The following is a 57,671-nucleotide window of genomic DNA, read 5'->3' on the forward strand; positions in this document are numbered from 1 at the left end:
AAACAGGTTTGGGAAATTACAAATGATGGTTCAAACGACCCTGCTCCAGCATCAGGAACAGGGAATTAATTATCAACATGCACAAGTGTAATTGTCGCCAGTGCACAAATGTAATTGACGTCGGGCAAGTACCACTGAGGTCTTATCTTAACATCTATCCTGGTTCCAGATTCTATGAGTATCTTTTCAGCCGCATTCTTGGCTCGTTCAGTCATAACTGTCAATTCGTGAATCAACTCCCAAGGGAACGATTCGTGAGTGAGGAATTCCGCTTGACGGCGTCGCTTTCTATCCGGTTGACCAAGAGTGTCGTTCCAGTATTTGGAATTCATGATAGGCCAATCAATTTTATCTAAATCCTCCAGTTTATCAAAGAACTCCGTCATCTCCATGATTGGGTGAGCATTACAGAATATGAACCTGAGACCGAAATCCTTGACAGCCTGAGTGGTTGATACCGCATAAATGATGCGTTCTTGATCTCCATCATACTCTTTCACGTTTCCTTGGGAAATAGCATAAAGCATAGGAGAACGAGGCGCAAAATAAAAAGGAACATAATCGTTAAGGGTTCCTCCCGGACCGCAAGGCACAATGGCTTTCTTGCGACGCTCCATTATTCGAGGGTGTGCGATCTCGGAAGGCGGTTTTCCCAACTCTGCAAGTTTTGAGGTCGAATAGAAACAACCGGTGCGCAAAATCGATCGCAGATTTGTTCCATCAAAGATTCTGTAGATCTTGGTCGGAGTCCTGGTCATACCCCTAAAATGGCAAGCTGCCCGAAGGACTAGCTAGCTTTGAGGTTGTTGCATTCGAAATTTCGTATACAAACAAAGCTTTCAGGAGTCAAGTTATGTACGAGAACGGAATGGCGTTCAAAAATAAATGCAGTTTCTGAGCTGTTTCTCGCGTGGTTTTGACCCGGGTGGGATTTGACGTAGCGGTAATAAGAGATGAATATAATGTTTCTCTTTGTCGTCGCCGCTCCTATTTTTTGAATGGTTTAGAGCGCTTTATGAAATTATACCGCCGTCCTTCCTTTTGAGACCGTTAATATGTTATACGAGACTGATCTTTCAGAAATCTTCTCTCTCCTCCTGAATCTTAGAGGCCTCGATTTTCTTATCAAGCAGGGCTATCTCTTCATTGATCCACGATGTGATATTTGGATGATTCTCTATCCTTTTGAGGTCTTCGAGAACTCTTTTCTTGTTATCCCAGTGAAGGCTAGCTGGCCCTGACCAGACACCGGAAGTGAAACTCCCAGAGAAGTTTTGCCTCACTTCTTCTATATCTCCGTATCTTTTGAACATCTCGTGCACTAGACAAGTTTCCCACTCTCCGATGAGGATTGTTGAGGGGACGAGCCAGCCAGCAAAATAAGGACCGCGAACCTGAACATCTTGATCAATCCAGTCCCAGAGTAGCTGCCGAGGAATTAGCTGTATAGCAGGTACTTCTTTGTTGAGGCCGTGATGGCGATCCCCGCCCTGCAACCAGCATGTCAATTCCAACGATCGAAAGTCCATGGATGGCATGAGGTATTGGGTTATTACCTGCCATATCTTTTCAGGATGCTTCTGAGTGATCTCGGCTAACACCTCGTTAGGGGACTGCAGTAGGTCCCCCATGACGGTTCCATTCATTCTGAAGTTACGTATCATGATTTGTGCAAGATCCACGCTCCGCTCAGGAGATCGCTCCACGAACTTCAGTGCTACCGACTTCCAACGGAAGCCGTCCATGTGGCCGCGTCTGACCGACACATCCTCTTGAAAAAAAGCCTTGTGCGTAAGCACCCGATACGCCAGATCTTCGGAAAAATCCTGTTCTGTCCCGAAACTCTGATACCGACAGGCAAACAGATCAAGCGCTGTACATGCAGCCGAACAACTGGGATCAGCCAGCAATGACTCGATTATTTTGTCAAACACCCGATGGGACAAATGTTTGATAGAGTGGCCTATTCGAAAACATCGTAGGTCATTCACTGTGATCGTCCCGCTCTCGACCATAGCTAAGATCCTTAGTGCCGCTTCATCTGAGACGCCTGATCTGAATGTTATTTCTGGTAGCTTGCGGTTGAGTCGGTCATCGGTTAGGAGGGATTCGAGGAGCTTTTCCCAACGGAGCCGGTTGTCCTTGAATGTCAAACTCAGGTAGCCGGACAAGAGATCGGTGCTCACCATTTCGTTAGCGCTGCTGTAGGCTTGTACGATAGGCCTCCACAGCAACAACTCGCCGTCAAACTTGGCCAGTTTGTATCCAAACGAGAAAGCGTTTTCCGCATCTGGTGTTACGAGCCAAGAGAGTTCGTGCTCGAACAAGTCGCTATTACTTGCGGCTTGCTGCGCTAATCTCTCTATATTTATTTCTCCTACATTGATCGCATTCCCGTCACGGTCGTAACAGTCGACAATCGTGTTAATACCCACATACCTGTGTAGTTGTGAGGAGAAATCATCCCCTATCAAGTCATCCGTCAATCGCTGCAACCTGTCTTTTACTTCAGACTGCATAGATGCTCCATCAATTTGAAGGATTTCAGTTGTTCTTGATAGCACATGCTTTTTCAGCACTGGAGAGATAGCAGCAAATTCGGCAAGTGTGTCAACTACCATTTTGGCCAAGGATGGGAACCTCATGATTCTGCTAGAGCGTTTAAGTATGACATTTATTGCCTCGTCTCTCTCGTCTTCAGAAAAGAGATTCAATTCCGTTCGCAACAAAGTCCAGACTTGTCTGTAATAATCCATTAACTCGACATGTGTGGAGGGCATCCAGAGATCAGCATCTTGCCGCAAGCCTTGATGATCAGGCCTGCCAAAGCGTCTAAAGCGATCCGATTCCAAAGCCTCATCGCAAGCACGAATGGCTAACATTCGTATTTCCTTAACATCTGATTCAATTGCTTCTTCTAAAATTGGAAGACGTTCCTTTGGACTCGCCTCCGTAGGCGCTACTGGCCTTGGAGCGGGGGAGAAGAGGCTTGCAAACAAACCACTGGCATTATTATACCAGTTTTCGTTCTCGGCTTCAGCTAGCTTCAACAGTAACTTTGCAGCATCTGGAAAAAGCTCTCTCCACACGGCCATCTTCTCTAATGCCGGTATGACCTCCCTTCTTCCGGAAGTGAACCGTTCCAGCTTTGTTTTGCAATTTTCCCCAATAGTCTTTTTCAAGCAATTTACGGCTGATTCTGGATCAGCAGACGTAAGTGCTAGAAAGAAACTTGCTCTCCCGGGTCTGCCCAAGTCTTCAATAGTCTGAAAAACGCCGTTGTCTCCAAGCAGATCTTTGGTGATTTGGTGAGCAACTGTTGACTCTGCAGCGTATTCGAACATTTCATAGAAGCAGTCTCTTAACTCTTCAGGGATTTCATTTACTTGTTCAAGAAATGAGCCGACGTCGTTTCCGTAATTGTCCCACCAGTCCTTCCAAAGCTTTATATGAAGAAGCCTCGGAGATATGTGGAGGGTTGCCACGCCCTTGAGAATACCTCTATCCTTAAAATGATGGACAATTCGTCTAAACTCAAATGAGTTTATTTGCGGAGCTATTGTCTCGACAATCTTGGCAATGGCTCCGGACTCTTTACGCACGTCGCTTTCAAAACCGAAACGTTTGAAAAGAGCCAGGCTCCGCAATACCAATTCTCTGTGTCTCATTTCCATATCATCAGAATTATCAGCGCTGGCGATGAAGCGTTTCCACACATCTACATAATCTGGCGCCTGAAAGATGTCTTCAGGATTCTCCTTCAAGTTCTGTCCGACTATGTGAGCGACTCTAGGGGATCCGTTGCAGAAATCTACCCATCGGCGTGATCGATCTTCGGTGACCCCGTAAGATTGAATTATTCGGTCAAGCTCATTGTCCCCAAGCTCAGGAACATTGAAGCATTGTGTGGAACCGGATGTTTGCTCGTAGTCGCAGAATATAGAAACAAGTTTGATTCGAGGGCTTACAGATTTCAATTTATTCCATAGAAGCGAACTCTCTTTCTGATCACACTCATCAACAACCAGTATTACCTGGAATCCGTTGTCGGTCATGAGAACAGCATTGAGCAGATCACTTCCTTGTATATAGTTCGGTGATTCACAGTACATGACGAGGGGGAAAAGATCCGGAGCCGATGTCCCCTCTAAGACAAATCGTGTCTTGCCAATTCCAGGGTCACCCGTCACTCGTATATGCACTGGTTCAAAATTATTGCGCAGTTTTCCTCTAAAATTCTCTAGTGACTTCTCTTGGACTTCGCCAATCTGGAAGCGCACATACATATCAGAGTTCTTTCTCCAACTCTCATGACTTTGAAAAGGAAAACCATTTAGTCCGGTAACGTATAGTCCCAACGAAGGAAAACATTTCAAGAACGCAACCAATTGGTTGCAACTCCATACTTCGACTTTGGGGTCTTCATAGCCGCATGCGGCAAACAGCTCGCTAATGTTATCCTCTGATTTTATCCTCTGTTCTTCGTTCAGATCGTGGCTGAAACACACCAAGATGTAAGTTCCATTCTTGTCCAGACAATTTCGTACACTGCTGCCAAGGTGCTCTTTTGTAATGCCCTCAATACCAAATAGTTCCTTTTTTACATCACCCCGTCGCCACGGCTTGAACGAGGTCCCAGTCTTAAGTTGATAACCAGTTGTGCCAGGTTTGAACAGTCCGAGACTAGAGCTGTTATTTACGCCACTCACTGATGCGTCGAGGCCACCATCCTTGATATCAATCGATCTAGATATGTTGATGTCTGTGATCGCCAGACCAGTTCGACTTGCTTCAGCACACAGGAGCCGTTGGAAAATCAACACCGCTTCTTCTGGAGTCATTTTCATCAGATGATCATTGGTGACGTCAAAAGCTTTAGTCAATTTTGCAAACCTCGCAGATTATGCAGTCATGGATCGATGGTACTGGCCCTCTCGTTTGGTCTCATCTATTACTGGATGAGCGCAAACCACATAAAGCCAGATCCGCCGTTACCATTTTTGATGATCACTATGATCTATTACAGAGTGGTTACATTTACAACACTTGGTTTTGGTTACGAGAAACCCCAAACAAAAGTTGCTGCGCTGATAGTAATGACAGAAGTTATTATTGGATATGTAATGCTAGGTAGCCTGATTTCTATTATACAAGGGGAAATAAGACCTGGAGCTATATGACCGATACTGTGGGGGTAAGAGATGAAAGTTATTGCCGCCGCCATTATCTTCACGCTACTACCAGTAGTCAGTTTATCCGCTGATCGCAGCACTACAGTCCGGAACCCTGACGGCAACCTCGTTGAGACAAAAGATAGTTACGGTAACGATACGACTGGCAGTGACCGGGGGGTAATATCACCCGAACCGAACATTATGAAGGTCATCAAAAGGATATCCGCGACTGGTTCGGGAACATAATCGGGACAGAAGAGGTTGATTTAGAAACTATAGTATCAGCCGGTGAAGATATTCATCCAGGCTGGGAAGGCAAGACCGGCCGTAACTTTGCCAAACGAGAAAACGGAATCTTCCAACTTTGTTTTCCAGATGTGGTTGAGACAGTACAAAACTATAATCCGTCAGTAAACTTTTCGAGTTCCCCGTGGATAAATTGATTGGGTTTCCAGCCGCTGACAAGCCTGTCCAGAAGAAAATAGTCAAATGCACTCAGAGAACATCCAGCTAGTGTTCCGATGCCGCCACCCCCGAGTGAGTCAATGGTTATTCCCAGACCGGTAAAAAAGGCCCACCGAATTGGCTTTGCAGGCAACTTATCTATCCACGAATCCGTGGTGATCTCCTTGTAGTAAGAATGAATTAGATTGTCGTCAGGTTCACGCTGCCGAAGCCAATTTGAGAAATCGTTGGACCGCTCAACAATAGGGTAAAGGTCGTCAAGACTGTGGGTGCCAGAATTTATAACTTGCCTTATTGCATTTCCATTATTGAAACAAACATCTTGGAAAGAGCTTATCATTTCTTTAGATCGTTTCAATTTGTTAAGCAATATATCAAATCTGGGCTGAAGGACGTCAGCCTGATTTTCATTTACAGCCACTTCGGTCCCAAGCTGTGACCATAAAGATAAATCCGCAATCGTCGCCCCGTAGTTGAAAAGTATCGTGGAAGGCTTTTTAAGAGCCTCATCAGGAAGTTCCAATCGATTCAAGTAATCGAAATTAATATTTGTTGCTAATGGAAATCCTTCTCCCTGGATAAGTGGGCCAAACTGAAGCATCGGTTTTTGTTGTAATCCTGCTGGAAGACTCTTCTTGAGGCGGCGAGATATATATTCGGAAATGTAGGGGTAGTTGCGCACCTCATCGACGATTTGGCTGGTTATATCTGACCCATAGGATATTGGCTCAACAAACCTGAGGAATTTATTGGCAAGCCTTCGGCCACGACCTGTTTTACCAGTCACTTTTATAAAAAGGTCATGGGCAGCTTCTTCTAAATTGTGTTCCTCTGAACTAATTAAACTGAAGTCGTAACGGGCGAAAGACGTGTTCTCCCCCTGGCTTACAGTCCCGATCATGTGTTTCCGATATTTGACTTTCAAACGACCGTGTTCCAAATAACGCAATAATGTTTCGGGTTTGAATTGTTTGATTAAGGCTTCCAGCGATCCATATTGGACTATGAGAATTACCTCTCCGTAAAATATCAACGCTTCCCCAATTGACCCTATGTCAAAAGGCTTTGTTGCGGGATATTGTGGGGTAATACAAATGCGCTCAAACATGAACTATTCCCTTTCAGCGTTAGTAGCGAAATCAGTAATGCATTATTGTCATAAATTCCACCTAGTTTACCCTTTCTTTTAAAAAACTGCCGCTGTCAAGGTGAAAACAAGTCAACTTCCCGCAACGCAATCTTGGGAAACACTTACAAAAGGAATAATTGACTCACCAACTTACTCAGACTAAGATAATTAATCGATGCGCCAGGCAAGCCTTAGAGACGTCAACCGCTTACGGTCAAGACAAAAACTCTCTGGTTATACTGGCACTGTCCTCCTCTTTTTAATTAGCGCAGGTTCGTGAGTAAGGGAGGGAAACTCAATGGTATTTATTTGCGTCGAGCGTTTCTCAACTATGGCGGCGGAATTTATAATATTGATGATATGCGCTTAAGGATAACCCATGAAATACAGTTCAGTCGAGATGGAAGGTTCTCTGATACCACCTGAAACACTTGATGAAATCGTTCTCGGCGAAGCGCCCGGTCAAAAACCCCAGGATTTCGGGTTATCCAAAAAAACCGATTTGGACAACGAGATAGCGGCGAGCTGGTCGGACGCTCGTGGTTACTGGGCCGTATTCAAGGCGGCGCTGCAAAAACCTGAAAAGGATAAATCATCCGTATCTCTCACACATGACCTTTGGATGCTGCCACTTTTGCGCTCGCTCGGGTTCGCGGACGTCGCCTTTTCCCAAAAAGCAGCTATTGTAAATTCAAAGACATTCGCCATATCCCATAGAACAGGCGACACCGACCTTGGATTGCCCATCCATATCGAGGGCTCAACAAATGAAATTGATAAACGCCCGCCAACCGGGCGTCCACGGATCTCGCCACACTCACTTGTCCAGGAATATCTCAACAGTTCGGATCATTTATGGGGCATTGTCTCAAACGGGCTGAAATTCCGTATCCTTCGAAACTCCTCACGCTTGAGCAGACCAGTCTATCTCGAATTCAATCTCGAACAGCTCATGGAATCGGAACAGTTCTCCGAATTTGTCCTGTTCTACAGGCTTGTTCATCGGAGTAGATGGCCAAAAGATGTAGAATCGAGCCATGAGTGTCTCCTCGAGAAGTATTATCAAACCGGGATTGAGACCGGAGGCAGGATTCGGGAGCACCTCAGGGAAGGGGTTGAAAAGGCCATCCTGATATTTGGGAATGGCTTCCTTTCTCACTCGGACAACACATCGTTACGGGATAGCCTTCGAGGTGGTTCGCTGACGGCATCAATTCAAAAATACAGGATATGCTCACCGAAAGGTCGTCGGAACTGCAACAGGCTCACGAGCGATTGCGCAAAACGATTAAGTCCCAACGCATAAATGTGAAACCACTCTTCCCGCCGGATGTAGTGGCATTGTCGATAATATTGCCCATACCGAGGCGGTGATTTTTGGGTAGGATATGGAGGTTGGCCCTAATCTTTTAAGGTTGAACTCTTATTGAGGTGGATTTGTCTGAAATAGTAACGGATATGACTATCCAGCCTTAGCGAAACATCCCGATTGGCGTTGTCTCTGATGTCCTGCTTTTCTAGTAAATTTCCAGTAATTCTTTTGAGCGCCAAAATTATGCTGCCAAACTCTTTATCAGATTGATTTTCTCGAGGAAGGTACTCGCTCTGTCGAGTTCTTCCCTTGTTACTTCCCAACCCAGACCTTTAGCCGCCCCTTGAATTTCTTGAGAGCTTACCGATTTTCCTTTTTGATCAAGAATGAAATACGCTTTGGCAGCGATTGAAAGATCCCAATAATCTAGGTTCCCCGCTTCTTTAATCTTTTCAGCAAGGGTGCTGATGTCTTCCCAAATGTCAGGATTCTCTGTCCGCTTTCTCTCGAACAATCGCCACCCTTCGTCAGTCAAGCTGAAATCATAGCGCGCGACTTCAAAACCACGATTGTCGCTCCCCCAACTTGTGGAACATTCACTTAAGTAGTTAAGAGATTTCAGTTCGGTATTTGATTCAGCTACGTCCGCTGAATATGGACCATAATAATGCGCACGATATCCTAGTTCTTCGGCTTTCCCAAGACTCACGGCCAGGAAGTAGACTTTCTTTTGCAGATTTGTCTTGCCATTAATATTCCCATCAAAAGCTCCATAACAGAGAACTACAAAATCTCGTACATTCATGGTTTGCGCCTCTTTCTTATTTGAACTGATTTAGTATATCAGTTATCGTTTTGTCCATCTCTCTTAAAAGTGTGCGGCGTTCATTGGGTGATTTATAAATAACCGGCGCATATATCTCGACATGAGCTTCGGTAAGTTTTTCATCTATTGAACGAAACAAAGTGGATTCCTCTTCAAACATCGTTGGTTTCGGAAGGCTACGGACGAGAATGGAACCCTCATCGTTCCTTGACTGTTCCTTAACAGATTTAAACCTGTAAAAGTTAAGAATGACCGAGTAGGCGTCTCGAGATAACGAATCAAATGGATCCTTGAATTCTTCTGGTATAATTTCATAGATGGCGGATTCCAGTTCAGCTCGTTTTTCCTGATTTTCGGGATTCTGGAGCTTTTCAATTTCATCTCGACTGTTGTCCGAGATCTCTTTTAGTGGCCTGCCATAAATCTTCTTCAGAAGATGTCTTTTCCGAAGGCGATCCAACAATTTATAGCAATAGGTTTCACGCAACTTTTCGCTGCAGAAATGATTCATAAACCTGGAATCATCCCATTGGATGTACTGGGTTCTAAATTCGGCGCTTCCGTCATAAGCATACAATTTATGAAGTTCTTGAATGTGGTCTCGCTCAATTCCAATAGTTATCGCCCTCACGAGCATCTCGTCCGTTATGAGGCGGATTTTATGCCTGTAGACTTGGGTAGTCATATAGTACTTTGCCATGACAAACTGTTCAAGGGCATGTATGCCATCTTTCGATATCATGAGCTGAGCGGTTTGGTCGCCAGGATCGGTGAAAGCAATAAGGGCTCTATGCATCTGTTCAACGTCGAAAATGCCATATTTTACGCCGCAATAATAACTGTCTCGGAGAAGATAATCCTGTTTGTCCGAATCTAAGGGCCCTGAGATCAAAGCTTTAAGTAAAGGATCATCATAACCCTTAGCCAGTAGTAAGGCAATTTTGTCACAATCGTCCTGACCTATAATACTTACCAGAGCAGGGTCCTTCCTAATAAAATTCTGAGTCAATAGTTCATGAATATTTGTAACATTGGCTGCCGATGGTTGTGTAAAATGGTCTTTGTTGGCACAAATATCCAAAGCTTTTTCGGAAACATGGGAAAAAGGACCGTGACCAATATCGTGGACTAATGCTGCGAGTCGTATAAGCTGCCGCTGCTCATCGTTCAATTTGAGCCGTATGGCCATCTTGCCCGCTAGATGAAAAACTCCCAGTGAATGTTCAAAGCGGGTGTGGTGAGCGCCGGGATAAACCAGATGGGCAAACGCAAGCTGGCGAATCCCCCTAAGCCTCTGAAATATTGGCGAATCTATAACTTTGGCTTCTTTAGAGTTGAGCCGAATGAAATCGTGAACCGGATCCCTTATTGCTCGTTCCCATGTCATAAATATTTTCTTTAATCGATCAAGATATCATTTACAATATTTTTCAGGATCTGGAATTTACACCCTAGCCCCGCCCAAGTCTGAAATACCAAAAATTTCAGCTCTAGTATCTAAACTAATACCCGAGCAGTTAGAGTAGCCAAGGGAATCTTTGTATCCAGAGTTGTCTAACAAAATTAGACTTGACAATTTTATCCTCTACATTAGTAATAAATTGGCATGAACGTAGTGGAAAAAGACCCTGCTGTGCAGGGCATGCTTAAAGATGAATACGAACGATGCCTGGATGTCCTTGATGTTTTGCTAAACAAAATTAGCGGATACCCCAGAGGGGCCCTCAACTGTAGAAAGAAACATTACAAGGACAAACAATACGTGTACTATTACCTTGTATTGCGTGATGGAAATAGAATTATCAACAGGCATGTAAAAGCGGAAGAACTGCCGGATCTTCAGAAAAAACTGGCAGAACGCAATAAATGTAAAAAGGAAATTCAAACTTATCGGAAACGTATTCTCTATCTAGAGAAACTTCTAAACGTGCCTCGTATACATGGAGTTACTCACGAACCTTCTGTTTAAAAAGGACTTCCCGATTCAGATCTACAACCTGCTACGACTTTCACAGAAATTTACTGTGAGCAAAGCCATGAAAATTGAATCCATCAAGTTGAAGAACTTCGAGACCATGAATCCGGAAAACATCCTTAAGACCCTGGAAGAAAACAGGGACACAATCCTCAGTTTTGGGGTTCGTCAACTTGGTGTATTTGGTTCATGCGCCAGAGGCGAACAGGCTGAGACCAGTGATCTGGATTTTCTTGTTGAATTTGTTGACCCAACGTTTGACAATTATTTTGACCTAAAATTCTTTTTGGAAAAACTATTTGATTCCCATGTGGATCTGGTCATTAAGGACACCATTAAACCCAGGATACGTTCGACTATCCTTGCGGAGACAGTTTATGCGGGATTATAGACTGTACCGTATGGAATGCGATTCAGGAAAAAATACCCACACTGGAAGAACAGACCCAAAAGGTATTGGATGAAAAAATGAAACAACATCAGATGGTTGAACAAGGGCATTTTGCGTTAACGAAGAACATAGTAGCTCATGAAATTTTTTATTGTGGCGAATTCGCCGTAATTAAAAATCAAGCAGGCTTAAACAGCTAGAAAAGAGGTGTCAAGGAGTGGGGGGTGGCAACCAATGCCATTGTGGACAAAAACGACTGGAAGATGCGGGTGGACATACGCCCACAAGGATTAAAAAAAACCAAAGTTGCTACTCGACCGATAAAGAACCATGGATAATTATTTTTCCGGGATTAAATTACAATTTTTATATAATAGTCATAGTGTCTTATTGGGTAACACCCTTGAACAATAGATGGCAACCATGTCGGCAACGAGAACGGACTGCGAGCAAAACCATGAAAATAGAATCCATTAAATTGAAGAACTTTAAGGCCTTCAAAGACGCAGAAATGAAGAACATCCCAAACTTTTGCGTAGTTGTGGGAGCTAACGGGAGCGGTAAATCTACGTTATTCTCTTTATTTGGGTTTCTGCGTGATGCGCTCCAATCCAATGTAACGACGGCCCTAGCCAAATTGGGCGGAAGTAGGGGCTTCCAGGAGGTTCGCAGCCGTAACTCGACGGGTCCGATCAGTATAGAATTGAAATATCGCCGGGAGCAGGAAGCTCCTTTGGCGACATATATCCTAGAGATCGATGAGCAGAATGGTCGTGCAATAATAACAAAGGAAGTTCTTCAATACCGTAGAGGCAGCAAAGGCAAGCCGTGGCATTTTCTTAAGTTTTCGTCAGGAGCTGGCACTGCCGTCACAAACGAAATGGAAAGTGTCGAGAAAGAAAGTGATTTAAAACGGGAAGAACAAAAACTCAAGTCTCCCGATATCCTGGCCATCAAGGGTCTGGCTCAGTTTGAACGTTTCCCTGCTGTGGTAGCGTTAGGTGATCTTATTGAAAACTGGCATATATCTGATTTTCACATCAGCAAAGCCAGACCGGAACATGAAGCCGGCTATGCGGAACACCTGTCTCGTGAGGGCGAAGATCTCTCACTCGTTATTCAGTATCTATACGATCAGCATAAAGAAATCTTTGATGACATTCTTGAAAAACTAAAAGATCGTGTTCCGGGAATAACAAACGTTGAGTCAAAAACTACCGAAGAAGGGCGGGTATTGCTCAAATTTCAGGATGGCTCTTTTGAGGACCCTTTTCTTGCTCGATATGTCTCTGATGGTACCATAAAAATGTTGGCCTATCTGACTTTGCTATATGACCCGAAACCTCACCCGCTTCTGTGTGTAGAAGAACCTGAAAACCAGTTGTATCCTAAACTGCTTTGGGAACTAGCGGAAGAATTCAGGAACTACGCAAACCGAGGCGGGCAGGTTTTTGTTTCGACCCACTCTCCTGATTTCTTGAACGCAGTCCAACTTGAAGAAGTATTCTGGTTAATCAAACAAAATGGTTACACCAAGATTAAGCGTGCCCGGGATGATGCGCAAATTGCCGAATACATGGCTGATGGCGCCGAAAGGATGGGTTATCTCTGGCAGGAAGGCCTGTTTGAAGGAGTTAACCCGTGACAAAAACTGTGGTTTTTCTTGTTGAAGAACCTTCAGCGGAACAAATGCTAGCGGCTCTAATGCCGCGACTTCTGGAGACGACGGGAAACTCCAATAATGTGGCTTACAAGGTCCTGGTATTCCAAGGTAAAAGTGACCTTGAAAAGAAACTGTGCAGAAGACTCAAGGGTTGGCGCAAACCGGCAAGTCGTTTTGTAATTATCCGGGATCAGGACTCAGGCGATTGCCGGGTGATTAAAGAAAAGTTACTACAGCTATGTCAGGCAGCGGGGAAATCTGATTGCTTGGTCCGTATAGCTTGCCACGAACTGGAAAGCTTCTACTTGGGTGACCTGGCTGCAGTTGAAGCCGGTCTTTCCCTAAATGGTTTGAGTCAGCGACAACGTCAGAAGAAATACAGGACTCCGGATAGTGTCGCTAGTCCTTCCCAGGAATTGATTCGAATTACGGGGAGGCGTTATCAAAAGGTTGCCGGTTCACGCGCTATTTCGCGTCATCTGGATCTGGATAACAATAAGTCTCACAGTTTTAATGTTCTGATTGAAGGAATAAAGCGTCTGATCGAGGATAAATGATTGGGTACCGCGTAGATCGAGCGCCGCAGCTTGAAGATCAACCTTGTAATTAGTCAAGCTGGATTTAAGCATCGATGCCCTCACAACCATAAAACCTGTTCCATTCGGAAATTTCACTATTAAAAAACTAGCCGCCATGTTTTAATAGTTGGGAAGCCTATTAAAGACCTCTTTAATAACGGAGCGGCACAATGAATCGCGGTCTTCAAGGACGCAAGGTACGCCAAACCACAGCCTCTGAGCCATTCGAGGCTCTTGTCCCGTTTCCTCTACCACCAGACCCACCTCTGGAAGTTGACCTGGATCTTCTGGAGCGAGCCAACCGGGCGGTGGGGCGTCTCGATGCCCTCACGCTGTTTCTCCCAGACCCTTCCCTCTTTCTGTATTTCTATGTCAGAAAGGAAGCGGTTGTTTCTTCTCAAATTGAGGGAACCCAGTCCTCACTGTCCGACCTCCTGCTGCATGAGTACGACAAAGTACCGGGAGTCCCGATGAAAGACGTGGAGGAAGTATCGCAATACGTGGCGGCGCTCAACCACGGGTTGGAACGCTTGAGAGGTGGTTTTCCTCTTTCATTGAGGTTGATACGCGAGATTCACGGCATACTTCTCTCCAAGGGACGGGGCAGTACGCAAAGCCCCGGTGAATTCAGAAAGTCGCAAAACTGGATCGGGGGAACCCGCCCGGGTAATGCGAGATTCGTTCCGCCTCCACCCGAACATCTGATGGCATGTATGGGCGCCCTGGAAAAGTTCCTTCACGCTCAACCTGCCGGCATCCCGTTGCTTCTCAAAGCAGCTCTCAGCCATGTTCAATTTGAAACCATTCACCCGTTCCTCGACGGCAATGGACGCCTTGGGAGGCTTCTGATCACGTTATTGCTCTGTATAGAAGGCGCTCTTTCCGAACCGCTTCTTTACCTGAGTCTCTATTTCAAGGAGCATCGGGACACCTACTACGATTTGTTGCAGAGAGTCCGGATTGAGGGGGATTGGGAAGCTTGGACGGCTTTCTTTCTGGAGGGAGTGATCGAAACATCGGAGCAAGCCGTTAAAACTGCGCAACGGATCACGAATCTCTTTGCCCGCGACCGATCCGGTATTGAGAAGATGGGACAGGCAGCCGGGAATGTCTCGCGAGTCCACTCCTATCTTCAGAAGAAGCCGGTTCTGGAAATTCCCAGAACCTCGAAGGAGATCGGAATATCTCAGCCGACGGTAACATCTGCTTTGAAGAGGTTGGAAGAAATCGGAATAGTAAAGGAGATTACCGGCATGGCCAGAGACAGGATATACGTTTACAGGGAATATCTCGATATTCTTGGGGAAGGGACTCAGCCTCTATGAGCTGGTTAGCGGATTCCGGTATTCATCATTGCGAGATATGAGGTTAATAGGCCGTCAATTGAGAGCAAAACCATGAAAATAGAATCCATAGCCCCCGTCACTATACAGGAACACCAATTACTGTGTAGTTTTGTGAAGTTTTATAAATGGGTTAAATTACTAATATAATTAACTAAAGTTTCCATTTGTTTAGTTTTTATTATAATTCCTTTAACGCGGGAGAAATATAATTTGTAAAAGAAAGGTTAATTTACCAAATAAAAATTAATGGTATATAAGAGAATCTAAAAAATCTTCAAAAACTACACAAAATAGCGTTAAGGATAATGATAACAAAGAATTGGGAGTGTCAGAAAATTACACAAAAAATTCACACTCAAAACTAAGTATAGTAATATCAGTTAGTTGTCCGCCAGGAAATTACGCGGAAAACTGCCCGAACCGCATCAGGCCAATAGTCCATTCCTCTCCCGGCAGATCCAACTGGGGGGATGACGTTTTGCAACCACTTCGAGTTATTGACCGTGAGTAATGGCGATCTTTTCGAACATTACAGCGAGCCCGGTAACGATCCTGTAAATTGAATCGATCGTCAGATTGTCCTCGGCAGTGTCGTCAAAGAATAGATTCAATGATGATTCCAGGGCTCCATCGGGTTTCCAGTAACAGATGAGTATTGGTATCCTGGGCAAGGGATGCAAAACTACAGCGATGTCCGAATTAAAAGCGCTCGGGGCAGGTTTGGCGCTGAAAATCTGTACCATGAATTCGAACATGTCAGAGTGGGCGTCGGCTATCTGTTTCAGTGGCTTTTCGCAGCGCTGTCCAAAAAGACCGGCCCATACGGCTCCATTCTTTAGTTCGCGTAATGGTACCCAGTTTCCGGAAATTGGCTTACCGGCGCAGGATATCACGTAATCCAGGATTGGTGTCGTGACCCATCTATGCACATGGCAATCTGATGTGACATTTCCCCTGGGATCAACGTGAAAATCCTTACCAAGCGATTTAAGCGTCAGCGTCTCGCCTGAAAACTGACCGCCCAGCCGTTCGGCGGAAGAGGCAAGATCCACTTCAGCGACTTTTTCTTTTAACCGGGTAAATTCACGGTCCTCGTCAGAGTCCGATTCCCGGGAATCAGAGTTGCAATGGCTGAACGATTCGAGGATGGCTTCATCGACATGAGGACATTCCTTGAGGCTCTTTTCCCCCTTAAATACTGCGGCGGCGAAGGCCAGGCACGTTGGAACGCGACAGTCCCGGCAATTGTTCCTCGGCAGTACCTTGAAAATTTCCATGGCGTTTTTCAATTGAACCATTTCCTTACAGATTGTCTGGCATATTCTTAAAGCAACATACATGCATAAGCTGCCCTAGAACAAATAAACACGAATCAGCGGAAGACAAGGCAAACAACCGGGCTACAATTACGGAAAGGTAAAGCGCTTTAAGGCTTTCAACAATGCGGAAATGAAAATCCGCTCAACTCATAAATTTGTTAATGAACGGGGTATGACTGGCCAATACTATTCATGAACCAAGAAGACATTTTTCTGGATTGTTCTTATCCTGATCGTAATATCTTGCCTCTACAAGATTGCCTTCCGGGTCTCGAAAATAGACCGAGGTTCCTGTGCCGTGCGCTCCCCAACGCGGAACAGGCCCTTCTTCTATCGGAACCGAGTTGACCACAAGTCGTGCCAGTAGTTCTTCCCATACATCTTTGCTAAGCGCTATACAGAAGTGGTTCAGATTGTCGCGGCCTTCTCCCACCCGAGCTTTTCCCTGCCACATCTTTTTGGGAAACAGGTCGATGATTGTGTCCGCATTGAGTCGCAGCGATGGGAATGGCACATTCCCGGCACGGTATTCATCCAACCGTTCTGTTGGGAACATAAGGACCTGTGAATAGAAGGTTATCATCTTCTCGTCATCTTCGACATTCAAGACTATGTGGTCCATTGCGCATTGCATATCGCTCCTCCTGGAACCGTGGTTAATACTAGCCACCCATCGGCCAACCGACGATTTCTTGTCTCAACTATGTCCAACTATTGGCTGGGACATTATGGGGATGAATATTCTTGAAATAGTTCAGCGTGTTGGCTAGCTAGCCAGTTGATTACTTCCTTTTTTAATTTTTCAGCCAAGTCTATCATCTCATCAGCCTCTAAATTGGACACTAAACCAACTCTCTCATATCCACCGATATTACGTTTTCTTCTAAACATGTCGAACTGGCGTGCCAGGTTCTGGTCTGCCCCAATAGTACCAGAAAGGCTTTGGATTACCCGATAGTGGTGGGATTCTCTCGAAGCCCGGTAACCACTGGCGGCCAATGCTGCTGTCGCCGCCTGAAGAGCCGCGTTATATGCTATGTTGAGTCTCCAGTCAGCGCTGAGATCCTGGATTCGACAATCAGAAAGATCACGCTCAACTAACGCCAACAACTCGGCAATCTCAGCCGGACTGCTTTGGTGCTTAATCAGCCAGCCGTTTTTCAACCAATCTTGCAAAATCATCTTTATCCCCCATCAAGAAGATTTTTGGCTCATTGATTAGTGAAGTAACGAAATGATGTCTCTCAGAAAGCTTGGCAAGAAATTCATTCAAAGGATACACGGACGGATTTATTTCCCTACCTACGGTTTCCTGGACTGATCCTAAGGTGTCCGAGATTTCCGAGAAATTTGTGTCTCCTATTACGAACACATCCACGTCGCTGTCAGCCTTTTCCTGGCCTTTCGCGAAGGAACCAAAGATGAAGGCTATCACAATATGATCTTTAAGAACTTTAAGAGACTCTTGCAGGATTCCCGCGACCCCCAGTGTTTTTGTCATTATTGACTTGATTTCAGGAAAAATTGGGCACTCTCTGTTTGCCCGATAATATACCTGGTTGCCTTGCCTATATGAAACGATAAGCCCTGCCTCCAGCAAATTCCCGAGTTCCCGTTGAATACCTCCCCGTCCCATTCCTATTAGTCGCGTTATTTCACGAAAGTAAAAGGCTCGTTCGCTATTACAGAAAAGTAGAGCTAACAGGGAAGATCGAACTTTACCGAACAGCGCTAAACTAAACTTTCCCAAAGGTGACCCCATAATAGGGCCTATTGTACCCTAATCAGGGACATGGCTGCAACCGAAATCACACAAAGCCACAAAAATGTATCCAGGTCATGGCTGATCACTCCCGCCACCAGGTTCATGCTTTAAACGACGCATAAGTGGATCCGCCGCAAGGGAACACCCAGACGGACGCTGAACTCGGGGCCTTGGACGCCGCCCAGTCCATCATGGATCCAATTTCTGTAAAACTCCTGGCGATCCCCATCTTTTTGCCGATATCCGACGGAAGCAGCGGGCTATCGCTAAAAATACTTATATGGTTTCTTCTCAACATCTGAAGCGCAAAGTGGCCTATGAAGGTTTCTTCAACAGGCTCGTTTTTCTTTGCCTTCTCAACCAATGGGAGCACTCTCTTTTTACCGATCAATTTCAGAATTGCTCGCATAACAGGGTAGGGCAGTGTTTTCTTTGCAAGAGGCATTTCGCCAAGACCGTTCACGGACCTTGCCAATCCCATCATGATCCCACCCGGCTTTGAGGCGTAAAGCGTGTTCCCTATGCATTTTACTGATTGGCGCAAATCAGCGTCCATCGGGAATGAGTTAGTGATCACAACGTCAGCCTGCTCAGGAACCTCGAGGCGAACCGTATCCTCTACAAATCGCTCCCCCATTCGATGCGCTTCAACAGGATCTCCGCAGAAAAAGTTCGCCGGCTTGGCGCTCTCATTCATGGCCGCGTTGACTATGAAGATATCTCGCTGCAATAGAAGCGCCCCTTCTTCGAGGTCATGACGCATGGGTGAATATTGTCCATGTGTCCCGACGTAATTGAAATGATCAGGATCGACACCCTGCATGTGGTTCTTTCCGATTGTTTCAGCGCCGGCGCAGCCGGGGATGATCATTTTCAATCCGCCCCCAAAGCCCAGCAATAAATGGGGCTCCACCGCCCCGACAAGGACAATTAAATCAGCGTCGAGTAATTTTTTGTTCAGGAATACCTTTGTTCCTCTGGAAGTGGTCCCGAGATAAGAAAGCCCATCGGAATCATAACCGTTATGACAACTCCATGCATAGTCGGCCATGATTTGGGAGCCAAGCTTCTTCATCACTTCGTCGGTTCTGCTCTCTCGATGCACTCCGGTAGCGATTAGAATCTCAATGTTCTCTTTTGAAGCGCCGGCCGTCTTGAGTTCATCCATGACTGCGGGCAGGAATTCCGCTACAGGAGTGGGCCTGGAGTGATCGTCCACTACGACCAAAACCTTCTTGCCGGAAAGATTCCTTGACTCAAGCCTTTCAGCGGCTACAGGCGCGGCCAAAGCCTGAGCGCACGCTTCCATTGGAGCGACCCCGACCGGCAAGGATTTCGGTGTCAATTCGCCAAGAATTCTCCAGCCCTTTGGAAGGCCAATTGTGACCTTGCCGTTCCCCCACGGAACCTCTATGGATTTTGTCATGTTGTGGCCTCACGATCGGATATATCTTCCAGCGCTGAGCGCAAACGCTGTTGCTGACAAAGACTGTTTAAAGAGACGTTGTCTCAGGATAGCTCACGGCTGGATCACCGGTCAACATCAATCGAAGCGTTGTAAAAAATCAGGGCAGTCATCACAAACTTTCTTGTGGTTCGCTGCTCGGTGAGAGAGAACTACAAATCCTGTAATTCATCCGCAGTAGAAACTATGAACCGCTTGTGAGACCTGCTCGACATCAGTAGGGTTCATCCCGTAGTACAGAGGCAATCGCAACAGCCTGGAACTGATGTCGTCGGTTACGACCAGATCACTGGCCGTTCGTCCGTATCTGCGCCCCGCAGGCGATGAGTGTAATGGGATATAATGAAAAACAGCCGTAATACCCCGATTGGCCAGGAAGTTTATCAAAAGGCTGCGCTCCCGGTCTCCTGAAGTCAAGACATAGAATACGTGGCCATTTGCATTCGAGTCACCTGTTTGAACCGGAGGCAATGTAATATATCCACCCTTTTCGAGAGAACTGAGGTTATCGTGATAGAGCCTCACCAGTATGCGCCTTTTATTCACAATCTTGTGAGCGCACTCCAATTGCGCAAACAGGAATGCGGCTGAAAGTTCGCTGGGTAGGAAAGATGATCCCAGTTGAACCCACGTGTATTTGTCCGTAGATCCTTGAAAAAAAGCTCTTCTATTTGTGCCCTTTTCCCAAATGATTTCCGCTGTCTCAGCAAGTGTGGGGTTGAGTTCATTATTTATGAGAATTGCGCCGCCTTCACCACTGGTCACATTTTTGGTTTCATGGAAACTCAGGCAGCCTATATGGCCAAGTGTACCCAGATAACGGCCTTTATATGTGGACAGCATAGCCTGAGCTGCGTCTTCAATAACGAACAATCCATGATTGGACGCGATCTCAAGGATTTTATCCATTGCGCATGCGACACCACCGTAATGGACGGGAACAATGGCCCTCGTTCTGGGTGATATGGCTGGGAGTATCAGGTTTTCGTCAATGTTCAGCGTGTCGGAGCGGATGTCTATAAAGACTGGCAGGGCTCCGCGAAGAGCGAAAGCGTTAGCAGTGGAGACAAACGTGAAAGAAGGCATGATAACTTCATCCCCAGGCTGGATGTTACAAAGGATCGCCGCCATTTCGAGAGCCGCTGTGCAGGAATGAGTCAAAAAGGCGGCTCCCGCTCCCAACATTCTGTTTAGCCAATCCTGGCACTTTTTTGTGAAATCCCCGCCGCCCGATGTGTGGCAGTTCCTCACAACAGCCTGCCGAATGTAGCTAAGTTCCTTTCCCGCTATAAATGGTTTATTGAAGGGAATTGTGGATCCCAGGTTCTTGATCATGTGTCTTTTGGTACACGTAAGTTGATATGCGCCGTGTAAAATGAACCTCCCATACGGAATCCTTCACTGGACAAAACTCTGTGAACCGGGCGGTTTTCCAATAATACAAAAGTGACTATTCGATGGGCTCCATCAGACATGAAAACGCTCTTAATGGATTTGATGATTCTCCGGAATGTTCCGATGTTCCGGAATTTACGGGCAACTCCCGAAAGTAAGCCTCTATATACGGTCCCAGTTGTTTGAGCGGCGAAGAACCCACACAGTGTTTCGTCCTTGAAAAACAGGAAGCACGTATTATCCGGGGACACCACACATGATCGAGCCCATTCCTGGTAAGCCGGCGCCAAATCGAATTGCTCTAGGCTGGGATTGTGACAGTAGTGGTTTCTGTAACCATGAAAAGAATCACGAACGAGATGATCCAGGTCAGTCAAGTGTTTTCTGTTTGCCCTGACCAATTTTAATCCTGTGCTGGATTGATCCGTCCGCCTTTGAATCTGCTTGAGATCAATTGAGTACATGACCAGGCAATCCCCCAATAAAACATTGGTGAATACCCTAAAAAGATGATTTATTATGTCGAGTCTATGGGTAGGTATGCGGACAATCGCGAGATCAGGATCCCTGGACAAGATCTTTCGTTTGAGTTCAACTGAGGAACAATCATCAACTTCGAACCTTACGACCCTTCTATTAAAACGGCGTGATTCGGTCGGTGAAAAAAAGGCGGTTATACCGTCTTCATTTTCAATTGGCCTAGCATAATGTTTCCCCACAATTCCCCCCTTAATATTTGATGTGTTGTTGTGTATGCCCTCTATTTCAGGACAGGAGTAATATCCCTGACAATATAGGATGGTTTTTTGCCAGGATTCTGAAATGCCAGTAAAGACCTACAGTTAAATGTGACGAACATAACAAGCGAAAGCTTGAATAATTTCAGCAATGTGTAATTAGATTTTTCGCTATGCCGGACATCATGCCTTGTTTCTACATAACCGATTCGGTCGGTATTCCAGCCAAGCATAGGGTCGATCGAGACGTAAGGACCCTGAAAGTCTTTAAAGCTGGATCTTAAACTTGTCCGAAACGCCCTGAATGCGGACAGAATTTTGCCTCTCCTAATTCTAAATAAAGTCTGTCCAAGCCACCTGATCATCGTTGATACAAAATTACGGATTAGCCCATGGTTTAGGGTCCTGGGCACGCCATAAATGATATCGAATCCTTGACCAAGTTTTTTGATGAGTTTGGGGATTTCTTCAGGCGGGTGTTGCAAATCGTCATCCAGTGTGACGCACGTGTCAAATCCGGCCGAACGGACGCCACAGAGCAGGGCGTTATGCTGGCCGAAATTCTTTGAGAGGTTGAAGCCCTTAATATGATAATGTTTTGAGGCAAGATCAACAATGACTTCCCAGGTGTTATCTGAACTGCCATCATTGACCAAGATCAACTCAAATTCCCCACCAATGTCGTTCATAGTCGCAAAAATTCGTTGTGTTAGAATAGGTAGAGTCCGAGAGCTGTTAAAAGTCGGGACTACTACGGAAATCCCCCTCATGGCTGTTTCCCCCCTTGCTGGAATAGCAGGCGCCCAGTTATGTAATCAAATAATCTGAATTAATCAAACAAAAAATTCGCTTGCTAAACTATGACTATGGAAACTCTTTCAGGGCCGTGTACACCAATTGTTAATGTCAACTCTATGTCCGCTGTTCTGCTTGGGCCGGTTATCAACGTGATATTCGTAGGAGGGTCTTCAGGTATGGTTGAAAAAAAATCATCAACTGTATTGAAAATATTGTCGGCTGATATCAAAGCCACATGATGGGCCGGTAAAAGACTTGCCTGGACGGCCCGCTCATTAGCGCTGGTGACCACAATCGAGCCGGTTTCGGCTATCCCTGCTACGACTTCTTCAACTGTCGCTGTAGCGTCCCCAAATGATTCGACTAGACGTGCAGGATCAATCTCAACTGATTTCTCAAGTTCGGTCTTATTGGGGCAAAATATCGCAGTATCATTTTCAAGTATTTTACCAAGGACCTGATTCATTTCACTCAAGTTGGCTATCCGAACTGGCTCGGCGGCGACTTTGGCTGCATTATCCATAAAAAGATGGATTATCTCTTCGTTTTTCACGACATCCTCCGTCGAAATGTTCTATTTACCGGCTTGGGTAGACGATTTACCGTGATAGGCGATAAAAATCCCGCTAACGGCCACAAAGCTCGTGCCGAGACCTGACCGGTCCTGAAGATATTAACATTATGCGCCGCAATGCCAAATCCAGTCATGCCAAGAGCTTCCGCTGTTTTGACGTAACCTTTGTCAACTCTCATTTCGCGTAATTCGTAAAGAAGTTTTAACAATGGGACTTTAACCGGACAAACTTCCGCACAAGCGCCACAAAGAGTGGTAGCGTCAAGCAGTCGATGGGTTTCTTCCATGCCATTCAGGAGTGCGCTCAGAATAACGCCCATAGGGCCAGGGTAAGTGGAACCATAAGCATGGCCTCCAACTATTCCATATACAGGGCACACATTCATGCAAGCCCCGCATTTGATACACTTCAGGATCTCCCGGTAGGGACCGTTGGCTATTTCCGATCTTCCATTGTCGAGCAACACTATGTGAAGCCGTTTAGCTCCAGTGGTTGCGCCTGGCTCTCTCGGGCCCGTGATAATAGATAGATAGCTCGTTAGAGTTTGACCGGTCGCCGACCGTGGCAAAAGCCTCATCAAGAGTGGTAGGTCCTTGATTGAGGGCAATGCTTTTTCGATAGAGGTGACGACTATATGCAGCGGCGGCAAGGTGGTGACCATTCTACCATTGCCCTCATTGGTGAAAAGGACAACGCTCCCGGTATCGGCTATAAAACAATTCGCCCCGGAAATGGCAGCGTCCGCGGACAGGAACTCTTGCCTCAAGATTTCTCGGGCCGTGTTGGTCAAAACAGTGGGGTCATTGCTAAGATCACAACCCAGTTTTTCCCGGAAAAGTTGTCCAATCTGTTCACGACTCTTATGAATAGCGGGAACTATTATATGAGATGGAGTTTCTCCGGCAATCTGAATAATGTATTCTCCGAGGTCCGTCTCGATTACTCTAAGTCCCAGGTCTTCGAGATGCTTGTTAAGATGAATTTCTTCCGTGACCATGGACTTGGACTTGACTATACTTTTTGCATGGTTGTCCTTAAGTATGTCGCCGACTAGGTTCCTGGCGTCTTCAGCATTTTTGACCCTATGGACTATCGCTCCACGCCTTGTAGCGTTTACAGCGAACTCATCTACGTAACCCTTCAGATCATCGACTACCATTCTTCGCAATTCGGAAGCCGCCTGTCGCCATTCTTGAAACGGTATTCCAGCTATCGCATCACTCCGTTTTTGTCTAAATGTCCCCGTGGCATGGCGCATGGATCGTCTTAATGAATGGTCGTCAATCGCCCGACGGGCGTTGTCGTGAAAGTCTATAATGTGGGATGGAAGCTTTTTCATAGAGCTTCCGCCAAAACAACAGCGAGGTGTTTGACTTCAAAACCCGCATTTCGTCGCTTCGCCGCGTCCATGATGTTCATAAGGCAGCCATGGTCGCATCCGGTTACAATGTCCGCGTTGGCGCTTAATATGGAATCAACTTTGTCGTGTGCCATGGCCATTGAGATTTCCGGTAACTTTCCCATAAATACACCGCCAAACCCGCAGCAGCGATCAGCGTTGTTCATGGGAATAAATTCGGCCCCACCAATTGAGTTCAAAAGTTCTATCGGTTCAGTTCTGACACCGAGTTCCCGGGTTAATTGACACGAAGCGTGATATGTTATTTTGCCATGGCCGTTTGGAAATCCTGTTTCATGAGCTTTTAGAATATGAGTCAGAAATTGTGAGAATTCGAAAGTCCTCCGAGCCACGGCCTCAGCTTTTCTAAACATTTTAGGGTCATCCTTGAAAAGGTCCGTGTAATGGTTTTTGACCATAGAGGCGCATGATCCCGACGGTATGACAATCGGGTCGGTCCCTTCAAAAACTGAAATAAAATGTTCGGCCGCTCTTCTGGACGCTCTACGGTACCCGGCGCTGTTAGGGGGTTTCCCGCAACAGGTTTGTTCTTTAGGGTATACGATCTCGACACCGAAATGTCGGAGAAGTTTAACTACAGCTTCTCCAGTTTCAGGAAAAAAAGTGTCGACAAGACAAGTCGCAAAGAGTTGAACTCTCATTTCATTACCTCAGTTCGTGGAACCAACCCGACAATCAAAACTCTCAATTAACGCTAAACTATATTACAAATGCGCTTATTTAACTACCATAAGTGTAAACGGGTAAACATACGCTTGGAGAAAAACCAGGACCCCCATAAGAGAGGCTAGGGCCAAGCTGTGCCAGAAGACCCAACGTAGAATATCTCCCTCATGTCCATACCATTGAGTAGCGGTGCTCGCCACGACGATACTCTGGGCGTCTATCATCTTGCCCATTACGCCACCGGTGCTGTTGGCGGCAGCCATGAGGGTGGGGCTTATTCCTATCTGTTCCGCTGAAATTCTCTGCAAGCTCCCGAATAATACGTTTGAGGCGGTATCCGAACCAGTCAGGGCAACCCCAAGCCATCCAAGAAGGGTTCCGAAGAAAGGATACAGGAAACCGGTTTTAGCAAAGGTCAAACCTAGAGTCGCGTCCAGGCCTGAGTACCTGGTCGTAAATCCCAACGCCAACATGGCGGCGATGGTTAGAAGGGAAAAACGCACCGTTTTGATCGTTCGGAGATATATCCGAAATGTTTCCGAAATTGAGTACCCCATCAAAATAGCAGATATTATACTCGCTATGAAAATACCGGTACCCGTAGCTGACAGGATATTGAACATGTATACGGCGGGTTCCGCTTTGTCCGCTGTTACTACTGGCGGCACTCTCATTACAAGGTTGTGCAAACCGGGAATAGGAAACTTGTATACCCAAAGACCATCAAGAAAAGTTTTGATCTGCGGAAGGCCCCAGACGAAAACGAGTACGCTAAGGATTATCCAAGGAGTCCAAGCTCTTACAACTTGATTAGTGGAGTGTCCGTGACAGGCCCGGCAAATGGCCTCCTCGTCATGTCCATTGAATCCCCAGATTTGCTTTGGACGCCACTTGAGCAAAAAAACGGTGACAGCGGCCAAGCAAACAAGAGCAGCGACGACATCCACGAGCCAGGGGCCGTGAAAATTGGATATCAGGAATTGTGGAACAGCGAAGGCGATTCCAGCGACAAGTAAGGCCGGCCATACTTGAACCATTCCTCTAAAACCGACGTATGCCCAGACCAACCAGAATGGAATTAATATTGAAAAAATTGGCAACTGGCGTCCCGCCATGGCGCTGAGATCGAACAAATCCAAACCCGTCACGGCATTTAGGGTTATAATCGGAATCCCTAAAGCTCCGAAAGCTACAGGCGCTGTATTGGCTAACAGAGACAGGCCCGAAGCCTGGATAGGACTGAACCCAAGACCAATTAGGATTGCGGCGGTGACTGCCACAGGAGTCCCAAACCCAGCAGCGCCTTCGAAAAATGCGCCGAAAGCGAAAGCGATCAAAACTAACTGGAGACGAGTGTCATTAGTCACACCCGTTATGGTGTCCTGTAAGACCTTGAATTCACCCTTTTCCTTGGTTAGAAAATAAAGAAAAATGACGTTCAGGACTATCCAGCCTATGGGAAGGACACCAAACGCCGCTCCAAATCCGGCAGTCGCAAAGGCCATGTGTGCTGGCATTTTAAAGAATACAATAGCTACCACCAGTGCGGTGGCCAGTCCTAGCAGCGCAGCCCAGTGGGCTTTAATGTGTAAAAAAGCCAAAGTCCCCAACAACACCACTACAGGCAATGCGGCGACAATAGTTGAAATAGCCATGTTGTTGAATGGGTCGTAAATCTGATGCCAAGGCATAGTCCAAGCCTCCTTCCAGTTTCATGGGTCTAATCTTAATTCAGAGGGGCGCTGTCCCGCTCCCTCTTGTCCCCCGTCTGTCCACTAAATGTTGAATCAAACTTGTTTGTTAGTGAGAAGAGCCCTCATATTTTCAAACTTCTCAGGTTTGTGTTGATGATAATCCATGTTTACCAGGAGCGCTTTTCTAACCTGATTTCCGTCCTGTCATCATGGAACGATTTAGAATCTCCGATATATGAATAACGTTCCAGCCTTTCTTCCAATGGCCGGCTCCGTAAGTTAGCTGCATCAAACAGCCGGGGTTTGAACTAACGACTGTTTGGGCTTGAGTTTTTTCTATAGCCTCAATCTTGGATTCCAGTATTTTCATGGAACGCTGTCTATGTGTAATATTGTAGATCCCTGCGGACCCGCAGCACTGACCCTCATCAGGCAGTTCCTGATAATCCAGTTGTGGAATTCTTTTCAGAAGGTTTCTTTGGGGGAAGATTAATCTCTGGCCGTGTCTCAAGTGGCAAGGGTCGTGAAAACAAACCCTTTCCGATATAGGGCCAAACCTGATATCCGGGGTTAAAACCGAGTCCAGGAACTCGGACACGTCCCTGACCTTGCCTGAAAATTCTTCAGCTTTGTTGGCAAAGGCAGGATTTTTTCGAAAAATTTCACGGTAAGTCTTGAGTTCCGATCCACATGCGGCGCAATCTGTTACCACGTAATCAACACGTCTGTCCGCGAATATCCGGATGGTATTCTCCGCCATTTCCCGATAGACTTTGCGTTCGCCCTCCGCGATGTTAGGTGTTCCACAACATTGAATTTCCTTTGGGACGATCACTCTGTAACCGGCGAACGTCAAATTTTCTATTGTGGCCCGGCTCGTGTCGGCAAAAATAAGATTCATCGCGCAACCAAGAAAGAATCCGACTCGTCCGCGTTCAGGTCCTCTTGCCGGGATTTCCTCGGGGATCTGTTCAGACAGTGGCCTAGAAGGTAACTTAGGCGCAAGGGCCTCCATAAATCCGAGGTCCTCAGAAAACAGATTGAGAATGTCATATTTTCTAACCAGGGACTGAAGACCGGAAATCTCATAAAGCTTCAAAGGAAACAGTATCTTATACAGTCTCTTTTGATCCAGGATCGCGTAATTTAGCAGGAACTTCTTGATCAAGGATTGAGGCCTGTTTTGTTCAATCCGATACCGCGCTTCCAGCGCTAATTCTCCGGCTTTGACTCCCGCTGGACAAACACTCTGACAATTTCTGCAGTCAAGACAATGATATATATGTTCGACAAACTCCTCGGAAGCTTTCATCTTTCCATCTATAACGGCTTTGATCATGGCCACTCGTCCTCGAGGAGACTGTGTTTCCACTCCATCGGTTCGATAGGTCGGACAGGACGGTAGACAAAGCCCGCATCTCATACACTGGAGCACGTCACCATAATCGTGAACATCAAGAGTTGAAAGCGCTGCGGCTATCTTGTCCGGATCAAAGCGTTTTCCCATAGGCGCCTCACTTTTCTAAAGAAAAGATTTTCCCCGGGTTTAACCTACCGGCCGGATCAAAACATGCTTTGATTTTGCGCATTAACTCAATAGCCTTTGGACCAACCATTCCAGGCAGGTATTTTGACTTGGCGATCCCCGTTCCGTGTTCGCCGGAAATGGTTCCCCCAAGGCTTATCGCTTTGTTGAATATGATTTCGTACGCCTCGTGGACCCTATGGATTTCGTTCAGGTCCCTCTCATCTGTCAGGCATGTCGGATGTAAATTACCGTCACCCGCATGGCCGAAAGTGCCTATCCTTATATTCAATTTCTCGGTGACTTCTCTGATCAGCGCCATCATTTCGGGAATCGCGGGACGAGGGACCGTGATATCTTCGAGTATTGTGGTAGGCTTCGCACGGGCTAGAGCCGATAAGGCCATTCGCCTTGCGGTAAACAATTCTTCGGATTCCTGAGCGCTTCTGGCTATTCTCAATGTCCTAATATTATTGGCTTTGCAAGCTTCCTCAATGACGGCCGCCTCTTCATCTACGACAGCAGGGTGCCCATCGGCTTCAATGAGCAATAACGCTGCGACATCCCTGGGTAAGCCGATCTGGGAATAATCTTCTACGCAGTTTATTGTGACCTGATCCATGAGTTCGAGGGTTGATGGTATGACTTTCCTGGATATAATCGTGGAAACGGTTCGAGCAGCGTCTATGACATCATCGTACAGAGCAAGAAAAGTTTTCTTGGTCTTTGGTTTTGGGACCAGTTTCAGGACTATCCTTGTAAAAATACCGATAGTGCCTTCCGTGCCCACCATAAACTTGGTGAGGTTGTATCCTGCCACATCCTTTACGCACTTTGTGCCGTACCTGACTTTGGATCCGTCAATAAAAAAGGTATCAAGACTCATTACGTAATCGCCGGTAATCCCGTATTTGAGTCCCCGTAATCCCCCTGCGTTTTCCGCTACGTTGCCCCCGATAGTAGAGATCTTCATGCTTCCAGGATCGGGGGGATAGAAGAGATCCATGGCCTCGACAGCGTTATGCAAATTGTTGGTAATAACCCCTGGTTCGACCGTCACGGAAAGGTCATCCCCGTCGATTTCAATAATTTTATTCATAGCTGTAGTAACAAGAACAATCCCGCCTTTGACTGGAACGGAACCCCCGCTAAGACCAGTCCCACTGCCACGCGTTGTCACAGGGACATTTTCTTCGGTCGCAAGTTCTAGGACTTTTCGGATGTCGTCTTCGTTGAAGGCCCTAACGATGGCGTCGGGTTTGAAAGATGTCAGTGGTGTTGCGTCATAGGAATAGCAGATGAGATCTGGTTCCGAGTAAAGGACTTTTTGGGAACCGAGTTCTTCTAGGAGTTTGGAAACGAAAGTCTTTTTCATGAGTTTCGCTGTCCTATTCGGGATTGGATAATGGCTCAAAGTAGCACGATGAACAAACAATAACATTGTCTGACAACTCGTCAAAAAAATCAGGCTCAAGCCTTAGACGAGTTTCTATGTTGTGAGGTATAGAGATCCTTGGATGGATTGATCAGCGTGGCTATCAGCCCTTTTGAGAGGTTCTATACAATCCGGGTTATCGTAATCGGGTCTGTTTACCTTCATACCGACCTCGGTGATCCGGAAACTATCGTCGCTCAAGGGTTTCAATAAATTTTTAAAATCTTCCGAAGCGGTATCCGTAGATTCCAACCACAATTCGTAGTCCTTTGTCAGAACGACTACGGGCATTCTGTCGTGGATAGATTTTATGAAGTCATTACTCTGTGTAGTTATGATAGCGCATGATCTTGTGACATCTCCTGAGGCGGATTTCCACTCGTCGTAAATACCGGCGAAGGCCAGGAGACCAAACTTCTCGAAGCTTATCAGGTATGGCTGTCTGGCTCCGGATTGAGTTCCTTTCCATTCGTAAAAACCATTGGCTGGTATCAGTATTCTTCGTTTCTTGAAACTGGATCTGAATGCTGGTTTTGATTCCACAGTCTCAGAGCGCGCGTTTATCAACCTCTGCGAAATAGCTGGATCTTTGCTCCAGGAAGGGATTAATCCCCATCTCAGGAAAATAAGCTCACGCTTGTTGGCTTGGGGGCCATGACGTAACCTGATAGCGGCTATTTCCTGAGAAGGAGCCACATTGTAGCGAGGCGTTATCTCGGGCGTTTCGTCTAATTCGAACTGTTCGGCAAGTTCTTTCGATGAACTCACCAGCAGGAATCGTCCGCACAAGTTTCTCTCCGTTCTGATTCTGAGATGATGAGTTCGTAATCATTTCTTGTGAGCGATTCATCTGACGAACTGCGATGAAGCGCTCCCTTTGCGAACACATCGCATATTATCCCAACAGTGGTTAATTTATCGATAGACCATGCCATGAGAGATGTTCCAAACTGATTTTTGAGAAAGTGAATCGCATCCTTGATTAGCGGGAATTCTGGTCCCATCCATGACTCAATCTCGATTTCATAATGTTTGAAATCCTGGGCTCCTGCAGAGAATGAAACTTCGTCAACGGCCAACTCCCCGATCGTTTTTGTTTTTTCCGGGTCAAGTATTGCTCTGGTAGTTCGACGGGTGTTACGTTTTTGGATGATCTCAAGCCCCATTCCTTTTAGAGAAGTTTCGGGGTCAAGATTTCTCCTAAGTTTTCCCACATCAAGATTCACACCTATGTCCATAGCAAGTTTTGCAATGCGTGCAAGAGCCTGGGTATCGGACCCGGTTTCCAATTCGGGCCTCGATAGAGAGCCATCATCATGTTGCAGAGCCGGACCCTTCATGGCTACCTTTTCACAGCCAGGGTATTGCCTCAATCGCAGGGCCCATTTTCTTTGCGATAGGCCCCTATCGGGCGAGTCAAAATAAAGATCCTGGAAAGTTATCTCTTGAGCCTGTTCCAATGGAAACTGCGCCAGAGAGTAAAGCCCGGTTATCTCCGCCTTTAGTTTCTCGGGATTTTGGGAAACTATGACGAGTTTCGCTTCGGTCTCCGTGGATACGGGGGTAAAGAACCTTTTTTCATGATTCAGCAAAGCTCTTTTTATATGAAGCCCGGAACTATAGCCGCCAAGTGATCCATCTGAGTTTATGACTCGATGGCATGGGACGATTATCGGGACGGGATTTTTCCCGTTTGCGGACCCCACAGCCCTAAAGGCTTTAGGGTTACCTATAGCCCTTGCTATTTCTCCGTAAGACCTGGTTTCTCCCGCACGTATATTGAGCAGTTCCTTCCACACACTTCTCTGAAAGGTGGTCCCTTGAGTAAAATGTATGGGCGTACTAAAAGTAGGACAGACTCCATGAAAATAATTATCAAACTGGGTTATCATATCCTTTAGAATGGTTGCAGAAGGGGCCTGATGGAGTTCTGATGGGACGTCGGTAAATTCGATCTCAGTTATGCCTTCGTCAGTGGCGGATATTTTTAACCATCCAACCAATTCATTGTAGTACAAGCAACTTGACATTTCGGGGTTCATGTTTCTCTCGGATGTGTTTAGTTTATAATTCTGATAATCTAAAATTTAAATCATAAATCGACATTGACAATTAAATCCAGTACATTCCCCCAATAGTGATCCGGTCATTGCCTTGTGGAATCAACAGGCATCCTGGGCTGCTTAAAGAGAGCCCGTAAAAAGAGCGGTTGCTAGAACAGGACAAATGTGTAATATAATAGAAAAAGAATCGGAAATTATCCGAAGCTTGGGAGGCGGTAGAGTTCTGGTGGGCTCCGCGGTCTTCAAAACCGTAAGCAGGGCGCTAACAACGTTCTGGGTGGGTTCGATTCCCATGCGCCTCCGCCAATTCGATTTTGGATTGTCCTTTCTAAAGATTTGTGTCGCCCGCTCCAGACTCTAAAATTCCCACAAACTTAGAATGACTCCGAACGAAACGGTCAGGGCCAAAGCTTTTCTTTTTGCAAAGGGCGCTATATGAAAATAGTAAGCGCTGAGTATTTATGTAGCGCTGAAACGAGGAAGGACTATCCTTCGACGCGCGTGCCCGAAATAGCGTTCGCCGGCAGATCAAACGTGGGCAAATCGTCAATGATCAATTCATTGCTGGGAAGAAAAAATCTGGTCAGGACATCCAAGACCCCCGGTCTCACAAGAAAAATCAATTTTTTCCTGATAAACAAGAATCTGATGTTTGTTGATTTGCCCGGTTACGGATACGCTTCCGTGCCGATGGATGTTCGAAGGTCCTGGGCGCCTATGGTCAATACGTATTTGACCGAAAGAAAACAGTTGGCCGGTGTTGTCGTAATAATTGACTCAAGAAGAGAGCCTACCGAGCTTGATGAAAGCATGATCAATTTTCTGAAGTTCCATGAATTTCCATTTCTTTTGGCGATATCAAAGGCGGACAAGGTGGGGCACGCCCAACGTTCCCTGCTGCTTAAGAGCGTCCAGGAACAATGGGGACTGACGAATTCGGTTGAACTGTTTTCATCTATAACCGGACTCGGGCGTAAAGAGTCATGGAGTTGGATCATTGAATTTTCGGCACAATGGCGAGCTTCCACGAGCAACTCCTCGATTGGTAAATTTAATTCTGAAGATTAGCGGAGTATACCGCATCATGATAAAGGAAAAATTAATAAAGAAGAAATCATGACCAAAAAGATGCTTATTAATTCAAGCCATCCGGAAGAATGCCGGGTGGCGGTCGTAGTGGATGGAGAGCTTGATGAGCTGGATATCAAGACCGGTCCCAAAGAAGCTACAGTGGGAAACATTTACAAAGCGGTAATTACACGGATTGAGCCTTCTCTCCAGGCAGTGTTCGTAAATTACGGCAGTCCTAAAAACGGCTTTTTGTCAGTCAACGACATTCATCCCTCATACTTCCCGGAATCATTTCATGATTCCAGGCGTAGACCACGGATTCAAGAGGTTTTCAAGAAAGAAGACCATGTAGTCGTACAGGTGGTGAAGGAGGAAAGGGGGAACAAGGGAGCCGCATTAACGACAAACATATCCCTGGCTGGCCGATACCTTGTGCTGATGCCTGGAGCCGAATTATGCGGCGTTTCCAGAAAAATTGAAGAGGAAGCGGAGCGCCGGGAACTCAAGGAAATTCTGAAACAGTTAAAACCGCCTGAAAACATGGGTTTTATAATCCGAACAGCCGGAATGGGCCGAACGAAAACCGAGTTGTCAAGGGATCTTAACTACCTTCTCAGGCTGTGGAAAACCATAGAAAAGAACATGGCTTCCGAGCCTGCGCCGTGTCTACTGCATAAAGAGCATGACCTTGTAGTGCGTGCGATAAGGGAGCACTTCTCTGCGGATATAACGGAAATATTAGTGGACGATAAGGAAGTTCACAAAAAGACTCGAGATTTCTTCAGACAGGTGATGCCAAAGTTCGAAAAGCTGGTAAAGCTCTACCAGGAGAAAAGGCCATTATTTAACAAATACCAGCTCGAAGAGCAGATTGAACGGGTTTACAGCAGAAAAATAAGTTTGAAATCAGGTGGATACATAATTGTAGATCCTACGGAGGCGATGGTCACCATAGACGTCAATTCAGGTAAAGCGACCAGAGAAAAAGAAATTGAAGACACAGCGTTTCTTGTAAACATGGAAGCTTCGCCTGAGATAGCGCGTCAACTCAGGTTGAGGGATCTAGGTGGAATCATAGTGATAGATTTCATCGACATGATAAACAAGAAGCACATTCAGGAAGTTGAAAGAGCGTTGAAAGCGGCGCTCAGGAGGGACAGGGCAAAGACGAAGGTACTCAGAATCTCTCCTTTAGGACTGTTAGAACTCTCTCGTCAGCGTTTGAGATCATCACTTGGTGAAGGGGAGTACCATGACTGCCCGTTATGTGAGGGTACGGGACGGCTTAGGTCTCCTGAGACCAGTTCTCTCTACATTTTCCGCAAAATAAAGGCGCTTCTGGCCAAAGCAGATGTTCGGGAGGTCAGAGCCACCATCCCTTCCCAGGTAGCCGACCATCTTCTGAATTTCATGAGGGCTGAACTGTATACTCTGGAATCCCAACATGGGGCTCGGATAGTCATCTTGGGCAAGAACAATCTCCCAGACAAACAAATATCGCTGGAAGCCTTCAAGGAAGGCGAGGTTTCATCCTACACAGTTCCAATCAACGCCATAGATTTGGTTGGACCTGTTGCGATCATTGAAGTCCCGGAGCTGGTCGTAGAGGAAGAGATAGCCCCGGAAATGTCATTGGAGCCTGAGCCAAAAGCTATGGAAACAAAAGCGCCGCGACGCAGGCGCAGGAGCCGTAAAAAACCGAAACAGGACACTGAAACGCAGGATAGCCCGGATATTGCCGAGGAAACCCTTGAGTTGTCCCAAGACACGTCTCAGGCGCCGGAATCTCCTGTGGAAGAACAAAGGACCTCGGAACCTGATCAAAGCTCTGAAAATGGGACCACGGAATCTCAGGCAAGCGATCAGCCCGCTCAGGAACAAACTGAAAACGAAGAAGAGCCTGAAAAACCTAAAACCCGTGGGCGAGCCCTGCTAAGGAACGCCAGACCCAGGAAAAAGGCCACGCTTCAGGATTATTTGCCGTTCTCGTGAAAGTTGTTGGAAAGAATTTGATTAATGGATGACAGATCTCGTGAATATCCGTCACGACCTTTAGTCGGTGTAGGCGCCATAATCATAGCTGAAACAAGAGTCGCTCTTGTCCGTAGAGCAAATGAGCCTTCGAAAGGGAAATGGAGTATCCCTGGAGGGCTGACTCGCCTAGGCGAGACGTTAGCCCATTCGGTTATTAGAGAAGCGGCTGAAGAAACCGGCTTATCCGTGAAGGTGGGGCCTCTGGTCGAGTTGGTTGAACGTGTATTTCATGACAAAGACGGCAGGATTCAGTTTCATTATGTCATAGCGGACTACAAGTGTATGGTTGAGGATGGCGACTTGAGAGCCGGCAGCGACGCAATGGAAGTTTGCTGGGCCCCTAAAGACGCTCTTCATGACTTCGCGTTGCCCAAGATCACTTTGGACGCTATAAATAAAGCTTTGGAGATGAGTTGAGCCTGACATTTGGAGTAATTTTTTGTTCAGTCAAAGAGGTCGTTGAGTGTTGAAAATCTCTGACAGATTAAGTCCCACGTCAGAGATGCTGGCGTTGACAACCAGTGGCGACACCAAGAACATTTTGATCTGCCTTATCGAATTAACGGGTCCTCTAAATGTGAACCAGGCGTTGGAGGCCGCTCAGAGGGCAGCCGCAAAATTCCCACAGTTGACCCGTCGGATAAAAGAAGTGAAATCCCGCTGGTTTCACTATCTGGTTTGGGATGCGGATTCCAAGCTCAAAGTCCCTGTGTTTTTTCAAGAAATCGAGCATTTTGAAGCTGATAGGCCGATGCTTGATCAATTGATTCCAGTCATCCAATCAAGGCTGGAAAGGAATTGGGACCTTTTTCAAGAGCCTCCTGCAGAGTTTCATCTGATAAGGATTTCCCCTGAACGACATATAGCGGGATGGTTAATGCACCACGTGGCGGGAGACGCCGCGACAGGAACCGATGTTGGTCAAGAAACACTCGTTCAGTATTTTGAGATCCATAATAGGCAAAAATCAGAATGGGCGGGAGAATACTATTCATTTTCCGGATCAAAAAAGCGGCGTGTAACCCCCAAGAAACTTCGTATACGAAATTATCTTGAGGACGTAAAGCAAACTTTTGAAAACCTGTTCAGGAAGGCCTATCTTCCTGTAGGTTCAGGCTCAAAGCACGACAACTCCCAACATCATGTAAAGAGATTGCTAACAGAGGAAGAAACAGATCTCTTGTACGCAACTACCACCAATCATGGAGTTTCTTTCGTGGACCGACTGGTAGTAACCGCCAGTGACGTAATTGATAAATGGAATCTCAAACGAGGGGTGTCTCCGGGATTGGTGACTACTTCCATGACGGTCAACATGCGGGGGCGTTTCTCGGACGTGGACTCAATGAATTCCAGTTCATTGATATTTTTTAAATCGTCGCCGTCGGATCGAGCGAACCCAAGATCTTTCGCGAGAAAAGTCGCTTTAACCAGAATAAAACATTTTCGCAATCAAACAGACCTGAAACTCTCGAAAAATATCGAGATGATGATCGATGCGTTTCGAATCTTCCCATTTCAAATCCGTAAGAGAATAATCAGCTTTTTCATTAACAAACATCAGTTTTCAATAGGAATAACGGTTCTAGGGACAGTCTGGCCGGAAATTCAGAACGGAAAGCCCACGACAAATTCCGCTTTCACAAGAATCGGAGACCTAGAAGCTGTGGAAATATTTGGCGTAGCCCACAAGATGTTGTCCGAAACCCGAGCGCTTCTTCTCCTCTACACATTCCGAAAGAGGCTAAATCTTGTGCTCACCTGTTCAGGGCGTCTTTTTACTCGTGAAGAATGTGAAGAGTTCATGGATATGATAATCAGTAAGTTGACGGCCTCTCAAATGTTTCCGGTTCATTGACCATATCCATTGCAGCAAAAGTCCTAGCGGATCTAGACAGCCTGGGGCCTAGGGTTCGAGGTGCTTGGGCCGATATCTGTTGTGTTGATAGGTGGTTCCCCTCCACTGTAAGGCGTCTCGCAGCAGAATTTTTTTCACCATGACCCCAAACATCCAGATTAGCATTAGGTTACCTAGAGCGACATAAGCCGAATACTTCCTGGAGAGACCGAGTTGAGCCAAAAACAGACTGGATGTTATGGACATCTGGACCAGGCATGCCATGGGAAGCAAGAACCAGAAATTAGGCCATATTTCACGTGCCGATACTGAGTAAAGAATTGTCGCAATAACAAATGACGGCAAACTAACCAGAACGTGCATCATCAAATATTTTAATACGGCAAAAAGTTTGTAATTCATTGCGGCGCAAAGGATTCTGGTCCAGCCGTCCAGAACTTCGCTAAAACCTGAATACATTGTTGTTTTTAACAGGTTTTTGCCGTTAGCGAACAAAATTCCCAGTCCCTCGGCCTTAACTCTCTTTCCGATACCGATGTCTTCGACAGCAAGGTTCTTGACGCTAGAGTGACCGCCAATCTTTTCATAAGCGAGTCTACTGATGATAAAGAACATTCCGTTCGCTGTAGCTACCGAGTTATTCGGATCGTTAACTTTGGCCAGTGGAAACAGAATTGCAGTCATGGCGGCGAAAGTGGGAAGCAGCGCCTTTTCCCAAAATGAGTTTAGAACAAATTGGGGCGAAAGAGTGAGAAGGTTTATTTTTCTTTGCAGAGCCTCATTGACGCATTGCCTCAATGAGGATTGGTTGAGGGAACTATCAGCGTCAAGAAACGCAAACCACTCTCCTGAGGCATGTTTGACGCCTTCATGCAATGCATGGCACTTGCCGGTCCAACCTACTGGTCTCTCCTTGTTAGACACAAGCTTGCAATTGGTCTTCCCGTCAAACAACTCGGAAACCACTTTCGCTGTTTGATCTGTGGATCTATCGTCAACACAGATTATCTCGAAATTGGGATAGTCCTGACCGATCGCAGACTCAAGGCAGGCTCCAATGAGGTTTTCCTCATTGTGCGCCGGAACAATTAATGAAACAAGCGGCGGTTTTTTTGGAAGAGAGGTTTTCTTGTTAGGGTCCAGTACAGGAACCCATTTAATTGCATCCACAACATCGCGCATACGTGAGGACCAAAAAAACATGATAAAAATCAACACAGCAGATCCGAATGCAAGACTGATATAGTTCAAAAAAACCTCAGTTTCATAAGGGCCAAACAATTAAGTCAATTTACATTAGTTGAAGTGGTAGTAAATTTCTATAGACTTTTGGGCTGCTAACTTACTTTTTGGCACGCTCCGACAATTCCGAACCTTGAGCCCGTTTTTGTTCCTTGCAATAAAGAAAAACCACGCATGGCCAACTCACCTAAAAAATCGGCTTCGTAAAACCTGTCCCTGGTTGGGTGTCTCAGCATCCTCTTGAAAAGCCAATTAGCATACAAAGGTGGATATATCTCCTCAAAATAAAAAAAGCCATCTGGTTTGGTGACTCTCGCAATTTCACTGATGCATAGGCGCCAATCCAGAACATGATGAATTATCCCGAAATTGAACACAGCGTCAAAGGAGCAATCGGGAAATGGCAGGAACTGAGCGTCAGAGGAGAGGAAATGCAAATTATCCTTATTCTCGGATTTCAATCTGGTCACAGATTTGTTTACAAGGGCGGTTTCCAGGTCAAAAGCAATGACATCGTTAAATCCCATCCTCCGGTATATGATCTGAGCGCCCCGCCCGAGCCCGCAGCCTATTTCCAACGCGATTTTTCGTTCAGGGGGCAGTCCCAATTTCAGCCACTTGCGCATTTCCCGCTTTTGAAATACAACGCGCAAAGGACTGTAAATCCAGACCCTTTCGGGCCAGTTCATGAGCATTTGCGTGTTTTTAGGAGATATCAAATTGAGTCGCAGTCCTTGTGTGTAGGAGACGGGTCAGGTTCCACGGATGATTTTGTTTAACATTCTATACTGTTATCAAAGTTGAAACCACCGTGAGGATCAAGAAGCTCAATGGCATGTAACTTGCCCTGTTAAACAGGGACGTCGCTGTCTCCACGCCTGGCGATTCATACACATGCCTTGCAGGCCTCAACAGCGTCAAATACCCTAGTATTGCGGCCGCGAACGGATAGACCAAACTGACTCCCGATCCCGCGACGAAATATATTGCCACACCGGCGAATGCTGCCATGGAGACCGCAACAATCATGATGAAAATGGATTCTTTCAACCCCAACACTGTCAAGGTAGTGCGTGCGCCCACCTTGATGTCGTCTTCCATGTCAATAATATCATTAGGTATATTTTGACCACCTACCTCCCAGCAGGCTAACCACAGGAACATGAACGCCACAAAACCTAGAGGTGGGTCTGGATTCACCGCGTATATGCCTGCCAGACCGCCAGAAGCCTTGACAATAGCTGACGGGATTATCTTCAAATGGGTGATTCTGAGCAGCTTGCAATAGAGTCCTTCACAACAGGCTGAAACCAGGAATATCATCGCACAGACCGGATTGAGAATTGTTGCTCCTGTCAACGCGATTACCGCCCAGAAAATGACCCATGCCAGCCCTTTTTTAAACGGAATAAGTCCTTGAGCTACTGGATGCTCCGCCACTATTTCGTCGACATGAAAGACCTTCAATGCCCTGTCTTTTAAGGCTAGCCTTTCCTTGTCCACCTTCACGTCCACAATGTCGTTCAATGAATATACGGCCGTATATCCGGCGAATGCGGTAACTAATCCAATAAGTATGGTAGGCATCGGAGGAAAATGGCCCAACTGAAGCATAGCCGCCATGGCCGGAGTCGCAACATCCAACAATCCGTGAGGCGTCCGGGAGAGACCAAAGAAAAGCTTTAACCCGGACAAACGTGTGCGGAAGGAGCAATGTTTGTTTTGCTCGCCAAGATTCATGGAGCCCCTAATCTACGGAGTCAAAGTTTAAAGTGAACAACAACTACTCATAAGGAAACGTCAGTTTCCCTCCCAAAAAACCAAGAGTCCCGGCCAGGGCTGAAAGAGAGATGACCAACGAAAGATAAGCCAGCATAATCGGAGCCGTTATATCCAATGGATTGATTATATAAAGGGTTCGGATCACAAGAGCGAGAATTCCCCACAAAAGAGCCAGGAAAGCCAGCCTTTTCTTTTGTCGGGTTATTGAGGAATCGATAGCCTCGTAATTTACCCACCACGTAAAATAGCCGGTAGCAATGGTAGCAGGCAAGCTAACTACTCCAATAGTAAGAACGAGGAAAGCCGCCCATTCTGTCATGATTGATTCAGTGGCAATCGCTCCGATTTCGAGCAAGGCCGAAACGATGAGCAGCGCCACAGGAAAATGTACGACAGCGGGGTGAGGATGTCTTCTGAAAAAAGGATGCTCGTCCAGAAACGCTTCGACTTTTCCACGATAACCGGGCCCATATTCCTTCCGCGCAGACTCATACAACCCTACCATTGGAACCCTGCTCAGAACCTCCAGCCCGTGTGGAGCAGACTTGATGTCTGAGCTAAGATCCTGGCCGGCCTGGTGGCGTCTCATGTGAGCCCCTGTCGGCCATTTTGCGCTTTCTGTAACGTCATAGACGTTGCCATCCACTACGACGAGCGCTCGAGCCCCATTTTTCCCGTCATTTTGCTGGATTACTTCTGGTGGGAAACTTTTCATGTCAGATAAGAGCCTGTAGTTTCCAGAGGCAGTCTCCCGCAGCCTGATCTATCTCAATTGTCGAAGCGGCAGCCTGATCACCACCTGCGCCGTGAAGCGCTCTCTCAATCCTGACTGTGAAGCGGTCAGTCCTTTCGTCGCAATCGTCGGATAAAACTTCGACAATCAACTGCCGGTTGTCGTCAATCAAAATGGCTTGACAGCCCGTAATAATTCGCGGGTATCGGGGATTACCTGAACGCGGGTCCTTTTCCAGTTTGCCCAGTGTGTCGACCCTTCTGAAACTCGGTTCAGGTTTGCACCCAGAACAACTTTTGCATCCGGACATTTATAACTCCTATATATGAAGATTTTGCTTTATGGCCAAAATGGTCTTGATCATTTAATGCCACTTAAAGGTTCCCAAGGAGGACAAGGCATATTTAATTCATTCAGAACAACTCTGACTTAGTTGTTTATGGGTTATGGTTAATTATACGAATCTCCTCTATGGAGCTGTTCTCAAATTCGCTCAGGGACGCCCTGACAATAGAATTTTCCATAGCCTCTTTACGCATGGATCTGTGGAGGTCCGACTGGCCATCGAGAGCCTCGGTGTATGGTTTTTCAACCGAGAGCGACGTTTTCTGCGAAAGCACAAGCACTCTGGTTTGGACGGGGCCGAAAACATGATCGATTACGGCTTTCAATTCGGGCTTTGTGACAAGATACGTCTCAAACTGCTCCTTGTAAAAGCTCTTGGTAAATCCGATTTCAATCTCTTTCGGACCATAGGCGATAAGAGATCCATGATCAAGCATAGAGAGTAAAAGCCCATCGAGGCCATGCGCTTTCATGGTTTTTTTGAGATATTCCCATACTTCATCATTGGTACCCTGAGGCGCGGGCGCAACATCTGTGATAGTAAAACGTTGTTCATCCGACTTGAGATTTGGAAGCCGTTCTGAACAAGATGTGTCCTGTTTTTCACGGCGCTGAAGAATAGCCGGCGGAGTCGAATCGACCGAAGTTGCCTGAAATCTTGTCTGGGAAGGAGCTACCCTAACTCTGGAGGAAGGGGAGTCAATTTTTTTCAAAACGCTTGCAAGATCGACCAGTCTGGGCGCCATAGCCATCTTAACCACGGTCATTTCCAGCGCGATCAGGGGAATCCCGGATTTCTTTATCTCTGGTTCACTTTTAAGAAGAATAGAAAACAGGTTGTTCAGTTCCTCACAAGAAGTCTTTTTCGCCATGCCCTTCAAGGTCTGGATTTCTGATTCCCCTGCGTCAATCATGTTTACAAGAGCGGAATCATCAATATTATGAGCTACCAGAATCAGATTTCTGATAAAGCGTACAAGGTCAAGTGTAAACTGCTCAGGATCATAGCCCTCGTTGAAAACTTGATGCAGCACGCCCAAAGCATTCTTTGGATCGTGATCTATAACCGCTTCCACCAGTTTGAAAAATCGATCGCGGGAGCCGATCCCGAGGATTGCCTGCACTGCCGGCAGTCCTATGTGTCCGTCACTGAAGGCCACAACCTGATCCAATAAGCTCAAACCGTCACGAAATGATCCCTGAGCTTCACGCGCGATGACGTCAAGCGCTTCCGGAGTAGCCTCAATCTCTTCTTTGATCAGAATATCCGCCATACCCGCGGCAATATCCCGGACAGGTATGGTACGGAAGTTGAATCTCTGGCATCTGGAATTAATAGTGGCAGGCACTTTATGAGATTCAGTAGTCGCGAAAATGAACTTTGCGTGCGCTGGAGGCTCCTCAAGTGTTTTGAGTAACGCGTTGAACGCGTTCATCGAGATCATGTGAACTTCGTCGATAATTATGATCTTGTAATTGGAAGAGACAGGTGGGTACTTAATGTTTTCATTTATTTCACGAATGTTGTCCACAGAAGTATGAGAAGCGCCATCTATTTCCTGGACATCTACAGAATATCCGCCGGCTATTTCCTTGCACGATGGGCAGGTACAGCACGGGTCGGCTTCCTCGGGTATTCGACCTGTACAATTCAATGACTTGGCCAGAATTCTGGCGACGGTCGTTTTACCCACTCCCCGCACCCCGCAGAATAAAAAGGCGTGCGCCACCCTGCCGGAAAGCACGGAGTTTTTCAGAGTGGTAATAACATGATCTTGTCCCACCACTTCTGAAAACTTGGTCGGTCGATATTTACGGGCAAGTACAAGATAAGCGGACATGATTCAAAAAGAATCCATAATGAAGCTGGAATGGAAAGCGCCGATCGCCTGGAGAGGGCCGACCCCCGAGATTACTTCCGCTGCTTCCTTCCAGACCTGACGGGTTCAGTAACTCCAGGTCGCCCTCACCAGAAGACCGGCGCCGACGCTTGATATCGCATGACCTCCACCGAAAGCTCTAACTGGCCATACCATCTGAAAATAACAGAAAATCACTGCTTTCGTCAAGGGCCGTCCCTCGGTCTATTATCAATATCCCGGCCCTCTTTGGTCGTGGCTTAGAGAAACTTGGCAGGTAATTCTGCGCTGAACTGGAACGGCAAGTTGGCGATTACCATCAGTGTGGATGTCCCATGGGCCAGGATTTTTCCAGTTTCGTCGGTTACCTCCACCTGCCCGTATCCCAAAGTCCTGCCCAGTTTTATTTTTTTGCCATGGGCTATAAGTTTCGCCCCACTTGTTGATGAAAGAAAATTTAATTTCAGATCTACCGATGTCATACCCATGCCTTCGTCAACCTGACCATACACCGCCCAGAATGCCGCCGCGTCTATAATCGAAGAGTAAACACCTCCATGAACCTGTCCGAAAGGTTGAAGATGTTTAGTCGGGTCCAGCTCTATCTCTACTTTGGATGTACCAGTGTCGAAATGAATCAGGCGCATGTTCAGAAGCCTGAAATATGGGCAATCGCACGTGGTTTTACTGATTTTAGAAACGTATTCTGGATTTAGTTTTCGCATGACCTGTCCTTATTTCTTTTTGCCATTCCCCAATTCTAGGCATTCTGGAGGTCAGGTCAACCATCTTTTTCGACGTCTGTAGTGTTTAACGTCACGGTAACTTTTTTTTGCCCCCTGTTCGGTTAAACCTAGATAGAATTCTTTTATATCTTCATTTTCCCGCAGTTTTTCTACTGTGTCGTCAAGCACGATGCGTCCATTTTCCATCACGTATCCATGATCCGCAATACTTAACGCCATATGGGCGTTCTGTTCCACAAGCAGGATAGTGACTTCTTCCTGACGGTTGATTCGCTGGATAATCTCAAAGATTTCGCCGACTAACATCGGACTCAGGCCCATCGAGGGTTCATCGAGCAACAAGAGTTTCGGATGTGACATCAACCCCCTGCCGATCACGAGCATCTGCTGCTCTCCACCACTTATGTAACCGGCCGCGATTTTTCTTCGATGCGGGAGCCTGGGAAAATAGTTGTAGACTCTCTCAAGATCCAACTTGATGCGCTTCTTGTCGCGAATCGTATGCGCAGCGACCAGTAGATTTTCCTCTACTGTCAGATCTTCAAAAGCTTTTCGGCCCTCCATCACCTGGAATACGCCTTTTCTTACAATATTTTCAGGGTCCATTCTATCTATGCGTTCACCTTTAAATGTTATGGTCCCGTCCGTTATTTCGCCGTCTTCAGACTTTAGCAATCCGGACACAGCTTTGAGCGTAGTGCTTTTTCCCGCGCCATTGTTGCCCAGTATTGTTACGATCTGGCCTTCGTCTACGCGGAGAGACATCCCTTTTATTACCAGTATGACCTTGTTATAGGTTACTTCCAGATTGTTTACATCGAGTAAACGCGACATCTGCGTCAACCCCCGAGCCTGGAATAGGCAAGGTCTTTTTCACCAAGGTAAGCCTTTATCACTCGCTCGTCTGTTCTTATTTCCTGAGGCTTCCCTTCCGCTATTTTTACCCCGAAATCCAGAACCGACACACGATCCGAAATGTCCATGACCACGCCCATGTCGTGTTCGATAAGAATTATGGTTACTCCCCATTCCTCATGAATATCCAGAATGAATCGGGCCATGTCCTCTGTTTCTTCAAGGTTCATCCCTGTAACAGGTTCATCCAGAAGCAGCAACCTCGGTTTCATCGCCAGGGCCCGAGCCAGTTCAACCCTCTTTTGAAGACCATACGGGAGAGTTCCGACTTTCTTCTTGCGAATGCTCTCTATCTCCAGCAGATCAATGATCGTTTCTTCGATCTCCTTCCTCAATTTCAGCTCAGTGCGTTGCGCTTTTCCAAAATAATAGCCAGCCGAGAGCATCCCGGTTTTCAAGTGGACATGATTTCCCAGTTTGATGTTGTCAATGACGCTCATCCCCTTGAACAGTTCCACGTTCTGAAAAGTCCTTGCGATACCGAGAGCCGCTATATCATGTGTTTTCCGTTTTGTTATGTCCTGTCCTTCAAAAAAAAGTCTTCCCTTTTCCGGATGATAGAATCTGTTTACACAATTCAGTAAACACGTTTTCCCGGCTCCATTCGGTCCAATGATCGAGAAAATTTCACCGCTGTAAACCTCGAGAGATACGTCAGTCAACACATGAACACCGCCAAACTTGAGAAACAGACTTTCAAGTTTCAGCAGGCTCTGGTTTGAATTATCTGAAACGACACTGGTCATAGGTTCGGGCACACTCACTATTAGGGTTCCGGAACGGTTTTAATCTGGACTGAAGTTTGCATACGGAAAGCCTTACCGTCCCGGTATTTGATGTCTGACGTTACTTCAAGCTTGTCGTTGTCGCCATAAATCGCTTCAATCAACTGGGAATATCGTTCTTCAACAACTGAGCGCCTCACCTTTCTGGTTCTTGTCATCTCATCGTCATCGGCGTCCAGTTCCTTGTGCAACGTGACGAATTTCCTTACCCAGGCGGCCTTTGGCAGAGACTTGTTGATAACGCTGATTTCCTGAGCCACCAGCTCGTACACCTCCTCTTTTTGGGAGAGGTCCGTATAGGTGGTATAAGTCATTTTACGGCTTTCCGCCCATTTACCCACATTAGCCATGTCAATGTTGATCATGGCCCCGACAAACGGCCGGTCTTTACCAACAACAACCGCTTCTCCGATGTATAGGCTGAACTTAAGCTTGTTTTCGATGAGTTGAGGAGAAAACTTTGACCCGTCGGACAGGCGCATAACATCTTTCATTCTGTCTACCATGACCAGATGGCCATCTTCGTCAAATAATCCGTGATCACCGGAATGCAGCCAGCCGTCTATAAGTGTCCTTGTGGTAGCTTCCTCGTCTTTATAATATCCGACAAAAACAGTATCACCCTTGGTGAGTATTTCACCTGTATCGGAAATTTGGATCTCAACGCCGGGTATAGGCTTTCCTACTGTGCTCAGTTTGATATCGCCATTTCTGTGTCCGACGCTGATGCCGGAAGTTTCCGTTTGGCCGTACAGTTGTTTGATGTTAACGCCCAGGGCCTGAAAAAGATTGAATATCTCTGGTCCAAGCGCAGCGCCGCCAGTGTAGACGTTTCGCAAGTGTCCAAGGCCGAGGTAATTCTTGAGAGACCGGAACAGACAGAGATGGCACAATTTGTAGAGCAGATTAAAGATAGCCGGAGGTTTCCTGTTGGCTAAGCGGTATTCGGCCATCTTGAACCCAACAGGCATGCAAACCTTGTAAAACCATCTTTTGATCCAAATAGCGTCCTGAATTTTGACCTGGATATCAGAGCAGATTTTTTCCCAGAATCGAGGTGGAGCGAAAAGTATGTTCGGTCCCACTTCCCGTATGTTTTCCGCTACTGTTTCTGGTCTTTCCGGGAAATTGACCGTGAACCCCTTGTAAAGGTTCCAGGAAACAGCGGTCATCTGCTCGCCGATCCATGGCAGAGGGAGAAACGAAACGTGGTTGTCTTCAGGATATGCCGGATCAATCTCGTCATAATTCGCGGCCATCCTCACCATGTTTTTGTGAGTCAACATTGCGCCTTTTGGAAGACCAGTGGTCCCAGATGTATAGGCTATCAGAGCAACTGTATGTTCAGTAATCCGTTCGAGGCGCGCGGAAAAATCTTCAGGATGTTTCCCGTTATATTCGCGGCCCATATCGCGAACATCCGACAAAGTCACAAACATTGACCAGTCATAATTCCGCATGCCCGTGGGGTCATCTACTATTATCTTCTTTATCCCAGGACATTCGTCCCGAATTTCAAGAAACTTGTCGGCCTGTTCCTGATCTTCTACCACCAGATATGCGGCGTCGGAGTGATTAATTATGTGCTTGATCTGAGCGGCGCTACTGTCAGGGAAAATACCTACAGCAGCGCCACCCAATGTTTGAACCGACAGTTCACAATAGAGCCATTCAGGACGGTTGTCGCCCAGGATCGCCAGCTTCTCTCCTGATTCAAAACCCAAACAGACTAATCCAAGAGCGATATGGATCACGTTCTCGAAATAACCGGCCCACGTTACCGATTGCCATATCCCGAATTCCTTTTCACGCAGAGCGACCTTTGAAGTTCCATACTTCTCGGCGTTTCGCGCTAAAAGACCGGGTAAAGTCAACGACATTATATTGCTACTCCACCGTAATCCAATCAGAAACCGGCTCTAATATCTTTTTCTGTGTGTTCGCCTTCCAGACTCTCGCGACCGGGAATTTGTTATTCTTGATTGTGTATGGAGCGGAAAGACCGCCACTGTCGAAGTCTTTAAGTGACTGGAGGGCTTTTACCAATCCGGGTCCATTGAGTTCCCCTGCTTTATCCGCCCGTTTCAGGCACTCGACAAAGATCAGCCCTGTCATAAAACTCTGCATATAGGAATTGTCCCGATAAGTTACCTTTGGATATTTCTTTGCTGTATACGCTTTGATCTTTTTGATCATGGGGACATCATCATTCCACCAGTACATGTAGGGATTCACAGCCATATAGCCCTCCGCCATAGGACCGAGATTATCCACCACCATCTTTGAAGCGCCCCAGAAAGTTCCCATGAATTGGGTTTTCATGCCGAAATCTCTACACTGTTTGATGACTGTCTGGACCGGATCCACCACAAAGCCCTGGAAAATTACGAAGTCCGGATTCTTGCGTTTCATGTCTAAAACCTGCGATGTAACATCAACTGACCCTACCTGAGCGACTTCTTCGGCAACCAGATCAAGTTTCAGGGTCTTGCACATCTGTCTTGCCGCCTCGATCGGGTCTTTTCCAAATTCGGTGTCGCTGTAGAAAAAGGCTACTTTTGCCCCCGGTTTTTCTTTGGCGATATACTTTAGCAATATCCCGAACATATCAGCATATGTCGGACCCGGCACGAACATATAAGGATTTTCCTTGGGATCTGCCAGTTCACTGGAAAAAGACGTCGAGCTGTACAGAATCTTGTATCTATCCTTGATTTCCGGAGACATCGCTTTGCCCAGGCCCGTGCTTTCTCCATACATGATCAGTGGATTGTCCCGCGACATGATTCGTTTGAATGCCGCAACAGCTACGTCCAACTGATACTGGCCGTCCTCCATGATGTATTTAATCTTCTTGCCGTTGATGCCGCCTTCTTCATTAGCGATCATCAGGGCGTCTTCAAGACCTGCATTGATGTTTACGCCTGCAAACGCGAATCTGCCGGTGATCGGTTGTACCGCTCCCACCTTGATCTCGTCTTCCGCATAAGCAAAAGCTGAAAATGCGATCGCAATTGCCAGAACCATCGCCGAAAACCAGAAGTGTCTCTTCTTCATTCTTTGCTCTCCTTTTCTTGTTTGAAGGTCAATTTTGAGAAGCTCTACTTAATGATCAACACCTATTCACAACGGTTACGTCTGGTCAGGACGCTCAAATCAATGCTTGAAGCGACAATTCATCGGTCGAAAATCCAGTTTCAGTTCGAAAAAGGCCAAAGCAGGAAGAAGTTCTTGATACGATGCCAAATTTCCGCCAGCCCATGAGGTTCCAGGACCAGGAAGGTCACGATCATGCCACCAAAGATTATTTCCTTCAGCGGGATGAAAAATTGGTCCAACCCAGGGAATAGCTGTTTGGCGGAACTTACGAAAATGTTTAGAAGCTCCGGGGTGAGCGTCATGAATATGGCTCCAAAGATGGAACCCAGAACACTACCAAGGCCCCCGACTATAACCATGGCCAGATACTGGATAGAGAGGGAGAATGGAAAATGTTCCGGAGTTACAACCTTGATGAATCCCACCCAAAGGCTTCCTGCAATACCGGCGAAAAAAGAGCTGAGAGCAAAAGCGGCCAATTTGTAGCGGAACAGGTTAATTCCTATTATCTCGGCCGCAAGATCGCGATCGCGAATTGCCACAAAAGCTCTACCCCATTTTGTTCTTACAAGATTTCTGGCAAAACCGACCGTAAGGATTACAAGGACAAGGGTTATAAAATAGTAACTCTTTTCAGTGTCGAATACGAAATCCCCGATCCTGGGAGCTGGCACGTTTATCCCACGGATTCCATGAGTCATTGATTCCCAATGCACAAACACGAACTCCAGGATAAATTGCGCCGCCAGGGTGGCAATGCATAGGTAAAGGCCTTTAACCCGCAAAGACGGGATCCCAATAATTAATCCCATTCCTGCGGACACGAACCCCGCTATTGGCATTGCAAACCAGAAGGGCATATCGAGACGGGTAACAAGTATCGCTGTCGCATAACCGCCAACACCGACAAATGCGGCGTGTCCAAGGGAAATTTGACCCGTAAATCCGGTGAGGAGGTTTAAACCTACAGCCCCTATAATGGCAATGCCTATCAAATTCATGATGTACAGAACATAGGAGCTTGCGACAAAAGGTGTGATAATGAGCAAAACAAAGAGAACTGCGAGGCAAATCCTTACAAACAGACTCTGAAAGATTTCTTCGTCTTCACGATAGGATTCTTTAAAATCTCCACAACGCATATCGGTCCTCAAACACGACTAACTGAATGTCTAGACTCTCTCAATGAGTGGTTTCCCGAATATCCCATAAGGCCTGATCATTATGATCAGAACCAATATTATAAACGGGGCGACTTCTTTCACGCCGCCACCGAACATGGAGTCAAGATAAACACCTGCGAAATTCTCAAGGACGCCAATTATGAATCCGCCGACTATTGCCCCGATGATGCTGTCCAGGCCGCCCAGGATTATTACCGAGAGAACCTTTAGGCCAATGTGTCCCAAATGAATGCTTATTCCGTTGATGTTCCCGATAATTATTCCGCCCAAAGCCGCAGTGATGGCAGCGAAGCTCCAGGAAAGAGCAAACACCCTCTTTACGCTGATCCCCATCGAAAGAGCAGCCTGTTGATTGGCCGCTGTGGCGCGCATCGCCAAACCGGTTCTTGTGTAGCGGAATATAACGGTGAAAACCACGGTGCAGATAACAGCGAAAATAAACCCCCATAAAAGACCTGAAGGAACAATAGCGAAGCCCAGATCCAAAGGAGTGGGCGGGAAAACCTGAGGAAATGTTCTGAATTGTGGAGACCAGATCATGTGCGTGACGCCCTTTAACACGCTCGCAAGACCTATGGTAACCATGATAACGGATATGATCGGTTCGCCGATAAGTGGTCTTAACGCTATTCTCTCGGTCAAAGCTCCGAGACTGGCAGCGAAGATCATGGTAACAAAAAGAGCGACGCCAAATGGCGCCGACAGTTCTGTCAAGACGGTCAGGCATACAAATGCGCCTAAGGTCATGAATTCGCCTGTGGCCAAATTCAGTACGCTCGTGGCCTTGTAAATCAGGACGAATCCAAGAGCGATCAAGCCATATACGCCGCCTGCCGCTATGCCGCTGACAAGAATCTGAGGAATTATGTCCACTTGTTCCACCTCAGGGAGCGCTTGGAAATGAAAAATCAGTATGTCGCCGCAATTAATGAAAGACTGGACTCAATGACGAAACGAAACCAATCACGCAATCAGGACTGTTTATATGATTCGGGATTGACCCGAATAACTATTCTGGTTGTAGATCCTTGGTCTGTAGTTCGGGTAAGCTTGACTTTCTGCGTTTGAAACTATTGGATTCATAATTGATAGAGTAAATGTGTCGGGAATTCAAGATTTTTCTTTACGGAGAGATTAAATCGGGTTGTAAGAGACCTCCAAATGAACTAGATTTTGGCAGTGAGGCTCAATAATAAGGGGGTAAAGGTGAAAAACACTGCTTGCAAATGCGAATCGCCTAAAGATTACGCCAAAGATTATGTCAAACGGCTGATTGCTTTACTCAACAACCTGAACCTGGAGGAAGTCGAAAAAGTGGTTCAGTTGTTTCTGGACGCCAGAGAAAAAGGAGCCACAATCTTTTTCCTGGGAAACGGGGGGAGCGCCGCGACCGCGTGCCACTTTTCAAACGACATGGGAGTATGCGCATCTCCGGAGGGCAAGAAGCCGTTCCGGGCCATTAGCCTTGCGGCGAACATGGCCTATGTAACTTGTCTGGGTAACGACATTGGATATGAGAACATATTTGTAGGACAACTCCGGAATTTAATGCGTCCCGGAGACATTGTGGTCGGTATTTCCGCAAGCGGGAACTCCCCTAACGCTGTAAACGCACTCGATTACGCAAATCAGAATGGCGCGACATCTGTCGCTATAGTGGGTTTTCACGGAGGGGTCATGAAAAGAAGGGCGCAATATGTAATTCATATCGAATCCGACAGGGGAGAGTACGGACCCGTCGAAGACGTGCACATGGCCCTGGATCATCTTATTTCAACATATCTAGCGCAAGTATAAGTTTCACCCTCGATATATCGAGGGTCAGAAATCAACCCAAAATTTGGCTCGTGTATAAACCACACTTTGAGTAGAATGATGTCATGGTTCTAGGTAGATCGGAGCGCCAAGTTCCTGAATACGGAAATTCTCAAACACATGATGACCGTCATAGTCAAGAACGCGCAAGTCACTCTCCTGGTGAAGGTCTCCCATCACCGCATTGAAGTGGCGCCCATACTTTTGTTTAAGGAGTTCTACCGGGACCCCATAAGCTACAAACTTCTTCACGCCGTTGGTCTTGAGCTGCCCTACCAGTCGTTCGTCGGTAAGAGAATCGTATGAAGTGAGGATCAAGATCGGTCCGGAACCCGTAAAAAAGATTCCCGCTTTCATGGGACACCCTCCTTTCGTAGGCTAGAAAGATGTTCTGCCTCAATTCAATCCTTATTCTTTTTTCTTAGACACTTATTTGAACAAAGAGTTCATTTCGGGCATCTTCTTGAAATGTTACGGAAACATGGTAGAGTTCAGTTCCCCTACCCAAAGGGCTTCCCAACTCTACAAGGGAAAGATTGAGAAACTGGCTGGAGAGGTTCATGAAGTTTGTTCACACCGCTGACTGGCAGATCGGCATGAGAGCTGATTCGATAGGAGATCGCGCTCCCCGGGTTAGGGAGGAACGTCTAGCGGCCGCCAGGCGAGTCATGGACGTGGCCAAGTCAGAGAACGCTGATTTCATATTAGTCGCGGGTGATATCTTTGAAGACAACGCAGTGGACCGGAGGTTGGTCCAAAAGGTCGCAGACATACTTCGATCATTTCCCGGGCCGGTCCTGATCATTCCAGGCAATCACGACCCCTTGCTTCCTGGCTCGGTGTGGGAACACCCGGCCTGGGGGGCGCCTAATGTTACAGTGCTCAGGGAGGAGGGATGTATTGAAATCGCTGAGGCGTTAGTCTATCCATGCCCGCTTAAAGAAAAGCGATCTACTGCCAACCCCACGGCATGGATACCAAAAGAAGATGTCGGCCGTATCAGAATAGGACTGGCCCACGGAACTGTCGAAGGCATTCGTCAGGATGAGCCTGATTCCCCGATCCCAAGAGACGCTCCCCAACGGACAGGGTTGGACTATCTGGCTATAGGCCACTGGCATTCTTTCGCTTCATACCCCGACTCTGATGGAAATGTCCGGATGGCCTATTCTGGAACGCATGAAACCACCAAATTCGGCGAACGTGACAGCGGTAATGTTTTAGTAGTTGAAATAGAATCCCATGGGAAGGCGCCCAAGATAAGGCCGGTCAAATCAGGTGGTCTAAACTGGATTTCTGTTGCCGAAGAATTGATCAAACAGGGAGACATAAAGCGCCTGAAGGATGCGCTTGAATCGTTGGCCAGTCCTTTCCAGACTCTGATTCAGTTAACCATATCCGGTATTTTGAACATGGAGGAACGATCGGAGTTGGAGCACATTGAGCAGATGCTTGAGTCGAGGTTTTTCTGGAGTGACATCGACTCCTGCCAATTGAAGGCCGCTCCTACCGATTGTTCATGGATCGACGATCTTGGACAGGGTGTCATTCAACAAGCCGCCCTTCGTCTGTTACAGGACTCTGAAAATAGGCCGGAAGTTACGCAGTTAGCCCTATCGCGACTTTACACCATAGTAAAGGGGGTCCCGAAATGATTGTTGAGTCAATTGGCGTCTGTTATTGGCGGAACATGCTTCGGGAAAAAGTCGTGGGACCATTTTCAGAATGCCTCAATGTGGTGTACGCTTCCAACGGCTCAGGAAAGTCATCCCTTTTCGAAGCCTTAAGGAGAGGTTTGATTGACAGACATAATGTCAAGGGAGAAGACATTAACGAGATTCAACCCTGGGGGCGGGATCTCGCGCCCAGAGTAGTGGTTGAGTTTAAACACAAGGGCCATTCTTACCGGATAACCAAGCAGTTTATACAGAGCGTCAGTTCAGTACTGGAGGAAATGCAGGCCGGCCGGTACAATCCGATTAAGCAGGGGCTAAAGGCTGATGAAGCGGTTCGCGAGATGCTAACCAGGAATCCGCCTGCCAAGGGATTGTCGAGAGTTGAACACTGGGGATGGGCTCAGGCTCTGTGGGCCCCGCAGGGAAGACTTGCTCTCGACCAGTTGTCCAATGATGTCCTTCACGATATTCGAGACACTCTGAGCGCTCATCTCACATCCAACGGCTCATCCCGTGTGGAAAAGGAGATTAACAGGCTCTATGCCATGTATTTCACAGGCGCCGGAAAACTGAAAAAAGGTAAAGACGCCCCGGCAAGCGTTACGTTCAGGCAGGACCTTGAAAAGACTCGAACCGACTTGATTCAGGCGAAGGATCGATATGAATCTTTTCAAAGGACATCGGCTGAGGTTGAAAAATGTCGGCTTCTTACAGCGAAGGCCAGGCTGGAATTGGATCGGATAGAGGGATTGCTGTCGACCACAGAATCAAGCTTGAAAGAATATCGTGAGCTGAAGGCCGCCCGGAGTGAAAACGACAGCAGCGCCAAGATTCACGCGGGTAAGTTTGCGGCGCTGAACACTACCATCGAACAGATAGCCAAAACAGAAAATGACATCGCCATAGGGCGAATAGAATTAGAACAGCTTGCCAAAGATTTGGAACAAAAGGGAAAAGAATTCGAAATCGCCGAGGATAATCTCACGAATTGTCAGGAAGACCTCGACAGGATCAAGACGCTGGAGAACGAAGTTAACGATATGACAATTCTCGCCGAGTCAGCTCGTTCCTATTCTGACATCTGTCCGAAACTGACGGCTCTCGAAGAAAAGTTGACCCGGATTTCTGTAGCCAGGGAACGCCTCACACAGCTTGAATTGCAAAGAAAGTCTGTAAAATCCCCGAATGAAGAGACACTGAAGGCTATTGGAATTGCCATGAGGGACCGTGATGACACGAATCTCAGAATAGACGCCTCTTTAATGCATGTGGAAGTCATTGCTGAAACAGGACTGACGGTTGATGTGCTGAAGGGCGATGACACGGGGGCGGTCAACGTCCTGTCTGGAGAGGTCACAGCATTCAGGGGATCTCCTGAAGTAAGCGTCCGAATCCCTGACGTGGCGACGATCAGGGCTTGGGGTCCGACCGGATCAATCGACGAACTCAGGGAGAAACTTTCCAAGACACAAAAGAAAATATCGCAATTGTCTGAGCCCTATGGGACTACCGATCTAACCGAGCTTGAGAAACTTTCCGGTCGGGCCAACGAAATAGCCCGAAACATTCGTGAGGCGGAGCTGGAAATCAAAACATTGTTGGGCAAAGTTAAGCTCAATGTCCTGGAACATGAAAGAGCGTCTTTGGAACACAACCGGGAGGTGATTTTAGAGCATTATCCCGAGTGGGTGTCAAATTCGCCGGACTGGGAAAATCTGAAAAAGAAAGCTGATAAATTGGCCGAATCGCACGCAGCGCAAAGGGAGCAAGCGTCAAAAAATCTGGAGGACGCCAGGAAACTGCGTGGTAATCTGGACAAGAGACTGGGAGTATTAAGGACGAAAATTGAAGGAGTAGAAAAAGCGATCGGGGAAAATGAGAAACGACTCAATGGTCTGAACAAGGACAACAAAACCCCGGAGCAACGCAAAAACGAGCTGAACGAAATTTCCATGAGTTGGAACGCAGCGAAAAGCAAATTGGAAGATTTGCAAAACCAGCTAAAGAAGTTTGATCAAGACCCTGAAGCCTTGGCTAAGAAGCTGATATCAGCAAAAACTCAGGCTGAAAATCATTACGGACAATGCAAGGATCAGGAGAGCATGGCAATTGGGAGCCTCAAAGTCCTTAGCGAAGGCGGTTCATATTCCGAGTTGGCTAAAGCTCATGAAACGATTGTTCAACTGGAGAAGAGCATCCAGCGTGAGGAGCTTGATCAGGATGCGATTCGCCTGTTGCATGACACGATAGATAGCGTGCGTAAGGAGGCGTTGTCGTCTGTTTCACGACCCGTAGAGGATGCGGCAACGAAGACTTTGAATTACATTTGCGGGGCCGGCTTGGGACAGGTCCGTCTTGGAGACATGTTTCAGCCGTCAGAGCTTATGCCTGAATTGTGTGACTTCAATGTCGGGGTTACAAGTCTTTCAGGCGGAGAACGGGAACAGCTTTACTTTGCTGTTAGGCTGGCCCTGGCCGACGTCCTGGCTCAGGATGAAAGACAGCTCGTTGTTCTCGATGATGTACTTACCGCTACTGACTCCATGCGGCTGGGGAGGGTCCTCGATGTTTTGGAGGACAGCGCAAAGAGACTTCAGATAATCCTGTTGACCTGCCATCCGGAGCGGTACCAGCGCCTGTCATCAGCCCGGTTTTTCGATTTTAACGCAACCCGGGATTGCTAGCCAAACCACGAAGTCGCGAATACTGGCGCCAATCCTCAAGCGCGGGTTATCCGCCTGCCACAGGCGAAAACAAGACGAGTTGATCGCCTTCCACGAGTTCTCGGTTCGGCTTCGCCGCCCGTCCATTGACGATAATGACCTTGGGAGCGGAATCGGGAATCGCGAGAGTCTCCAGGACGTCCGCCACAGTGGCGCCCGGAGGCGCATCCAGGTAGAAAAGCTCCTCACCGTGGGGCGTCATGTCGCTGAAGGTCAACTGCAGTCTAACACCGATACGCATTGCAGCCGCTCCCGAAGAATCTAGGCGAGTCCAAGCTCCCTGAGCTTTTCCTCAGTGGGAATTCCGTTAGTGTCCCATCCCCGTAGCCGGTAGTACTCATTCAACATCTCTTCCAGGTGACACACCATTCCCTTCGCCGGTCCATCGGGCATTGGCTCCGAGACAATGCGGGCCGGCAAGGTGTCGTCCTTCCGGGAAAAACCTGCCCGTGAGAGAAAGAGGCGTTCGGCGTTGAAAATACGTTCTCCTGCGGCGCAGACTTCTTCCAACGAATAGTCCATGCCGGTAGCCGCGTTGAGCAACTCGGTGATTCCTTCCGGCTTGATTGTCTCATCCGGTCGCACGTAGTTGCGCACTGAGAAGAATACGCACAATCCCGCGGCGTCGATGACACTGAACGCATCCTGCCAATCTTTTACGATTTGGGGCTTGTCATGGTAGGTTAGTGGATCGAGCTGCTTGGGAACGCCCAGAAGCTCGATGTAGGCAGGGTCGCCTCTCATGTGCGACGCGCCGATGGGGCTTGTCGCATAGGCCAGCCCCATACCTTGCTCCCCGCGCGGATCGTAGCCTGCAAATTCTTGGCCCTTGGCCACCATGGCGAATTCGGGCCGGCCGTAATGCCGCGCGAGACGCAGCGAACCCTGTGCGAGCAAATGACCGAAGTCCTGTCGACGCCCGGTCAGACGGGTAAGTTCCACCACAGCCCGGGCGTCTCCGAATTTGAGATCGCGGCCAAGCCCGACATCTGAGGGCGAAATCAGTCCTTTCTCGCTCATTTCCATTGCGCACGCGATGGTCGCCCCCATGGTGATGGTGTCCATGCCCAACTCGTTGCAGATGTAGTTCGCCTTGGTCACCGCGGCAAGATCGTCTACCCCGCAATCACTTCCGAATGAATATACCGTTTCGTACTCCGGCCCTTCTCCTTCGCCGGCATAGGGACCGTCAGGCACTTTTGTGCCGCGTCCGCACGCTATGGGGCATGAGAAACAGGCCTTGGGTTTCACCAGGTACTGTTTAGTGAGCGCTCTGCCGTCGATTTTTTTCCATCCTTCGAACAGACCGGATTGGAAATTGCGTGTGGGAAACACACCGAAATTCTGCGTGCCCACTGCGGTTATTGCAGTTCCCCATTCCCGCAGCGGGATCGGGCCTCCATGGAACGATTTCTTAAAACGGTCAAGAAACCCTGCGACGAGGGACTTGAATCGGTTCGGATCGGCCAGCTCGACTTTGCCTTCCCCTTTGACCGCGACTGCCTTCAGCTTCTTGAAGCCCATCACCGCGCCCACGCCGGAACGTCCAGCCGCCCGGTGTCTGTCGTTCATGATGGAGGCGAACAGAACTCCCAATTCGCCTGCCGGGCCGATTACGGACGTCCTCGCCGACATGTCGGTTTCGGCTCGCACGGCTTCATCGGTTTCCGGCACATTTTTACCCCACAAATGTCCGGCGGGTCTCAGTTCGGCATGGGAACCGTTCATCCAGAGGTACACCGGTTCGGAAGACCTACCTCTGACGATTATCGAGTCCCACCCGGCCTTTTTGAGAACTGAGGGAAACTTGCCTCCGGAATTGCTACACGTTACGGCCCCGGTCAAAGGCGATTTGGTCATCACCATGTACCGGGCGCCGGTGGGAGCGGAGGTCCCGGTCAACGGGCCCGTGGCAAAGATCAGGTCGTTGCCTTCACTTAAAGGATCGACTTCAGGGTCTACAGTGTCGAGGAGGTGTTTGATACCCAGTCCGCGACCGCCGATGTAATCGCGGGCGGCTCGAGGGTCAAGGGGCCGCTCTTCAACGCGACCTGCGGTTAAATCCACCCACAAAACCTTACCGCGCCA

The 57,671-nt window shown here is 47.2% G+C and carries 51 protein-coding genes, 1 tRNA gene and 1 other RNA gene (1 of these 53 running past the window's edge); 15 read left to right on the forward strand and 38 right to left on the reverse strand.

All coding sequences use genetic code 11. The features are described 5' to 3' along the window. Positions 1-65: 65 nt before the first annotated feature. Together WC647_13660 and WC647_13665 are read right to left on the reverse strand one after the other, a co-directional pair. Positions 66-758, reverse strand: a complete 693-nt coding sequence (locus tag WC647_13660) for a DUF4433 domain-containing protein (GenBank protein ID MFA6223352.1) — start codon at positions 756-758, stop codon at positions 66-68. 318 nt (positions 759-1,076) lie between these two features. Beyond that, positions 1,077-4,883 carry a hypothetical protein gene (locus WC647_13665; protein ID MFA6223353.1) on the reverse strand — a complete coding sequence of 1,269 codons (3,807 nt, stop codon included), beginning with the start codon at positions 4,881-4,883 and terminating at the stop codon, positions 1,077-1,079. Between the two features lie 318 nt (positions 4,884-5,201). On the opposite strand from WC647_13665, the gene WC647_13670 reads away from it, so the two are divergent. Beyond that, positions 5,202-5,420: a hypothetical protein gene (locus WC647_13670; protein ID MFA6223354.1), complete on the forward strand. Its 219-nt coding sequence runs from the start codon at positions 5,202-5,204 to the stop codon at positions 5,418-5,420. Between the two features lie 151 nt (positions 5,421-5,571). Here WC647_13670 and WC647_13675 read toward each other — a convergent pair whose 3' ends face one another. Continuing rightward, positions 5,572-6,747, reverse strand: a complete 1,176-nt coding sequence (locus WC647_13675; protein ID MFA6223355.1) for a hypothetical protein — start codon at positions 6,745-6,747, stop codon at positions 5,572-5,574. A gap of 400 nt (positions 6,748-7,147) precedes the next feature. On the opposite strand from WC647_13675, the gene WC647_13680 reads away from it, so the two are divergent. After that, positions 7,148-8,074, forward strand: coding sequence for a hypothetical protein (locus WC647_13680; protein MFA6223356.1), 927 nt, complete (start codon positions 7,148-7,150; stop codon positions 8,072-8,074). Positions 8,075-8,321: 247 nt separating this feature from the next. Here WC647_13680 and WC647_13685 read toward each other — a convergent pair whose 3' ends face one another. Next, complete coding sequence (locus tag WC647_13685) at positions 8,322-8,885, reverse strand: hypothetical protein (protein MFA6223357.1); 564 nt, start codon at positions 8,883-8,885, stop codon at positions 8,322-8,324. A 16-nt stretch (positions 8,886-8,901) separates the two neighbouring features. Then, the gene (locus WC647_13690) at positions 8,902-10,293 is read right to left on the reverse strand and encodes an HD domain-containing protein (GenBank protein MFA6223358.1); all 1,392 of its coding nucleotides are present in this window, start codon (positions 10,291-10,293) and stop codon (positions 8,902-8,904) included. 219 nt (positions 10,294-10,512) lie between these two features. On the opposite strand from WC647_13690, the gene WC647_13695 reads away from it, so the two are divergent. From WC647_13695 to WC647_13715, 5 genes are all read left to right on the forward strand, one after another. Then, complete coding sequence (locus WC647_13695) at positions 10,513-10,875, forward strand: hypothetical protein (GenBank protein ID MFA6223359.1); 363 nt, start codon at positions 10,513-10,515, stop codon at positions 10,873-10,875. A 67-nt stretch (positions 10,876-10,942) separates the two neighbouring features. After that, positions 10,943-11,272 carry a nucleotidyltransferase family protein gene (locus WC647_13700; GenBank protein ID MFA6223360.1) on the forward strand — a complete coding sequence of 110 codons (330 nt, stop codon included), beginning with the start codon at positions 10,943-10,945 and terminating at the stop codon, positions 11,270-11,272. A gap of 457 nt (positions 11,273-11,729) precedes the next feature. Next, entirely contained in the window at positions 11,730-12,917 is a 1,188-nt protein-coding gene (locus tag WC647_13705; protein MFA6223361.1) for an AAA family ATPase, read from the forward strand. After that, on the forward strand, positions 12,914-13,492 hold the full coding sequence (locus WC647_13710; protein ID MFA6223362.1) for a DUF4276 family protein: 579 nt from the start codon (positions 12,914-12,916) through the stop codon (positions 13,490-13,492). The genes WC647_13705 and WC647_13710 overlap by 4 nt, the downstream gene beginning before the upstream one ends. 191 nt (positions 13,493-13,683) lie before the next feature. Next, positions 13,684-14,838 (forward strand): Fic family protein, encoded by a 1,155-nt coding sequence (locus tag WC647_13715; GenBank protein MFA6223363.1) that lies wholly within the window; start codon positions 13,684-13,686, stop codon positions 14,836-14,838. Positions 14,839-15,353: 515 nt separating this feature from the next. Here the strand turns inward: WC647_13715 and WC647_13720 are convergent. The 16 genes from WC647_13720 to WC647_13795 all read right to left on the reverse strand — a co-directional run bounded on the left by WC647_13720 (position 15,354) and on the right by WC647_13795 (position 31,695). Continuing rightward, positions 15,354-16,157 carry a DUF3786 domain-containing protein gene (locus WC647_13720; protein MFA6223364.1) on the reverse strand — a complete coding sequence of 268 codons (804 nt, stop codon included), beginning with the start codon at positions 16,155-16,157 and terminating at the stop codon, positions 15,354-15,356. A gap of 211 nt (positions 16,158-16,368) precedes the next feature. After that, positions 16,369-16,812 (reverse strand): VOC family protein, encoded by a 444-nt coding sequence (locus WC647_13725; GenBank protein MFA6223365.1) that lies wholly within the window; start codon positions 16,810-16,812, stop codon positions 16,369-16,371. A 92-nt stretch (positions 16,813-16,904) separates the two neighbouring features. Then, complete coding sequence (locus WC647_13730; protein MFA6223366.1) at positions 16,905-17,360, reverse strand: hypothetical protein; 456 nt, start codon at positions 17,358-17,360, stop codon at positions 16,905-16,907. Further along, entirely contained in the window at positions 17,320-17,928 is a 609-nt protein-coding gene (locus WC647_13735) for a nucleotidyltransferase domain-containing protein (protein ID MFA6223367.1), read from the reverse strand. The genes WC647_13730 and WC647_13735 overlap by 41 nt, the downstream gene beginning before the upstream one ends. Positions 17,929-18,043: 115 nt before the next feature. Continuing rightward, positions 18,044-19,369 (reverse strand): nickel-dependent lactate racemase, encoded by a 1,326-nt coding sequence (larA, locus tag WC647_13740; protein ID MFA6223368.1) that lies wholly within the window; start codon positions 19,367-19,369, stop codon positions 18,044-18,046. A gap of 207 nt (positions 19,370-19,576) precedes the next feature. Further along, positions 19,577-20,743 (reverse strand): dTDP-4-amino-4,6-dideoxygalactose transaminase, encoded by a 1,167-nt coding sequence (rffA, locus tag WC647_13745; GenBank protein MFA6223369.1) that lies wholly within the window; start codon positions 20,741-20,743, stop codon positions 19,577-19,579. Then, positions 20,740-21,522, reverse strand: a complete 783-nt coding sequence (locus WC647_13750; GenBank protein MFA6223370.1) for a hypothetical protein — start codon at positions 21,520-21,522, stop codon at positions 20,740-20,742. The genes rffA and WC647_13750 overlap by 4 nt, the downstream gene beginning before the upstream one ends. A gap of 41 nt (positions 21,523-21,563) precedes the next feature. Next, complete coding sequence (locus tag WC647_13755) at positions 21,564-22,310, reverse strand: glycosyltransferase family 2 protein (GenBank protein MFA6223371.1); 747 nt, start codon at positions 22,308-22,310, stop codon at positions 21,564-21,566. Positions 22,311-22,393: 83 nt separating this feature from the next. Continuing rightward, positions 22,394-22,891, reverse strand: coding sequence for an LUD domain-containing protein (locus WC647_13760; protein MFA6223372.1), 498 nt, complete (start codon positions 22,889-22,891; stop codon positions 22,394-22,396). Further along, the gene (locus WC647_13765) at positions 22,888-24,252 is read right to left on the reverse strand and encodes a LutB/LldF family L-lactate oxidation iron-sulfur protein (protein ID MFA6223373.1); all 1,365 of its coding nucleotides are present in this window, start codon (positions 24,250-24,252) and stop codon (positions 22,888-22,890) included. The genes WC647_13760 and WC647_13765 overlap by 4 nt, the downstream gene beginning before the upstream one ends. Beyond that, positions 24,249-24,974 (reverse strand): (Fe-S)-binding protein, encoded by a 726-nt coding sequence (locus WC647_13770; protein MFA6223374.1) that lies wholly within the window; start codon positions 24,972-24,974, stop codon positions 24,249-24,251. The genes WC647_13765 and WC647_13770 overlap by 4 nt, the downstream gene beginning before the upstream one ends. Positions 24,975-25,049: 75 nt before the next feature. Further along, complete coding sequence (locus tag WC647_13775) at positions 25,050-26,690, reverse strand: L-lactate permease (GenBank protein MFA6223375.1); 1,641 nt, start codon at positions 26,688-26,690, stop codon at positions 25,050-25,052. A 187-nt stretch (positions 26,691-26,877) separates the two neighbouring features. Next, positions 26,878-28,200: a (Fe-S)-binding protein gene (locus WC647_13780; GenBank protein ID MFA6223376.1), complete on the reverse strand. Its 1,323-nt coding sequence runs from the start codon at positions 28,198-28,200 to the stop codon at positions 26,878-26,880. Positions 28,201-28,207: 7 nt separating this feature from the next. Next, positions 28,208-29,593: an FAD-linked oxidase C-terminal domain-containing protein gene (locus tag WC647_13785; protein MFA6223377.1), complete on the reverse strand. Its 1,386-nt coding sequence runs from the start codon at positions 29,591-29,593 to the stop codon at positions 28,208-28,210. A 114-nt stretch (positions 29,594-29,707) separates the two neighbouring features. Further along, entirely contained in the window at positions 29,708-30,442 is a 735-nt protein-coding gene (locus WC647_13790; protein MFA6223378.1) for an SOS response-associated peptidase, read from the reverse strand. Beyond that, positions 30,418-31,695 (reverse strand): methylated-DNA--[protein]-cysteine S-methyltransferase, encoded by a 1,278-nt coding sequence (locus WC647_13795; protein ID MFA6223379.1) that lies wholly within the window; start codon positions 31,693-31,695, stop codon positions 30,418-30,420. Before WC647_13795 ends, WC647_13790 begins: the two co-directional genes overlap by 25 nt. A 229-nt stretch (positions 31,696-31,924) precedes the next feature. On the opposite strand from WC647_13795, the gene WC647_13800 reads away from it, so the two are divergent. The 5 genes from WC647_13800 to WC647_13820 all read left to right on the forward strand — a co-directional run bounded on the left by WC647_13800 (position 31,925) and on the right by WC647_13820 (position 36,679). After that, positions 31,925-32,022: transfer RNA gene (locus WC647_13800), tRNA-Sec, on the forward strand. Between the two features lie 129 nt (positions 32,023-32,151). Next, positions 32,152-32,784: a ribosome biogenesis GTP-binding protein YihA/YsxC gene (gene yihA / locus WC647_13805; GenBank protein MFA6223380.1), complete on the forward strand. Its 633-nt coding sequence runs from the start codon at positions 32,152-32,154 to the stop codon at positions 32,782-32,784. Between the two features lie 48 nt (positions 32,785-32,832). After that, entirely contained in the window at positions 32,833-34,779 is a 1,947-nt protein-coding gene (locus tag WC647_13810) for an Rne/Rng family ribonuclease (protein MFA6223381.1), read from the forward strand. 24 nt (positions 34,780-34,803) lie between these two features. Further along, positions 34,804-35,238, forward strand: coding sequence for an NUDIX hydrolase (locus WC647_13815; GenBank protein MFA6223382.1), 435 nt, complete (start codon positions 34,804-34,806; stop codon positions 35,236-35,238). A gap of 46 nt (positions 35,239-35,284) precedes the next feature. Then, positions 35,285-36,679 (forward strand): hypothetical protein, encoded by a 1,395-nt coding sequence (locus tag WC647_13820; GenBank protein ID MFA6223383.1) that lies wholly within the window; start codon positions 35,285-35,287, stop codon positions 36,677-36,679. A 48-nt stretch (positions 36,680-36,727) separates the two neighbouring features. Here the strand turns inward: WC647_13820 and WC647_13825 are convergent, their stop codons facing one another. From WC647_13825 to WC647_13890, 14 genes are all read right to left on the reverse strand, one after another. Beyond that, on the reverse strand, positions 36,728-37,930 hold the full coding sequence (locus WC647_13825; protein MFA6223384.1) for a glycosyltransferase family 2 protein: 1,203 nt from the start codon (positions 37,928-37,930) through the stop codon (positions 36,728-36,730). A gap of 86 nt (positions 37,931-38,016) precedes the next feature. Beyond that, complete coding sequence (locus WC647_13830) at positions 38,017-38,547, reverse strand: class I SAM-dependent methyltransferase (protein ID MFA6223385.1); 531 nt, start codon at positions 38,545-38,547, stop codon at positions 38,017-38,019. A 157-nt stretch (positions 38,548-38,704) separates the two neighbouring features. Further along, the gene (locus WC647_13835) at positions 38,705-39,661 is read right to left on the reverse strand and encodes a UbiA family prenyltransferase (protein ID MFA6223386.1); all 957 of its coding nucleotides are present in this window, start codon (positions 39,659-39,661) and stop codon (positions 38,705-38,707) included. A gap of 43 nt (positions 39,662-39,704) precedes the next feature. Further along, positions 39,705-40,418: a DUF2231 domain-containing protein gene (locus WC647_13840; GenBank protein ID MFA6223387.1), complete on the reverse strand. Its 714-nt coding sequence runs from the start codon at positions 40,416-40,418 to the stop codon at positions 39,705-39,707. Position 40,419: 1 nt separating this feature from the next. Then, positions 40,420-40,746 (reverse strand): hypothetical protein, encoded by a 327-nt coding sequence (locus tag WC647_13845; GenBank protein ID MFA6223388.1) that lies wholly within the window; start codon positions 40,744-40,746, stop codon positions 40,420-40,422. Positions 40,747-40,873: 127 nt separating this feature from the next. Continuing rightward, positions 40,874-42,622 carry a DNA polymerase III subunit gamma/tau gene (gene dnaX, locus WC647_13850; protein ID MFA6223389.1) on the reverse strand — a complete coding sequence of 583 codons (1,749 nt, stop codon included), beginning with the start codon at positions 42,620-42,622 and terminating at the stop codon, positions 40,874-40,876. Between the two features lie 42 nt (positions 42,623-42,664). Beyond that, positions 42,665-42,757: signal recognition particle sRNA small type (gene ffs, locus WC647_13855), an RNA gene on the reverse strand. Between the two features lie 143 nt (positions 42,758-42,900). Continuing rightward, a complete protein-coding gene (locus WC647_13860) occupies positions 42,901-43,365 on the reverse strand; it encodes a PaaI family thioesterase (protein ID MFA6223390.1) in 465 nt (154 codons plus the stop codon). 51 nt (positions 43,366-43,416) lie between these two features. Continuing rightward, positions 43,417-44,220, reverse strand: coding sequence for an ABC transporter ATP-binding protein (locus WC647_13865; protein ID MFA6223391.1), 804 nt, complete (start codon positions 44,218-44,220; stop codon positions 43,417-43,419). Positions 44,221-44,225: 5 nt separating this feature from the next. Then, the gene (locus WC647_13870) at positions 44,226-45,065 is read right to left on the reverse strand and encodes an ABC transporter ATP-binding protein (protein MFA6223392.1); all 840 of its coding nucleotides are present in this window, start codon (positions 45,063-45,065) and stop codon (positions 44,226-44,228) included. A 2-nt stretch (positions 45,066-45,067) separates the two neighbouring features. After that, complete coding sequence (locus tag WC647_13875; GenBank protein MFA6223393.1) at positions 45,068-46,966, reverse strand: AMP-binding protein; 1,899 nt, start codon at positions 46,964-46,966, stop codon at positions 45,068-45,070. A 7-nt stretch (positions 46,967-46,973) separates the two neighbouring features. Continuing rightward, positions 46,974-48,143 carry an ABC transporter substrate-binding protein gene (locus WC647_13880; GenBank protein ID MFA6223394.1) on the reverse strand — a complete coding sequence of 390 codons (1,170 nt, stop codon included), beginning with the start codon at positions 48,141-48,143 and terminating at the stop codon, positions 46,974-46,976. A 140-nt stretch (positions 48,144-48,283) separates the two neighbouring features. Then, positions 48,284-49,327 (reverse strand): branched-chain amino acid ABC transporter permease, encoded by a 1,044-nt coding sequence (locus WC647_13885; protein ID MFA6223395.1) that lies wholly within the window; start codon positions 49,325-49,327, stop codon positions 48,284-48,286. Between the two features lie 30 nt (positions 49,328-49,357). After that, complete coding sequence (locus WC647_13890; GenBank protein ID MFA6223396.1) at positions 49,358-50,242, reverse strand: branched-chain amino acid ABC transporter permease; 885 nt, start codon at positions 50,240-50,242, stop codon at positions 49,358-49,360. A gap of 333 nt (positions 50,243-50,575) precedes the next feature. Between WC647_13890 and WC647_13895 the strand changes: the two genes are divergently transcribed. Beyond that, positions 50,576-51,166, forward strand: coding sequence for an SIS domain-containing protein (locus WC647_13895; protein ID MFA6223397.1), 591 nt, complete (start codon positions 50,576-50,578; stop codon positions 51,164-51,166). 81 nt (positions 51,167-51,247) lie between these two features. Here WC647_13895 and WC647_13900 read toward each other — a convergent pair whose 3' ends face one another. After that, a complete protein-coding gene (locus WC647_13900) occupies positions 51,248-51,541 on the reverse strand; it encodes a hypothetical protein (protein MFA6223398.1) in 294 nt (97 codons plus the stop codon). A gap of 203 nt (positions 51,542-51,744) precedes the next feature. Here WC647_13900 and WC647_13905 point away from each other — a divergent pair, with 203 nt between their 5' ends. Next, complete coding sequence (locus WC647_13905) at positions 51,745-52,839, forward strand: DNA repair exonuclease (protein MFA6223399.1); 1,095 nt, start codon at positions 51,745-51,747, stop codon at positions 52,837-52,839. Further along, entirely contained in the window at positions 52,836-55,544 is a 2,709-nt protein-coding gene (locus WC647_13910; GenBank protein ID MFA6223400.1) for a hypothetical protein, read from the forward strand. The genes WC647_13905 and WC647_13910 overlap by 4 nt, the downstream gene beginning before the upstream one ends. A gap of 46 nt (positions 55,545-55,590) precedes the next feature. On the opposite strand, the gene WC647_13915 is transcribed toward WC647_13910, so the two are convergent. Further along, a complete protein-coding gene (locus WC647_13915; protein MFA6223401.1) occupies positions 55,591-55,824 on the reverse strand; it encodes a MoaD/ThiS family protein in 234 nt (77 codons plus the stop codon). A gap of 20 nt (positions 55,825-55,844) precedes the next feature. Next, positions 55,845-57,671 carry the 3' portion of an aldehyde ferredoxin oxidoreductase family protein gene (locus WC647_13920; protein MFA6223402.1) on the reverse strand. 9 nt of this gene lie beyond the right edge of the window, so only the last 1,827 of its 1,836 coding nucleotides appear in the window; its start codon lies off the right edge, out of view; the stop codon is at positions 55,845-55,847.

This window comes from Desulfomonilaceae bacterium (assembly GCA_041662605.1).
Taxonomy (GTDB): Bacteria; Desulfobacterota; Desulfomonilia; order Desulfomonilales; family Desulfomonilaceae; genus CAJBEZ01.

Coding starts and splice junctions, on each gene's coding strand:
- WC647_13780 (MFA6223376.1), bottom strand. CDS start 28,200: ATGGGAAAACGCTTTGATCCGGACAAGATAGCCGCAGCGCTTTCAACT.
- WC647_13830 (MFA6223385.1), bottom strand. CDS start 38,547: ATGCGCAAGTGGCTGAAATTGGGACTGCCCCCTGAACGAAAAATCGCG.
- WC647_13755 (MFA6223371.1), bottom strand. CDS start 22,310: ATGAGGGGGATTTCCGTAGTAGTCCCGACTTTTAACAGCTCTCGGACT.
- WC647_13705 (MFA6223361.1), top strand. CDS start 11,730: ATGAAAATAGAATCCATTAAATTGAAGAACTTTAAGGCCTTCAAAGAC.
- WC647_13880 (MFA6223394.1), bottom strand. CDS start 48,143: ATGAAGAAGAGACACTTCTGGTTTTCGGCGATGGTTCTGGCAATTGCG.
- WC647_13915 (MFA6223401.1), bottom strand. CDS start 55,824: ATGCGTATCGGTGTTAGACTGCAGTTGACCTTCAGCGACATGACGCCC.
- WC647_13840 (MFA6223387.1), bottom strand. CDS start 40,418: ATGAAAAGTTTCCCACCAGAAGTAATCCAGCAAAATGACGGGAAAAAT.
- WC647_13835 (MFA6223386.1), bottom strand. CDS start 39,661: ATGAATCTTGGCGAGCAAAACAAACATTGCTCCTTCCGCACACGTTTG.
- yihA (MFA6223380.1), top strand. CDS start 32,152: ATGAAAATAGTAAGCGCTGAGTATTTATGTAGCGCTGAAACGAGGAAG.
- WC647_13675 (MFA6223355.1), bottom strand. CDS start 6,747: ATGTTTGAGCGCATTTGTATTACCCCACAATATCCCGCAACAAAGCCT.
- WC647_13725 (MFA6223365.1), bottom strand. CDS start 16,812: ATGCAATGCGCAATGGACCACATAGTCTTGAATGTCGAAGATGACGAG.
- WC647_13670 (MFA6223354.1), top strand. CDS start 5,202: ATGAAAGTTATTGCCGCCGCCATTATCTTCACGCTACTACCAGTAGTC.
- WC647_13775 (MFA6223375.1), bottom strand. CDS start 26,690: ATGCCTTGGCATCAGATTTACGACCCATTCAACAACATGGCTATTTCA.
- larA (MFA6223368.1), bottom strand. CDS start 19,369: ATGACAAAATCCATAGAGGTTCCGTGGGGGAACGGCAAGGTCACAATT.
- rffA (MFA6223369.1), bottom strand. CDS start 20,743: ATGATCAAGAACCTGGGATCCACAATTCCCTTCAATAAACCATTTATA.
- WC647_13905 (MFA6223399.1), top strand. CDS start 51,745: ATGAAGTTTGTTCACACCGCTGACTGGCAGATCGGCATGAGAGCTGAT.
- WC647_13865 (MFA6223391.1), bottom strand. CDS start 44,220: ATGTCGCGTTTACTCGATGTAAACAATCTGGAAGTAACCTATAACAAG.
- WC647_13690 (MFA6223358.1), bottom strand. CDS start 10,293: ATGACATGGGAACGAGCAATAAGGGATCCGGTTCACGATTTCATTCGG.
- WC647_13900 (MFA6223398.1), bottom strand. CDS start 51,541: ATGAAAGCGGGAATCTTTTTTACGGGTTCCGGACCGATCTTGATCCTC.
- WC647_13720 (MFA6223364.1), bottom strand. CDS start 16,157: ATGGTTCAATTGAAAAACGCCATGGAAATTTTCAAGGTACTGCCGAGG.
- WC647_13885 (MFA6223395.1), bottom strand. CDS start 49,327: ATGCGTTGTGGAGATTTTAAAGAATCCTATCGTGAAGACGAAGAAATC.
- WC647_13700 (MFA6223360.1), top strand. CDS start 10,943: ATGAAAATTGAATCCATCAAGTTGAAGAACTTCGAGACCATGAATCCG.
- WC647_13685 (MFA6223357.1), bottom strand. CDS start 8,885: ATGAATGTACGAGATTTTGTAGTTCTCTGTTATGGAGCTTTTGATGGG.
- WC647_13860 (MFA6223390.1), bottom strand. CDS start 43,365: ATGCGAAAACTAAATCCAGAATACGTTTCTAAAATCAGTAAAACCACG.
- WC647_13765 (MFA6223373.1), bottom strand. CDS start 24,252: ATGAAAAAGCTTCCATCCCACATTATAGACTTTCACGACAACGCCCGT.
- WC647_13785 (MFA6223377.1), bottom strand. CDS start 29,593: ATGAAAAAGACTTTCGTTTCCAAACTCCTAGAAGAACTCGGTTCCCAA.
- WC647_13680 (MFA6223356.1), top strand. CDS start 7,148: ATGAAATACAGTTCAGTCGAGATGGAAGGTTCTCTGATACCACCTGAA.
- WC647_13910 (MFA6223400.1), top strand. CDS start 52,836: ATGATTGTTGAGTCAATTGGCGTCTGTTATTGGCGGAACATGCTTCGG.
- WC647_13795 (MFA6223379.1), bottom strand. CDS start 31,695: ATGAACCCCGAAATGTCAAGTTGCTTGTACTACAATGAATTGGTTGGA.
- WC647_13845 (MFA6223388.1), bottom strand. CDS start 40,746: ATGTCCGGATGCAAAAGTTGTTCTGGGTGCAAACCTGAACCGAGTTTC.
- WC647_13875 (MFA6223393.1), bottom strand. CDS start 46,966: ATGTCGTTGACTTTACCCGGTCTTTTAGCGCGAAACGCCGAGAAGTAT.
- WC647_13815 (MFA6223382.1), top strand. CDS start 34,804: ATGGATGACAGATCTCGTGAATATCCGTCACGACCTTTAGTCGGTGTA.
- WC647_13715 (MFA6223363.1), top strand. CDS start 13,684: ATGAATCGCGGTCTTCAAGGACGCAAGGTACGCCAAACCACAGCCTCT.
- WC647_13695 (MFA6223359.1), top strand. CDS start 10,513: ATGAACGTAGTGGAAAAAGACCCTGCTGTGCAGGGCATGCTTAAAGAT.
- WC647_13730 (MFA6223366.1), bottom strand. CDS start 17,360: ATGATTTTGCAAGATTGGTTGAAAAACGGCTGGCTGATTAAGCACCAA.
- WC647_13660 (MFA6223352.1), bottom strand. CDS start 758: ATGACCAGGACTCCGACCAAGATCTACAGAATCTTTGATGGAACAAAT.
- dnaX (MFA6223389.1), bottom strand. CDS start 42,622: ATGTCCGCTTATCTTGTACTTGCCCGTAAATATCGACCGACCAAGTTT.
- WC647_13810 (MFA6223381.1), top strand. CDS start 32,833: ATGACCAAAAAGATGCTTATTAATTCAAGCCATCCGGAAGAATGCCGG.
- WC647_13770 (MFA6223374.1), bottom strand. CDS start 24,974: ATGAGAGTTCAACTCTTTGCGACTTGTCTTGTCGACACTTTTTTTCCT.